The organism is Polaribacter glomeratus, from assembly GCF_002954665.1.
In the GTDB taxonomy this organism is placed as follows: domain Bacteria; phylum Bacteroidota; class Bacteroidia; order Flavobacteriales; family Flavobacteriaceae; genus Polaribacter; species Polaribacter glomeratus.
The window spans coordinates 1,433,303-1,490,973 of record NZ_MSCM01000002.1 but is presented as its reverse complement, the minus strand read 5'-3'; the positions used below and the strand labels follow the sequence as shown (position 1 = coordinate 1,490,973).

General features: G+C 30.7%; 54 protein-coding genes, 1 tRNA gene and 1 pseudogene (1 of these 56 cut by a window edge). 28 read left to right on the top strand and 28 right to left on the bottom strand.

What is annotated here, in order from left to right:
• From BTO16_RS16585 to BTO16_RS16580, 3 genes and pseudogenes are all read right to left on the bottom strand, one after another.
• Window positions 1-90 carry the 5' portion of a GYDIA family GHMP kinase gene (locus tag BTO16_RS16585; protein ID WP_105022756.1) on the bottom strand. It extends 849 nt beyond the left edge of the window, so only the first 90 of its 939 coding nucleotides appear in the window; its start codon is at window positions 88-90; its stop codon lies beyond the left edge, outside the window.
• On the bottom strand, window positions 90-530 hold the full coding sequence (locus BTO16_RS18065) for a DinB family protein (protein WP_407675523.1): 441 nt from the start codon (window positions 528-530) through the stop codon (window positions 90-92). The genes BTO16_RS16585 and BTO16_RS18065 overlap by 1 nt, the downstream gene beginning before the upstream one ends.
• Window positions 531-554: 24 nt before the next feature.
• A pseudogene (locus BTO16_RS16580) lies at window positions 555-1,823 on the bottom strand (hydroxymethylglutaryl-CoA reductase, degradative); the annotation flags it as partial.
• A gap of 279 nt (window positions 1,824-2,102) precedes the next feature.
• Here BTO16_RS16580 and BTO16_RS16575 point away from each other — a divergent pair.
• From BTO16_RS16575 to BTO16_RS16565, 3 genes are all read left to right on the top strand, one after another.
• Window positions 2,103-2,900 carry a prohibitin family protein gene (locus BTO16_RS16575; protein WP_105022754.1) on the top strand — a complete coding sequence of 266 codons (798 nt, stop codon included), beginning with the start codon at window positions 2,103-2,105 and terminating at the stop codon, window positions 2,898-2,900.
• A 398-nt stretch (window positions 2,901-3,298) separates the two neighbouring features.
• The gene (locus tag BTO16_RS16570; protein ID WP_105022753.1) at window positions 3,299-4,837 is read left to right on the top strand and encodes a peptide MFS transporter; all 1,539 of its coding nucleotides are present in this window, start codon (window positions 3,299-3,301) and stop codon (window positions 4,835-4,837) included.
• 114 nt (window positions 4,838-4,951) lie between these two features.
• On the top strand, window positions 4,952-5,497 hold the full coding sequence (locus BTO16_RS16565; RefSeq protein WP_105022752.1) for a thioredoxin family protein: 546 nt from the start codon (window positions 4,952-4,954) through the stop codon (window positions 5,495-5,497).
• 1 nt (window position 5,498) lies between these two features.
• On the opposite strand, the gene BTO16_RS16560 is transcribed toward BTO16_RS16565, so the two are convergent.
• The 5 genes from BTO16_RS16560 to surE form a co-directional block, all read right to left on the bottom strand.
• Complete coding sequence (locus BTO16_RS16560; protein ID WP_105022751.1) at window positions 5,499-7,520, bottom strand: ComEC/Rec2 family competence protein; 2,022 nt, start codon at window positions 7,518-7,520, stop codon at window positions 5,499-5,501.
• A 34-nt stretch (window positions 7,521-7,554) separates the two neighbouring features.
• Window positions 7,555-8,034, bottom strand: coding sequence for a C40 family peptidase (locus BTO16_RS16555; protein ID WP_105022750.1), 480 nt, complete (start codon window positions 8,032-8,034; stop codon window positions 7,555-7,557).
• A gap of 6 nt (window positions 8,035-8,040) precedes the next feature.
• A complete protein-coding gene (gene lpxB, locus BTO16_RS16550; protein WP_105022952.1) occupies window positions 8,041-9,153 on the bottom strand; it encodes a lipid-A-disaccharide synthase in 1,113 nt (370 codons plus the stop codon).
• 109 nt (window positions 9,154-9,262) lie between these two features.
• Window positions 9,263-9,550, bottom strand: coding sequence for a hypothetical protein (locus BTO16_RS16545; protein ID WP_105022749.1), 288 nt, complete (start codon window positions 9,548-9,550; stop codon window positions 9,263-9,265).
• Entirely contained in the window at window positions 9,538-10,308 is a 771-nt protein-coding gene (gene surE / locus BTO16_RS16540) for a 5'/3'-nucleotidase SurE (protein ID WP_105022748.1), read from the bottom strand. Before surE ends, BTO16_RS16545 begins: the two co-directional genes overlap by 13 nt.
• A gap of 230 nt (window positions 10,309-10,538) precedes the next feature.
• Here surE and BTO16_RS16535 point away from each other — a divergent pair, with 230 nt between their 5' ends.
• From BTO16_RS16535 to BTO16_RS16525, 3 genes are all read left to right on the top strand, one after another.
• Window positions 10,539-12,677: a carboxy terminal-processing peptidase gene (locus tag BTO16_RS16535; protein WP_105022747.1), complete on the top strand. Its 2,139-nt coding sequence runs from the start codon at window positions 10,539-10,541 to the stop codon at window positions 12,675-12,677.
• A 68-nt stretch (window positions 12,678-12,745) separates the two neighbouring features.
• Entirely contained in the window at window positions 12,746-13,189 is a 444-nt protein-coding gene (locus BTO16_RS16530) for an acyl-CoA thioesterase (RefSeq protein WP_105022746.1), read from the top strand.
• A 2-nt stretch (window positions 13,190-13,191) separates the two neighbouring features.
• Window positions 13,192-13,998, top strand: a complete 807-nt coding sequence (locus tag BTO16_RS16525; protein ID WP_105022745.1) for a DNA/RNA non-specific endonuclease — start codon at window positions 13,192-13,194, stop codon at window positions 13,996-13,998.
• On the opposite strand, the gene BTO16_RS16520 is transcribed toward BTO16_RS16525, so the two are convergent.
• Together BTO16_RS16520 and BTO16_RS16515 are read right to left on the bottom strand one after the other, a co-directional pair.
• Window positions 13,993-14,973: an NADPH:quinone oxidoreductase family protein gene (locus tag BTO16_RS16520; protein ID WP_105022744.1), complete on the bottom strand. Its 981-nt coding sequence runs from the start codon at window positions 14,971-14,973 to the stop codon at window positions 13,993-13,995. The genes BTO16_RS16525 and BTO16_RS16520 overlap by 6 nt on opposite strands.
• Window positions 14,974-15,042: 69 nt before the next feature.
• Window positions 15,043-15,124 (bottom strand) — tRNA-Leu (locus BTO16_RS16515).
• A gap of 93 nt (window positions 15,125-15,217) precedes the next feature.
• Between BTO16_RS16515 and BTO16_RS16510 the strand changes: the two genes are divergently transcribed.
• The 3 genes from BTO16_RS16510 to BTO16_RS16500 all read left to right on the top strand — a co-directional run bounded on the left by BTO16_RS16510 (window position 15,218) and on the right by BTO16_RS16500 (window position 20,157).
• Complete coding sequence (locus BTO16_RS16510; protein ID WP_105022743.1) at window positions 15,218-16,606, top strand: dipeptidase; 1,389 nt, start codon at window positions 15,218-15,220, stop codon at window positions 16,604-16,606.
• A 22-nt stretch (window positions 16,607-16,628) separates the two neighbouring features.
• Window positions 16,629-18,812 carry a S9 family peptidase gene (locus tag BTO16_RS16505; protein WP_105022742.1) on the top strand — a complete coding sequence of 728 codons (2,184 nt, stop codon included), beginning with the start codon at window positions 16,629-16,631 and terminating at the stop codon, window positions 18,810-18,812.
• Between the two features lie 169 nt (window positions 18,813-18,981).
• Window positions 18,982-20,157, top strand: a complete 1,176-nt coding sequence (locus BTO16_RS16500) for an OmpA family protein (RefSeq protein ID WP_105022741.1) — start codon at window positions 18,982-18,984, stop codon at window positions 20,155-20,157.
• Window positions 20,158-20,234: 77 nt separating this feature from the next.
• Here BTO16_RS16500 and BTO16_RS16495 read toward each other — a convergent pair whose 3' ends face one another.
• The 3 genes from BTO16_RS16495 to BTO16_RS16485 are packed head-to-tail and all read right to left on the bottom strand — an operon-like array spanning window position 20,235 to window position 22,120.
• Complete coding sequence (locus tag BTO16_RS16495) at window positions 20,235-20,894, bottom strand: DUF2490 domain-containing protein (RefSeq protein ID WP_105022740.1); 660 nt, start codon at window positions 20,892-20,894, stop codon at window positions 20,235-20,237.
• A 3-nt stretch (window positions 20,895-20,897) separates the two neighbouring features.
• Window positions 20,898-21,473 (bottom strand): hypothetical protein, encoded by a 576-nt coding sequence (locus tag BTO16_RS16490; RefSeq protein ID WP_105022739.1) that lies wholly within the window; start codon window positions 21,471-21,473, stop codon window positions 20,898-20,900.
• Window positions 21,474-21,496: 23 nt separating this feature from the next.
• On the bottom strand, window positions 21,497-22,120 hold the full coding sequence (locus BTO16_RS16485) for a peptidylprolyl isomerase (RefSeq protein WP_105022738.1): 624 nt from the start codon (window positions 22,118-22,120) through the stop codon (window positions 21,497-21,499).
• A 109-nt stretch (window positions 22,121-22,229) separates the two neighbouring features.
• On the opposite strand from BTO16_RS16485, the gene BTO16_RS16480 reads away from it, so the two are divergent.
• The 8 genes from BTO16_RS16480 (at window position 22,230) to BTO16_RS16445 (ending at window position 31,873) form a co-directional block, all read left to right on the top strand.
• The gene (locus BTO16_RS16480; protein ID WP_105022737.1) at window positions 22,230-22,601 is read left to right on the top strand and encodes a BlaI/MecI/CopY family transcriptional regulator; all 372 of its coding nucleotides are present in this window, start codon (window positions 22,230-22,232) and stop codon (window positions 22,599-22,601) included.
• Entirely contained in the window at window positions 22,598-24,367 is a 1,770-nt protein-coding gene (locus tag BTO16_RS16475) for a M56 family metallopeptidase (RefSeq protein ID WP_105022736.1), read from the top strand. Before BTO16_RS16480 ends, BTO16_RS16475 begins: the two co-directional genes overlap by 4 nt.
• Before the next feature lie 100 nt (window positions 24,368-24,467).
• Window positions 24,468-25,568, top strand: a complete 1,101-nt coding sequence (locus BTO16_RS16470; protein WP_105022735.1) for a DUF4407 domain-containing protein — start codon at window positions 24,468-24,470, stop codon at window positions 25,566-25,568.
• A 411-nt stretch (window positions 25,569-25,979) separates the two neighbouring features.
• On the top strand, window positions 25,980-27,674 hold the full coding sequence (lysS, locus tag BTO16_RS16465; protein WP_105022734.1) for a lysine--tRNA ligase: 1,695 nt from the start codon (window positions 25,980-25,982) through the stop codon (window positions 27,672-27,674).
• Window positions 27,675-27,803: 129 nt separating this feature from the next.
• Window positions 27,804-28,721, top strand: a complete 918-nt coding sequence (locus BTO16_RS16460; RefSeq protein WP_105022733.1) for a glutaminase — start codon at window positions 27,804-27,806, stop codon at window positions 28,719-28,721.
• Window positions 28,722-29,466: 745 nt separating this feature from the next.
• On the top strand, window positions 29,467-30,351 hold the full coding sequence (locus tag BTO16_RS16455) for a hypothetical protein (protein ID WP_105022951.1): 885 nt from the start codon (window positions 29,467-29,469) through the stop codon (window positions 30,349-30,351).
• 231 nt (window positions 30,352-30,582) lie between these two features.
• Window positions 30,583-31,110, top strand: coding sequence for an inosine/xanthosine triphosphatase (gene yjjX / locus BTO16_RS16450; protein ID WP_105022732.1), 528 nt, complete (start codon window positions 30,583-30,585; stop codon window positions 31,108-31,110).
• Window positions 31,111-31,174: 64 nt separating this feature from the next.
• Window positions 31,175-31,873, top strand: a complete 699-nt coding sequence (locus BTO16_RS16445; protein WP_105022731.1) for a hypothetical protein — start codon at window positions 31,175-31,177, stop codon at window positions 31,871-31,873.
• 14 nt (window positions 31,874-31,887) lie between these two features.
• Here the strand turns inward: BTO16_RS16445 and rsmG are convergent, their stop codons facing one another.
• A complete protein-coding gene (gene rsmG, locus BTO16_RS16440) occupies window positions 31,888-32,514 on the bottom strand; it encodes a 16S rRNA (guanine(527)-N(7))-methyltransferase RsmG (RefSeq protein ID WP_105022730.1) in 627 nt (208 codons plus the stop codon).
• 122 nt (window positions 32,515-32,636) lie between these two features.
• Between rsmG and BTO16_RS16435 the strand changes: the two genes are divergently transcribed.
• From BTO16_RS16435 to BTO16_RS16415, 5 genes are all read left to right on the top strand, one after another.
• On the top strand, window positions 32,637-33,728 hold the full coding sequence (locus BTO16_RS16435) for a fatty acid desaturase family protein (RefSeq protein WP_105022729.1): 1,092 nt from the start codon (window positions 32,637-32,639) through the stop codon (window positions 33,726-33,728).
• A gap of 26 nt (window positions 33,729-33,754) precedes the next feature.
• Complete coding sequence (locus BTO16_RS16430) at window positions 33,755-34,942, top strand: pyridoxal phosphate-dependent aminotransferase (protein ID WP_211298245.1); 1,188 nt, start codon at window positions 33,755-33,757, stop codon at window positions 34,940-34,942.
• A gap of 373 nt (window positions 34,943-35,315) precedes the next feature.
• On the top strand, window positions 35,316-35,879 hold the full coding sequence (locus tag BTO16_RS16425; RefSeq protein ID WP_105022728.1) for a TetR/AcrR family transcriptional regulator: 564 nt from the start codon (window positions 35,316-35,318) through the stop codon (window positions 35,877-35,879).
• 69 nt (window positions 35,880-35,948) lie between these two features.
• Window positions 35,949-36,497, top strand: a complete 549-nt coding sequence (locus BTO16_RS16420; RefSeq protein WP_105022949.1) for a carboxymuconolactone decarboxylase family protein — start codon at window positions 35,949-35,951, stop codon at window positions 36,495-36,497.
• 88 nt (window positions 36,498-36,585) lie between these two features.
• Window positions 36,586-37,230: a DsbA family oxidoreductase gene (locus BTO16_RS16415; protein ID WP_105022727.1), complete on the top strand. Its 645-nt coding sequence runs from the start codon at window positions 36,586-36,588 to the stop codon at window positions 37,228-37,230.
• A gap of 107 nt (window positions 37,231-37,337) precedes the next feature.
• On the opposite strand, the gene BTO16_RS16410 is transcribed toward BTO16_RS16415, so the two are convergent.
• The 14 genes from BTO16_RS16410 to mraZ all read right to left on the bottom strand — a co-directional run bounded on the left by BTO16_RS16410 (window position 37,338) and on the right by mraZ (window position 53,264).
• Window positions 37,338-37,553 carry a hypothetical protein gene (locus tag BTO16_RS16410; RefSeq protein ID WP_105022726.1) on the bottom strand — a complete coding sequence of 72 codons (216 nt, stop codon included), beginning with the start codon at window positions 37,551-37,553 and terminating at the stop codon, window positions 37,338-37,340.
• Between the two features lie 205 nt (window positions 37,554-37,758).
• Window positions 37,759-39,660: a cell division protein FtsZ gene (gene ftsZ / locus BTO16_RS16405; protein WP_105022725.1), complete on the bottom strand. Its 1,902-nt coding sequence runs from the start codon at window positions 39,658-39,660 to the stop codon at window positions 37,759-37,761.
• 69 nt (window positions 39,661-39,729) lie between these two features.
• Window positions 39,730-41,061, bottom strand: a complete 1,332-nt coding sequence (ftsA, locus tag BTO16_RS16400; RefSeq protein ID WP_105022724.1) for a cell division protein FtsA — start codon at window positions 41,059-41,061, stop codon at window positions 39,730-39,732.
• A gap of 7 nt (window positions 41,062-41,068) precedes the next feature.
• Window positions 41,069-41,794: a cell division protein FtsQ/DivIB gene (locus BTO16_RS16395; protein WP_105022723.1), complete on the bottom strand. Its 726-nt coding sequence runs from the start codon at window positions 41,792-41,794 to the stop codon at window positions 41,069-41,071.
• Window positions 41,784-43,136, bottom strand: coding sequence for a UDP-N-acetylmuramate--L-alanine ligase (murC, locus tag BTO16_RS16390; RefSeq protein WP_105022722.1), 1,353 nt, complete (start codon window positions 43,134-43,136; stop codon window positions 41,784-41,786). The genes BTO16_RS16395 and murC overlap by 11 nt, the downstream gene beginning before the upstream one ends.
• A complete protein-coding gene (murG, locus tag BTO16_RS16385; RefSeq protein WP_105022721.1) occupies window positions 43,133-44,224 on the bottom strand; it encodes an undecaprenyldiphospho-muramoylpentapeptide beta-N-acetylglucosaminyltransferase in 1,092 nt (363 codons plus the stop codon). The genes murC and murG overlap by 4 nt, the downstream gene beginning before the upstream one ends.
• Window positions 44,211-45,398, bottom strand: coding sequence for an FtsW/RodA/SpoVE family cell cycle protein (locus BTO16_RS16380; RefSeq protein WP_105022720.1), 1,188 nt, complete (start codon window positions 45,396-45,398; stop codon window positions 44,211-44,213). Before BTO16_RS16380 ends, murG begins: the two co-directional genes overlap by 14 nt.
• Window positions 45,399-45,471: 73 nt before the next feature.
• Window positions 45,472-46,806, bottom strand: coding sequence for a UDP-N-acetylmuramoyl-L-alanine--D-glutamate ligase (gene murD / locus BTO16_RS16375; protein ID WP_105022719.1), 1,335 nt, complete (start codon window positions 46,804-46,806; stop codon window positions 45,472-45,474).
• Window positions 46,807-48,033 carry a phospho-N-acetylmuramoyl-pentapeptide-transferase gene (mraY, locus tag BTO16_RS16370; protein WP_105022718.1) on the bottom strand — a complete coding sequence of 409 codons (1,227 nt, stop codon included), beginning with the start codon at window positions 48,031-48,033 and terminating at the stop codon, window positions 46,807-46,809. It lies immediately after the preceding gene.
• Window positions 48,034-48,039: 6 nt separating this feature from the next.
• A complete protein-coding gene (locus BTO16_RS16365) occupies window positions 48,040-49,503 on the bottom strand; it encodes a UDP-N-acetylmuramoyl-L-alanyl-D-glutamate--2,6-diaminopimelate ligase (RefSeq protein WP_105022717.1) in 1,464 nt (487 codons plus the stop codon).
• Window position 49,504: 1 nt separating this feature from the next.
• A complete protein-coding gene (locus BTO16_RS16360) occupies window positions 49,505-51,466 on the bottom strand; it encodes a penicillin-binding protein (protein WP_105022716.1) in 1,962 nt (653 codons plus the stop codon).
• Window positions 51,467-51,524: 58 nt separating this feature from the next.
• Window positions 51,525-51,851, bottom strand: coding sequence for an FtsL-like putative cell division protein (locus BTO16_RS16355; protein WP_105022715.1), 327 nt, complete (start codon window positions 51,849-51,851; stop codon window positions 51,525-51,527).
• A gap of 50 nt (window positions 51,852-51,901) precedes the next feature.
• Window positions 51,902-52,810, bottom strand: coding sequence for a 16S rRNA (cytosine(1402)-N(4))-methyltransferase RsmH (gene rsmH, locus BTO16_RS16350; protein ID WP_105022714.1), 909 nt, complete (start codon window positions 52,808-52,810; stop codon window positions 51,902-51,904).
• Window positions 52,797-53,264 carry a division/cell wall cluster transcriptional repressor MraZ gene (gene mraZ / locus BTO16_RS16345; protein ID WP_105022713.1) on the bottom strand — a complete coding sequence of 156 codons (468 nt, stop codon included), beginning with the start codon at window positions 53,262-53,264 and terminating at the stop codon, window positions 52,797-52,799. Before mraZ ends, rsmH begins: the two co-directional genes overlap by 14 nt.
• A gap of 205 nt (window positions 53,265-53,469) precedes the next feature.
• On the opposite strand from mraZ, the gene BTO16_RS16340 reads away from it, so the two are divergent.
• The 6 genes from BTO16_RS16340 to BTO16_RS16315 all read left to right on the top strand — a co-directional run.
• On the top strand, window positions 53,470-54,234 hold the full coding sequence (locus tag BTO16_RS16340) for an alpha/beta fold hydrolase (protein WP_105022712.1): 765 nt from the start codon (window positions 53,470-53,472) through the stop codon (window positions 54,232-54,234).
• Window positions 54,235-54,270: 36 nt separating this feature from the next.
• Window positions 54,271-54,882: a ribosome biogenesis GTP-binding protein YihA/YsxC gene (gene yihA / locus BTO16_RS16335; RefSeq protein WP_105022711.1), complete on the top strand. Its 612-nt coding sequence runs from the start codon at window positions 54,271-54,273 to the stop codon at window positions 54,880-54,882.
• A 6-nt stretch (window positions 54,883-54,888) separates the two neighbouring features.
• Window positions 54,889-55,572, top strand: coding sequence for an RluA family pseudouridine synthase (locus BTO16_RS16330; protein ID WP_105022710.1), 684 nt, complete (start codon window positions 54,889-54,891; stop codon window positions 55,570-55,572).
• Between the two features lie 37 nt (window positions 55,573-55,609).
• On the top strand, window positions 55,610-56,644 hold the full coding sequence (locus BTO16_RS16325; RefSeq protein ID WP_105022709.1) for an alkane 1-monooxygenase: 1,035 nt from the start codon (window positions 55,610-55,612) through the stop codon (window positions 56,642-56,644).
• Between the two features lie 7 nt (window positions 56,645-56,651).
• Window positions 56,652-57,389 carry a nitroreductase family protein gene (locus BTO16_RS16320; protein WP_105022708.1) on the top strand — a complete coding sequence of 246 codons (738 nt, stop codon included), beginning with the start codon at window positions 56,652-56,654 and terminating at the stop codon, window positions 57,387-57,389.
• A 26-nt stretch (window positions 57,390-57,415) separates the two neighbouring features.
• Window positions 57,416-57,671, top strand: a 256-nt coding sequence (locus tag BTO16_RS16315) for a hypothetical protein (protein WP_170064482.1), incomplete at its 3' end; no start/stop codon positions are given.

Genomic DNA, 57,671 nt, shown 5'->3' with positions numbered 1-57,671 from the left:
AAATTTTGTAGGGATAGCCAATGATTTAGCGCCATCTAGCACCAAATATTCTCCTGTTAATAATAATTTTCCGTTTGAGTAAAAGTTCATTATAACAAACCAAATTGTTTAAAATGATGCGTAAAATGTTTTACTTGAAATTTTTGCCAATCGCCAAAATCTAACTCTCCAAAAAATGGATGAACAACCGTTCTTTTGTCATCCTCTGTAAAAACTTTTACAAAAAGTGCTACTTGATCTGCCAAATCATCAATTGCTTCTTCAATAGAATTAAATTTTAATTCATTTGGCTCTTCTGCTAAAAAAGATGCTTTAAAACCAGTTTGCAATTCTGCATCCGTATTTAAAAATGGTTTTCTACGAGCCGTTTTTTCATCAGAAACAAAAGTATTTACAACCCAATTACCATTTGCAATTTGAGTTACTGCACTTACATGTTCTATCATTTGTTGTGCATTCATAGAACCAAAATTAGGTTCAGAAGCTATGTTTAATTTAGATAAATGAGTTCTTACTATATTTTCATCCAAGAAATTAACCCAATTAATTATAGGTTTTCTTAAAGAATTTAATTTTTCTACTACAGCAGAATGTGAAACTGTTCTTTTATCAAAATAAGCGGTAATTATCTCCTTTTCTGATTCGTTTGCTTCAAACTGATTTAGAATATTTTGCAAGTGCATTTTCATATGCCCGTGCTGTATTCCTTTGGTCGTTAAAGCTCTTAAAGCTGCAAAATTCTGCGCTAAACCTGCTGCTGCTGTAATTTGCATCAACGTTCTTGCCGATGGTTTTTGCAGCATTTCTAATGATAATTTTGCCATTGGATGCAATGCTGTTAAACCTCCTACGGTTCCTAAAGCAAGCGGAATTTCAATCCAAAATTTAAATATTCCGTTATCAATAGAACAATGAGATAAGCTTGTATATTGCCCAGATCTAGACGCAAAAGCATGTGCACCAGCTTCAATGGCTCTAAAATCGTTTCCTGTAGCAAGAACGACCGCATCAATTCCGTTCATAATTCCTTTATTATGAGTCACTGCCCTATAAGGTTCTATTTCTGCAATTTTTACTGCTTGATAAAATTTCTCTGCAAATTTCTGCGGATTTTCTCCTCCTAATTCATCGATTTTACAACTCACTTCTGCTCTTACCAAACATTCTGGAACAAAATTAGAGAGAATACTCATCACAATTTCTATGGTTTCATTTTCAAACTTTTTTGCAATCGCCTCTAAACAAGAATTGATAAAGTTTGCGCCCATTGAATCTTTCGTTTCAAAAGTGATGTGCAATTGATAATAGTTGGCCAATTTATCTGTTTTATCAACCAAATTGATGGCTAGAATTCCGCCTCCACGTTTTTCCATATTTTTAGTAATGGAAGCCGTAGCAGCATAAAGTTCTGTTTTATTTTGATTAAAATAAGTTTCTAAGTCTTTTTTATCGCCGGCAAACATAAAGTGTACTTGACCAATTTTTGTAGTACCAAGCACTTTTGTTTTAAAACCACCTCTTGTACTCCAAAACTTTGCTACTAAAGAAGCTGCAGCAACCACAGAACTTTCTTCTACAACCATAGGAATTACATATTCTCTATCATTGATAACAAAGTTAGGTGCAACACCATAAGGCATATAGAAATTAGAAATGGTATTTTCTATAAAATCATCATGAAGTTCTTGTAAATCGGTATCAATATTCCAGTATTGCTTTATAATATTTACAGTTTCTGTTTGATTGTGAAAGTAGTTTTTAGTTAACCAATCAATTTTTTCTTCTTTTGTAAATTTGGAAAACCCAGAAATAATCTTAGACATCTATGTTCTTTTTTCTTAGAAAGGCAAAGATATGTTAATCTTCAAAAAATTGGCTTTATTTATTTTATTGATTTTTAAAGTAAGGTTTTTAAAACAAAATTAAATTACTAAATTATACTGAAAAAATAATTAGTATTTGTTAAATTATTACTAATTTTTTATGAATAAATTGCATTTTTAATAAAAAAATTTAATGTTTATCATAATTAAGTTTAATATATATAGGCATTCTTTACATATTCAATAAATTACCTTTGAAGAAATCTAAATATAGAAACCATGAAAAATATAAGTTTAATAGCACTATTAGGAATGTTTATACTGTCAAGTTGCGCCGTAGTAAGACCAGGAGAAGTTGGAATTAAACAAACTTTAGGAAAATTTGCTAAAGAAGTAAAAACACAAGGAACCATCGTTTACAACCCTTTTATAAGTAGGGTAATAAAAGAATCTACAAAAACTAGCAATATAAAATTAGTTTTAAGTTTGCCTAGTAAAGAAGGATTAAGTGTGAATTCAGAAATATCTATCTTATATAGATTAGAAGCAAATAAAGTTGCCTCTGTTCTTGAGAATTTAGGTCAAGATTATGAATCTGTAATTACAAGTGTTTTTAGATCTGCAGCTTCGGATGTTTGTGCTCAATTTTTTGCAAAAGATATGCACTCTGGTATGAGAGCAAAGATTGAGAGTGAAATCTTAAACAAGATGATGGTAAATATTGAAAAACAAGCAAACGGAATTGAACTTATTGCTGTTTTATTAAAAAGAATTCAATTACCAAGTGGTTTAGCGAGCTCTATAGAAAGAAAACTGCAAGCTGAGCAAGATGCAATGCGTATGACCTTTGTTTTAGATCAAGAAACCTTAGAAGCACAAAGAAAAATAATAAATGCAAAAGGAGAAAGAGACGCACAACTTATTATTGCGGAAGGTTTAACAAGCGGAATTATAAGAATTAAAGCAATTGAAGCTTTTAGAGAATTAGCAAGATCTGCAAATGCAAAAGTTATAATTACAGATGGTAAAACACCATTAATTGTTGGCGACTCTAATGAAACAGAATCAAATAAATAAGAGACTAACAAAAAATAAGTTTCAATAAAGACGGTTAAATCTCGATAAATAATTAATTTATCGAGATTTTTTTTGCTCAATAAACCAACTTTAGCTTTTTGATATCAAAAAAACTAATGAACTATTTTACTAAGATTGTAATAGAATCCGTTTTTTAAAGCTCTTTTTTGTAAATTTTTCCGTAAACTTGGCAAAGTTTTATGAATTTAATATCTAAATGGCACATTTTTTTTAACAAAAAAAATTGCGCTTAAAATTTAATCTGTTTAAGATTCTATATTAAACTCCAATAAATCATAAAAAGAAAAAAATACGCATTTGAATTTGTTTGTAAAAAAGACTAATTTTATAGATGAATATTTAATAAAAACTAACAACCAAAAATAAAGGATACATATATGTCAAAATCGATTATTTCTACAGAAGAGCAACAGTTGTTCGGTCATCCAAAAGGATTATTTTACTTGTTCTTTGCAGAACTTTGGGAACGTTTTAGTTTCTACGGAATGAGAGCGTTATTAACGCTTTACATGGTAGAAGAAATTTTTAAATCTTTGTCTAATAGAGATTTTGCAACTGCTGCTGTATATGCTTCTTATGGTTCTTTAGTGTATGCATCTACCGTTATTGGTGGTCAAATTTCTGATAAAATCTTAGGAATGCGTAGTTCTATCTTTTTCGGTGGAATTTTAATGGCTATTGGGCATTTTGTTTTAGCTATTGAAAATGACATTGCATTTTTCTTAGCATTGGCTTTTATTATTGTTGGAAATGGGTTTTTTAAACCTAACATTTCAACTTTTGTAGGCTCTTTATATAAAGATGGTGATGTAAGAAAAGATTCTGGTTTTACTATTTTCTATATGGGAATTAATATTGGAGGCTGGATTGCCCCACTATTATGTGGATGGTTAGCTGTAAAATATGGCTATCATTATGGTTTTGGTTTGGCAGGAATAGGAATGTTAGCTGGTCTAATTTTCTTTTGGAGCGGAATTAAAAAAAATGTTTTTGGTGATAAAGGTTTACCGCCAAACAAGGAAGTGTATGAAAAGAAAATTGTTGGAATTCCGCAAAAAACCTTCATACCCATAGTTGCATCTCTTTGTGTACCAGTAATTGCTTTTATTCTAGCTTCGTACAAATCTATAACTACAGACGACACTTTTTTAATTGGAGAAAAAAATATTGTTGGGATTATATTTCTATTAATAGGAGTTGGAATTGCTATTTACTTAATTAAAATATTGGCAGGTGTAGATCTTGAACAACGTAAAAAATTGATTATGGCTATTTTAATTACCTTTTTTATGACATTATTCTGGGGTTTCCATGAATTATCAGGAAGTGTAATTACCTTATTTGCATCAAGAAATGTTGATTTAGGCGGAATTATGACAGCAGCCCAAACAAATTCACTAAATTCTATGTTTATCATAATTTTAGCAATTCCTATATCTTTGTTATGGGGATATTTATCTAAAAATAAGATGAATCCAAGAACTCCTTATAAATTTGGTTTAGGGTTACTTTTAGCGGGTGCAAGTTTCTATATTCTTTCTATTAGTGGCGCAAGTGCAGATGAGAACGGAATGGTTCCTTTTGCTTATTTATTTATTATGTACCTAGTTATATCTATTGGAGAGTTGTTTATGTCTCCGGTTGGTTTATCAAAAATAACAGATTTATCACCAAAAAATATTGTTGCTTTTATGATGGGTATTTGGTTTTTGTCCTCTGCTTATGCATTTCAAATAGTAGGCTTTATAGGTAAACAATTATCCGTAGAAAGTACAAACGCTAATGTTGGCGGCTTAGAAACATTAAGTATTTACACAGACGGTTTTCACTTAATTTCTTTATATGCTATTGGTGCAGGTGTAATTGTATTAGTATTATCGCCATTAATGAAAAAATTATTAGGTAATGTGCACTAAAAAATAACAACAAATAAAACCTCATAAATTATAGTTTATGAGGTTTTTTTGTTTTAAAATATTTAAAAAATCTTTTTATTGTAAATTTGGCACATCATTTGACAACTTATAATTATGAAAAAAATAATTTTACTTATAACCATTTTAGCTTTTAACTTAAAAGCAACATCGCAAGAAATAAATTGGATGCCTTTAAATAAAGCATTAGCGCTTCAAAAAGAAAATCCTAAAAAAATTATGATGGATATTTACACTAATTGGTGTGGCCCTTGTAAACTTTTAGACAAGGAAACTTTTCATAATAAAGATGTTGTAGCGTATGTTAACAAACATTATTATGCTGTAAAATTTAATGGCGAGGGTAATGAACCTGTCAATTATAAAGGAGATTCGTTTGGCAATCCTAGTTATGATGCAACTAAGGCAAACAAAAGAAATAGTTCTCACGAATTTGCTAATTACATGGGTATAAATGCATATCCTACAATTGCTTTTTTAAACGAAACAGGCGATTTTGTAATTCCTTTAAAAGGTTTCTATGGTCCTCAACAACTAGAGTTTTATCTAAAAATGTTGGTCGATGACAAGCATATTGAATTAACAAGTCAAGAAAAATTTAATGAATATCAAAAAGCTTTTAAGCCAGCGTTCAAAAGTTAATTTATTCTTTATCATAAATAAAAGCTCCATTTTTTCCTGTGTAATAAAATGGAGTTTTTTGCTTTTCACAAATAACTCGCCATTTTTTCACGTAACTTTTATAATTATTTCCATCAGCAATAATTTGTTTTGGGTGTATTGTTTTAATCAATCTTTCTAAATTTATTTTAGGAGAATATTGCAACACTACTATTGGTTTTTTCACACCTTTAAAAGGATAAACACCTAAACTGTCAATAATTAAAATTTGCTCTTTTTTATATTCAAAAACAGCAGGAATATGTTTGATAAACGTCTGATCTACATTTTCTGCTATTCTATAAGAAGTTATAAAATTGGATTTTTGAATTATAGAACTATCTATATCATGATGCACAATCAACTTCCCTAATGTTCTAATGCCAATTATAGAATTTCTACTTTTATGAAAAACAATAAACTCTTCTTTTATTTTCTTTTGATGGGTTTCAAAAACAAAAATGCTTTGTATAATTACAATTGAAATTAAAAAATAAATCAATTTTTTAGCAGATGTATCTATCAAAAAACGAGTTCCTAAAGCAATAAGCAAGTACAAAGAAATCATCCACAAAAAAGACATTGAAATCTCTTTCCATAAAAATTGTTCTTGCATAGAAATCCAACCTACAAAGTTATTCATTGATGAAATTACAAATCCGTAGAGTGTTGCTAAAATTTGAGGTAAAACACCAAGTAGAGAAAAAAAGATAATTATAATGCCGCCTATTAAAATAGCTCCTAAAAAAGGGATAATAATCAAATTTGACAACCAAAACAAACTTGGAAATTGATGGAAATAAAATAAACTGAGCGGTAAAATTCCTATTTGAGCAGCAAAAGAAACCGTTATTAATTGCCAAAATTTATCAACTAATTTAAATCTTGGTTTGTAAATTGTATACAATCTTGGTTGAACCCAAATAATACCAAATACAGCTAAATAGCTTAGCTGAAAGCCAACATCAAACAAAAACATAGGTTTAAAAACTAACAAGAAAAACATGGACGAAATCAATGAAAATTCAATGATATTTTTTCTTTGAAAAGACAAACCGATTGCTAAAAAAGTAAACATTGTTACGGCACGAACCACCGAAGCAGAGAGACCAGCAATAAAGGCAAACATCCAAAGAAATAGCACTACTAAAATTGTTTTGATAAATTTTCCTTTTTTTAGCCTTTCTAAAGGTTTAAAAATCCATGATAAAATCAATAGAATAATACCAACATGTAAGCCTGATACAGCTAAAATATGAACTGCACCTGCTCTTGAATAATCGGCAATTAATTCTTTAGAGATATCTTGTCTTTGCCCCAACAGCAATGCATTTATAACCGCTAATTCATCTGCTTTAAAATTGTGTGCTTTAAGTGATTCTTGTATTTGATCTCTAAACTTTGCTGATATCCCTACCAAAGAAAAACCTTGAAAACCGATTCTTTTTATTTGTTTATTTTCTAAAAATAACTGCTGATAAATTCCTTGTTTTTCTAAATACGTTTTGTAATTAAATTGATGCGGATTTAAGGGTGGATTTAATTCCTGAAAACTTGAATTTATAGAGAACAACTCGTCTACTTTTAAAGAAGGTATAGTGCTATCTTTTAGGATATTTAATAATACTTTTCCTCTAGTTCTTACATTTCCTACTTGTTTAATTTCAACTTCATATTTATCATGATAAAAGCCAGCTTTTAAAACTTTATTAATCGTTAAAACTAGAGAAGAGGTTTCTTTTAAATGACGTTGATAATAGTTGCTGTAATTTGAATCATTATTAAAATAAGTACTTGAAATACCTATAAAAAAGAAAAGAAAGAAGCATAAAATAGTAATTATTTTCTTGTTACTTACAACTAATAAAAAAAATAAGATAAGTGCATTAAATGTTATTAAATAAAGAAAACCAAATTGCCACAATTGATAAAAGAATTGAAAATAAATTCCGAGGATAAGAAATCCCACAAAGTGGAAAGGTAAATAGTTAAGTAACTTTTTCATAGCGAACTAAAGTTACAAAAATATTTTTAAAATGCTATAAAACTTTTGTAGCTTTTAAAAAAGCGTTTTTCCAGTATTTTTCTGATAAACTAGAAATAATAACACCTCTACCATTTGTAGAGTGTATAAAGTTAATTATTTTATCATCTGTAGAAACAACAAGGCCTACGTGGTTAATACTTTTACTTTTTCGCCCGGTAATAAAAAACAATAAATCTCCTTTTTTAGCCTGATTTAATGCAACTTCAATACCTTGATTTGCCATGTACCTTGATTGTCTTGGTAACAAAATATTTTCTTTAATAAAAGACGTGTAAACAAGGCCAGAGCAATCGAAACCATCTGTAGTTACACCACCTCTTCTGTATTTTACACCTTCAAATTGCAAGGCATTGTAAACAACTCTATCTGTTATAGAAATTTCCTTATTAGGAGCTATAATTAAAGAACTTACCGTTCCGCAAGAACTTAGTATAAACAAGAATATTAAACAGATAAAGCTTATTTTTTTCATTGTAATTTAATTTTTAACATTTTCGTATATCGTTTTTGCTACTTTTTTTGATGCTCCTTTACCTCCTAAAATTTTCTCTAACTCAAAATATTCTAAAAATAATTTTTCGCGCTTTTCAGGATCTAAAATTTTGCGCAATTCTACTACTAATTTTTCTTTTGTAAAATTATTTTGTATTAATTCTATCACAACTTCTTTGTCCATAATTAAATTTACCAAAGAAATAAATTTTAAAGTGATAATTCTTTTTGCAATTTGATACGAAATTGTACCACCTTTATAACAAACTACCTGTGGTACTTTAAATAAAGCTGTTTCTAAAGTAGCTGTTCCTGAGGCAACTAAAGCTGCAAATGAGATACTTAACAAATCGTATGTTTTGTTGTTGATAAAACTAACTTTTCTGTCGCCAATTATTTGCTGATAAAAAGAAAAATCTTGACTTGGTGCTCCTGCAATTACAAATTCATATTCTTTAAAATCATCAACCAAAGACAGCATTACAGAAAGCATTTTTGTGATTTCTTGCTTTCTACTTCCTGGTAATAGCGCAATTATTGGCTTTGTTCCTAAATTATGTTCTTCTCTAAATTTAAAAATACCAGTTTGATTTCTATCTGCAATGGCATCAATTAAAGGATGGCCAACAAAAGAAACCTCGAAATTGTATTTTTTATAAAATTCTTTTTCAAAAGGAAGAATTACGAACATTTTGTCTATATCTCTTTTAATGTCTTTTATTCTGCCCGCTCTGCTTGCCCAAACTTGTGGAGAAATATAATAATTGGTTTTAAAACCTTGCTGTTTTGCCCATTTTGCAATGCGTAAATTAAAACCCGAATTATCTATAAATATTAACACATCTGGTTTAAACTGCGCGATGTCTTTTTTACAAAACTTCATAAAACCTAGCACCTTTGAAAGGTTTTTTAAAACTTCGAAAAAACCCATAAAAGCTCTTTCTTTATAATGACTTACCAAAGTGCCGCCAACATTTTGCATTAAATCTCCACCCCAAAAACGAATAGCTGCTTGTACATCTTCTTTGTACAATTCTTTCATTAAATTAGAACCATGTAAATCTCCTGAAGCTTCTCCTGCAATTATATAATACTTCATAGACTTAACGTTTAATATTGCTTTTACATAGACCACACTTGAACATTGATTTATCTAAATTAATTTTTTGTAAAAAAACAATTTTCACTGTCATAAAAACAATTTTTTTTTAAATAATTTTTAAAATTAATGTGGCTAACGCAATTAAAATTGTAGCAAACAAAACACCTTTTGCTTTGTTGTCTTGGTTTTTTTTGATAAAAATAAAGAAAACAAATAAGTTAGGAATTGCTGCTAAAGATATTATTTTACCGATCAAACCACCTTCTTGAATCATTATTAACGTGTTATTAAAACTATATTTCGAAAAATATTCTATGTACAAAAAAACTCCTGCAGCTGTTGCAAAAAGAGAAATTAATACACCAATAAGAATATCTTTTTTTACAGTTCCCAAGAGTTTAATTTTTGAATCATATGATGCGCAGTTAAATCAAACTGAACAGGTACTATTGAAACATATCCGTTTTCTAAAGCATACACATCTGTGTCTTGCCCTTTATCTTTGTTGATAAATTCGCCAGAAAGCCAATAATATTCTTTTCCGAAAGGACTTTTTCGTTTATCAAAAATTTCTTTCCAAACTCCGTTTGCTTGTCTACAAATTTTAACACCTTTTATTTCATCCGCTTTTAAACTAGGGATATTTACGTTTAATACAATTCCTTCTGGTAAACCATTTGATAAGGTATTTAATGTAATACTTTTTATAAATTCTTCAGCTGGTTTAAAATCTGCATGCCATTTAAAATCTAATAACGAAAACCCAATTGCGGGTACGCCTTCTATACCAGCTTCAATTGCAGCACTCATAGTTCCTGAGTAAATTACATTTATAGAAGAATTAGCCCCGTGATTGATCCCAGAAACACATAAGTCTGGTTTTTTATTCAAAATTTCGCTAATTGCCATTTTAACACAATCGGCAGGCGTTCCAGAACACGTATATTCTAATTGCGGACCATCATCAATAGTTATTGGGTTGCATGTTAACACATTATCAACCGTAATTGCGTGCCCCATGCCGCTTTGTGGACTATCTGGAGCAACCACTACAACTTCTCCTATTTTATTCATTATTTTAATAAGTGCTCTTATACCTGGCGCGGTAATTCCGTCATCATTTGTTATTAAAATTAAAGGTCTTTCTTGCATACTTTATAAGTTTAAGGTTCAAAGTTAAATGCTATTTTAAAAATAAAACGAAACGATGAACACTCGATTTTTATTTCTTTAAAGCAAATATAATTTATTTTAAACAATATTCTTTTTAACATTTTGTAAAGAATAAAAAAGTCTATTTTTATGTAAAAATTATAAAGTCCAAGTTTTTGGCACTATTTTAGTAGTTTGAAATAAGAAATAATTAAAACGATCGTAGATTTATGAAAACGAAATTTAAGTTTAGCACAATACTTTTAGCAATTACCCTATTAATTAATAGTTTTGTAATAAATGCATCAGAAAAAAATAATTTTTCTAAACCAGATCCAGAAAAAGATAAAGTTTTAATTTATGTTTTAAAAAATATTTTAACACGTGGTCACTTTGTAGCCAAAGATTTAAATGATGATTTTTCTGAAGTGGTTTACAAGTCTTTTATTGATGGTTTAGACCCAAGTAAAAGATATTTTACACAAGAGGATTTAAAAGACTTTTCTAAATACAAATACCAAATTGACAATCAATTATTAAGAGATGATTTAAGTTTTTACAACTTAGTTTACAATCGTTTTTTATCCGAAATGAAGAAAGCAAAATCTTATTATGGTTCTTTGCTGAAGCAACCTTTTGATTTCTCTAAAGACGAAACTATAGATATCGATTATGAAAAAGTCCCGTTTGCAAAAAACGATAGCCAATTAATGGATTATTGGAGAAAGCAGTTGAAATTGCAAACTTTAGGTAGAATACAAGAGCAAACTCAGCTTCAAGAAGAAAAAGTTAAAAAAGATAAAAATTTTAAAGTAAAATCTTTTGCAACTTTAGAAAAAGAAGCCAGAGCAGAAGTTCTAAAAAACATGGATGAATTGTATGTAAGAATAGAAGAATTAGAAAGTGATGATTGGTTTTCTACTTTTTTAAACTCGGTTGTTGGTGCTTTTGATCCTCATACAACTTACATGTCTCCTAATATTAAAGAAAAATTTGATCAAGATATATCTGGTAAATTAGAAGGAATTGGAGCTCGTTTGCAGAAAAAAGGAATTTACACGCATGTTTTTGAATTGGTTGCTGGAGGCCCTGCATCAAAACAAGGAGATCTTGAGCCTGAAGATATTATCTTAAAAGTTGCACAAGGCGATGAAGAACCTTTAGATATTGTTGGTATGCGTTTAGATGATGCTATAAAATTTATTAAAGGTAAAAAAGGAACTGAAGTTAAATTAACGGTAAAGAAAAAATTAGACGGCTCTATTAAAGTTATTTCTATAATTAGAGATGTAGTTGAACTAGACGAAACGTATGTAAAATCTAGTATTGTAGAAAAAGATGGTAAAAAATATGCAATTATAGATTTGCCAAGTTTTTACATCGATTTTGAAGACAAAAACTCAAGAGATTCTGCAAAAGACATGGAAAAAGAAATTGAACGATTAAAAGCAGAAAATGTTGCAGGTTTAATTGTCGATTTAAGAAATAATGGCGGTGGTTCTTTAAAAACTGCTATTGAAATATCTGGTTTATTTATAGATCAAGGTCCTATTGTACAAGTAAAATATAGAGGAGAAAATCCGGTAGTAAAAAATGACATAGACCCAAAAACTCAATGGGAAGGTTCTGTAGTTGTTTTGGTAAATGAATTTTCTGCATCTGCTTCAGAAATTTTTGCAGCAGCAATGCAAGATTATAAAAGAGCTATTATTTTAGGAGGAAATCAAACGTATGGTAAAGGAACAGTACAAAATATTTTACCAATTAATCAATTTTATCCAAAGTACGAAACTGATTTAGGTTACCTAAAAATGACGATTCAAAAATTCTATAGAGTAAATGGTGGATCAACCCAAATAGAAGGTGTCTATTCGGATATTGCAATGCCAAGTAGATTTAGTTACATGAAGTTTGGTGAGCGTGATTTAGATGGTGCTTTGCCTTGGGATAAAGTGCCACAAGCAAAATATACAAAAACAAATTCGTATTCAAATTTTGCAGATGTAATTTATAATAGTAAACAAAGAATCTCTGCAAGTTCAAACTTTCAACTAATAAATGAATATGCAAAATGGTTAAAGAAAAACCAAGATGAAACTTCGTACTCTTTAAATTATAAAAAGTTCTTTCAAGAAAGCGAAACGAAAGAAATAGAAGCTAAAAAATTTAAATCTGTTTTCGATTACAAATCAGATTTAACTTTTACATCACCAAAATATGAGCAAACTTTATTAAAAGCAGATAATAGTTTAGCAGACAAAAGAATTGCTTGGCACAAAAATTTATCAAAAGACATGTATATTTCTGAAGCTTTAAATGTTATTAGCGAGTTAAAGTTGAGAGATAAATCTACCATGATAAAAAATTAAAGCTAAAATTTTAAATATTAAGAGCCTGATATGTTTCAAATACGTATCAGGTTTTTTACTTTTACCATATGAGTTTTAAAGTAACATTTGCCACAAAATGGTCTGATTTTGATCCAAACAGACACATGCGCCACACGGCATATAATGAATATGCAGCAGAAGTAAGAGTTCGTTATTTTAGCGAGCAAAATTTTTCTATGACTGAATTTATCAAACACAATATTGGTCCTATTTTGTTTACAGAAGAAACATCTTTTAGAAAAGAGATTCATATTGGCGAAAATATTTCTGTAAATATTAAACTCTCTGGATTATCAGAAAACAACGAACGCTGGAAACTAGTTCATGAAGTTTTTAATGAAGCAGGAAAATTATCCGCAGTAATAAAAGTATATGGCGCTTGGATCGATTTAACAAAAAGAAAATTAATTGTGCCACCAATTGAGGCTCAAAAATTATTTTTAAACGCTACAAAAACAGATGCTTTTGAGGTAATTCCGCTTAAAAAATAAGTATGAAGAAAAGAATAATTTCTGCAATTCTATTAATAATTGTGCTATCCTATTATTTATATCAAGATAAAAAAGAAAGCTTTTCTTCGGATAAAACGGATACATCTGAACACTTTATAAATGACGGATTTAATTATTTACCAACATCTACAACCGGTGTTATAATTAATCACGAAGGATATAATTTATCTTATTCAGAAAAACACGAACAGGCAGAATGGGTTGCATATTCTTTAGAAAAAAATGAAATTGTTTATACCAATAGAAAACGCCCTTATTTTATTGAAGATCCAAAAATAAAAACAAAATCTGCCGATTGGCGAAACTATAAGAAATCTGGATACGACAAAGGTCACTTATGTCCTGCGGCAGATAGAAGAGCATCCGAAGAAAGTTATAACGAAACTTTTTACACTTCAAATATTACGCCTCAAAATCATGGTTTTAATGCAGGAATCTGGAATGAACTTGAACAACAAACGCGTTATTGGGCAAAGAAATACAATCGTATCTATGTAATTTCTGGCGGAGTTTTAGTAGATAATTTAAGAACTATTGGCTCAGAAAAAGTAGCTGTTCCAAATCAGTTTTATAAAATATTGCTAGATTATACAGCTCCAGAAATTAAAACAATTGCATTTTTAATTCCGCACAAAAACAGCAACCAACCTTTACAGGAGTTTGTCGTTTCTATTGATGAAATTGAGCAATTAACAGGTATTGATTTTTTTCCTAATCTACCTGATGATTTAGAAAATAAACTAGAAAAATCAAGCAATTATAAAAATTGGAGTTTTAAATCCTTATAATTCCATATCAATTACAATTTTCCCTTTTGTTTTTCTTTGCATCATAGCTTCTAAAGCTTTTGGTGCATTTTGCAGTGAATATGTCTTATCAATATGAGGTTTTAAATCGCCTTTTGCGAACCAAGTTAATAATTCTTTAATATTTTCTAGACTTTCTTTTGGCTGATTTTGTGCAAATGCTCCCCAAAAAACACCTACAATACTTGCACCTTTTAACAACGTTAAATTAATTGGTATTTTAGGGATTTCGCCATTTGCAAAACCAATTACTAAATGTCTTCCTTTCCAAGCAATTGCTCTTAAAGCCAACTCAGAATAATGCCCTCCAACAGGATCGTAAATTACGTCTACACCTTTTCCATTGGTAATTTCTTTAACACGATCTTTTAAACTTTCTTTTGTATAATTGATTACTTCATCTGCTCCAAATTGTTTGCATAATGCTAATTTTTCATCTGTTGATGCTGCTGCAATTACTTTTGCGCCCATTAATTTTGCCAATTCTAAAGCAGTTAAACCAACGCCACCGGAAGCACCTAAAATTAAAACTGTTTCTCCTTTTTGTAAATTTGCTCTGTCTTTTAAAGCGTGATAAGATGTGCCATAAGCCAACAAAAATGCAGAAGCATTTACCATAGACATTCCTCTAGGTTTTGGGAAACAGTCTTTTGCTTTTACTATTGCTTTTTCTGCAAAACCCCCAAAAGGAATAAAACCTACAACCTCATCCCCTACTTTAAAGTGTTTTACATTTTCGCCTACTTCTTCTATAATACCTGCCACATCGCTTCCCGGTGAAAAAGGAAATTCTGGTCTAAATTGATATTTACCTTGAATAATTAAAGTATCAGGAAAATTAACACTACATGCTTTTACCGTCATTAAAAGCTGTCCTTCTTTTGGAGATGGTGCCGATATCTCTTGATATTCTAATGTATCAGGCGTTCCAAACTTGTTGCATACAATTGCTTTCATAAATTACGCTTTTTATCAAATATATAATTTTAAAAACTAAAAAAGCTTCTCTAGATGAGAAGCTTTTTGTACAGGCGGAGAGACTCGAACTCTCACACCTCGCGGCACTAGATCCTAAGTCTAGCGTGTCTACCAATTCCACCACGCCTGCGATTTGGAGTGCAAATATAAACAAACATCGGAAACTACAAAGCAGTTCATTATTATTTTTCTACTTTTGGGAAAGAAATAAAAAAACATATAAATGAATACGATTAAAACCTACATAAAAGACAACAAAGACCGATTTTTAAATGAATTAATCGAGTTGCTTAAAATCCCTTCTGTAAGTGCAGATTCTGCCTACAAGAAAGACGTTTTACGAACTGCGGATTTTGTTTTAGACAGCCTTAAAAAAGCAGGTTGCGACAAAGTTGAACTGTGCGAAACTCCGGGATATCCCATTATTTACGGTGAAAAAATTATCGACAAAAACTTGCCAACCGTTTTAGTTTACGGTCATTATGACGTGCAACCAGCAGATCCTATCAATTTATGGACTTCTCCTCCTTTTGAACCCGTTATTAAAAAAACGGAAATTCATCCGGAAGGAGCCATTTTTGCAAGAGGTGCTTGTGATGATAAAGGCCAAATGTTTATGCACGTTAAAGCATTGGAATACATGACATCCACAGGAAATTTACCTTGTAATGTAAAATTTATGATTGAAGGTGAAGAAGAAGTTGGCTCAGAAAGTTTGGCTTGGTTTGTTCCTAGAAACAGAGAAAAATTAGCAAATGATGTAATTTTAATTTCTGATACAGGCATGATTGCAAACGACATTCCTTCAATAACAACTGGTTTACGCGGCTTAAGTTATGTAGAAGTAGAAGTTACCGGACCAAATAGAGATTTACATTCTGGCTTATATGGCGGCGCAGTTGCAAATCCTATCAATATTTTAACTAAAATGATTGCTTCATTACATGATGAAAATAATCACATCACCATTCCCGGTTTTTATGATAATGTAGAAGATTTATCATCCGAAGAAAGAGCAGAAATGGCAAAAGCTCCTTTTTCTTTGGATAAATATAAAGATGCTTTAAAAATTGATGAAGTTTATGGCGAAAAAGGCTATTCTACCAACGAACGTAATTCAATTAGACCAACTTTAGATGTAAACGGCATTTGGGGTGGTTACATGGGTGAAGGCGCAAAAACAGTAATTGCAAGTTCGGCGTTTGCAAAAATTTCTATGCGATTAGTGCCTAATCAAGATTGGAGAGAAATCACTGAATTGTTTAAAAAACATTTTGAAAGTATCGCTCCGGCATCCGTAAAAGTACTTGTAAAACCGCACCATGGTGGGCAAGGTTATGTTACGCCAATTGATACTATTGAATATAAAGCGGCAAGTAAAGCCTATGAAACTTCTTTTGGAAAAACACCTATTCCGCAAAGAAGCGGTGGTAGTATTCCAATAGTTGCCTTATTCGAAAAAGAATTGAAAAGTAAAACTATATTAATGGGCTTTGGTTTAGATTCTGATGCAATTCACTCCCCAAATGAACATTTTGGCGTTTGGAATTATCTAAAAGGAATAGAAACAATTCCTTATTTTTATCAATATTTTACAGCCTTATCAAAGTAAAAATAAATTAAAGAATCCCTTTATGAAAACAACGTATATAAAACTTATTGCATTTTTATGCATTGGTACTTTTTTTGTTTCTTGTTCAAAGACGAAAGAACAAAAAGAATTTACAACTGCAGAATATGAAGCTGCTGCGGCGCAAATGAACAGCGGTTTGAACGACTTGGTCTACAATCAAGTTTCTGAAATTACTTTTACGGATGCTACTAATTTCACCTATTCTGCAAATACGAAAGTTGGCAAGAAATATTTCATGGTTGATGCAGTTTCAAAAACTAAAAAAGCGGTTTTAGATCCTGAAAAATTAGTAGAAAACACATCAAATAAGTCAGAAAAAGTATTAAAAAATGAAAGTGTTTCTCCAAACGGAAAATTAGCAGCATATATAGATACTTACAATCTTTGGGTTCGTGATTTAGAAACCGATAAAAAAACACAACTTACTTTTGACGGAGTCCAAGATTTTGGCTATGCAACGAATAACGCTGGTTGGACAAAAAGTGATGGCGCTGTGTTAAAATGGTCTCCAGATTCTGATAAAATTGCTACTTTTCAGCAAGATGCTCGCGGAGTTGGTATGATGTATTTAACTTCTACAAATGTTGGTCATCCAACATTAGAGGCCTGGAAACACCCACTTCCTGGTGATAAAATAATTTTCACCATCGAAAGAGTAATTATTCATGTAGGAAACAACCCTAAAACGGTTCGTTTAAAAATGGATAAGGATTTTCAAAGAGGATCTACTACAGACCATATTGCAGGTGAAAATAGTGTTTTGTTAGATGCTCAATGGAATAAAGAAGGTACAAAATTTGCATTTGTTTCTGGTTCAAGAGATCATAAAATAGCCCATTTACAAATTGCAGATGCAACTACTGGCGCTGTTGAATCAATTCATAAAGAAGAAGTTGCAACTTATTATGAATCTGGTGTAGATTCAGAAAACTGGAGCGTTTTATTTGATTCTAATGAATTTATTTGGTATTCAGAAAAAAGTAATTGGGGCCATCTTTATTTGTATGATTTAACGACAAAAGAGTTGAAAAATCAAATTACTACAGGAGATTGGCTTGTAAAAGAAACTGTAAATATTGATCAACAAAATAGACAAATCTATTTTAAAGCTGGCGGAAAGGAAAAAGGAAACCCATATCATAATTATTACTACAAAGTAAATTTTGACGGATCAAATCTTATCAACCTAACGCCAAGTAAAGGAACGCATACTGCTACTTTTTCTAGTGATTACTCAACAATTGTAGACACATATTCTACAATCACAAATCCTCCTATTTCAGTTGTAAGAAATGGAAGTGGCGAAAAAATAATGGATTTAGAAACTGCAGATATTACTGATTTAAAGGCAAAAAACTGGCAAGAACCCGTTGAGTTTTCTACAAAAGCTAGAGACAACAAAACAGCTGTTTACGGTTTATTATTTTTACCAAGTCATTATAATGAAAGCAAAAAATATCCTGTTTTAAACTACATTTATCCAGGACCACAATCTGGTAGTGTTGGTAATTACAACTTTAGTGCGGTAAGAAGAGATTTTCAGGCAGTTTCTGAGCTAGGTTTTATTGTTGTTGCCGTTGATGCAATGGGAACACCAATGCGTTCTAAGTCTTTTCATGACGCCTATTATGGCAATATGGGCGATAATGGTTTGCCAGATAATATTACTGCAATTAAACAATTAGCCGAAACATATAAGGGAATGGATCTTGAAAATGTTGGTATTTGGGGTCATTCTGGTGGAGGATTTGCTTCTACAAGAGCTTTGTTTGTGTATCCAGAATTTTATGATGTTGCGGTTTCGGGTTCAGGAAATCATGATAATAGAAATTATGAAGCAGATTGGGGAGAAAAATGGCAAGGTCTTTTAGTTGATGGAAATATAGAAGGAAAAGCAGATGGAACAACTAATTACGATAATCAAGCAAATCAATTAATTGCCAAAGATTTAAAAGGGAAACTGCTTATTACGCATGGTTCTGTAGATGACAATGTGCCGCCATCAAACACGATGCTAGTCGTGGAAGCTTTGATAAAAGCGAATAAAGATTTTGATATGATTATGTTTCCTAATAAAAGACACGGTTATGGAGATATGAGAAATTATATGACGCGTAAACGCTGGGATTACTTTGTAACTCATCTTTTAAATGCAAAACCTCCAAAAGAGTTTTTACTTAAATAATATTAAAAACCTCTTTAAGAGGTTTTTTTTTGATTAAAAAACTAATAAATAGTTAACGTTTTAAAAAAGCCTTTAAACTTAAAATATACACAGATGATATAATAATTTATCCATTTTAAAAAAAAAATCATAAATTTGCCTTGGGATAAATTAAAATAAATAATTAGTTATGAAAAAAATATTTTTAGGAGCGCTTATATGTTGCTTCACGATTTCAGTAAATGCACAAGAATATAACAAATGGTCTTTAGACATAGGCGCTGGAGTAACAGAAATTATAAATCCGCTTTCACCGGGTTATAAAACTGACGCGTTAAGCTTAGGGCAAGCTAGTCTTGGAGTAAGATATATGTTTAATGAGAAATTTGGTTTACGTCTAGATGTAGGTTACAATGAGTTTAAAGAAGGTAAAAATAGCTTACCTTTTAAATCTAACTATTACAGAACGTCTCTTGAAGGAGTCGTAAATGCTGGAAATGTTTTAAATTTTAGTAGCTGGACAAGTAGATTTAATCTTCTATTTCATGGAGGTCTTGGTATGTCTAATTTAAGAACAATAACGCCTATAGATAACGGAACTGGTGAGCCGATTCTTAACATGATTGTTGGTTTTACACCACAATTTAAATTATCTAATCGTATTTCATTATTTTTAGACGCATCTGCCATATTTCATGATTATCAAGATTTCACTTTTGATGGAGCTGCTAATACTAGAGCTAGAGAAATTAATGCAAGTATTTTTAATACATCAATTGGTGTAAATATTTCATTAGGAAAGCAGAAACAAAATGCAGATTTTCTTCAAAATGAAGATGTTACTATTATCAACGATTTAGAAGACATTAAAACTCGTTTAAATACTGCAGAGAATGTATTGGCTGGTTTAATGGTTAAAAATTCTGATACTGATAACACCAAATTAATGACAGAACTAGATACTCGATATGTTAGAAAAGGTGAAGAAAATAAATACGCAAACACTATTACTTCGTCTAATGTAGATTTTATTAGAGAATTATTAAATAGTGGATACATAAATGTATATTTTAATACCAACGAAACAACGATTCAGCAAGGTTCTTTAAATTCTGTAAACTACCTAAAACAATTTATGAATGATAACCCAAGTGTTAACGCACTTTTAATTGGTTATGCTGATGAAACGGGTAACGAAGACAAAAATTTACAACTTTCAGAAAACAGAGCAAAAAGTGTTTTTGAAGTTTTAGTTGCTGCTGGTATTGATCCAAATAGACTTTCTTTTTCTGGTGGTGGAGAAGATACAAGTGTTACAACAAAAGCAAGACAATTTGCAAGAAAAGTTACTTTTAAAATTAAATAATTTTTATTTATAATAATTTGAAAGCCATCAAAAAAATATTTTTTTGATGGCTTTTTTATGCATATTTCCTAAAGGTTTTAATCGATAGAAATATACCAAGTGGTTCTAAACCAAAGATTATTTTTAGTGGCGTTTTCTATAAACCGGCCCAATCTATAATCTAAACCAAATTCTATTTTATCTCTTTTAGAAGCCTTAAAACCAAGATTTGGTGTTACTCTAATTTCTAAATCATTGGTTTTAAAATCATACAAATATTCATTACCAAGTTTTATATAAAATTCTTTAACATCTACCCTTTCTCCATTTAGTGGCTTCTCTAAACTAACCCTGTAGCGGGTTCTAAAAGTAGTCTGTTTCTTTGGTTGATAAAATTGCTCAAAAGCGAATCTGTGCCCTATTTTTAAGGATGAAAACTGATACACAAAATTATAGTGCTGAAAGGTTCTATGAATTATTTCTTCATTTCTAAAACGTATAATGTATCCAAAATTAAAAGATTGATTCAAATTTGTTTTTAGTGATAAAATAGATGAAACATCAACTAAATTATGGGAAAACTGATAATTGTCGTCGTAAACTATTGCTCTAGATTCTATACTATTCACCCAATTAATTTTATCAGAAACTTTATTAGAAAGCACTATTTTGGGTAAAAAACCAGCATCAAAATTAGATTGACAAATTACTTTAGAAACACAAAAAATAATTAATAAAAAAGGAAAGATATTTTTCATGTTTTAAAACTCTAAATTCAAGGAACTCTCTTGTTTAAACTTTAATTCTTTTAGTACATCACCATTATCATCAACTAAAATTTCATACAAAGCATACGTGTTTTCTTTCTTTGCTTTTAAAATAATCTCAAAATTAATTTTTACACTGTTGCTCAATTTTTCTAGTCTAAATACTTCATTAAAAATAGCTGTTTCAGTACCTAAATATTGAATTTGTACTTTTTTAATTTTATATTTTACAAACCTTCTTGATAAATTTTGTTTAATTTTTTGCTGAATTTCTTTCGATAGATCAGTAAATTTGACCGTTTTCTCTACATCTAAAATTTCACCTTGTTCAGAAAACTCGATGCTATATCTATGCTTTTTATAACCCACCTTCGCTTCAAAAGTTTTGCCATCATTACTTTCTTCTGCATACCATTTTACCTTCTTTTTAAAATTCCACATTTTAATAACTTGCAAAGATTTAACAGGAACCTCGTTTGATTTAATTCTGTATTCTTTCTCGAATTTTTGTTGGGCAAAAAGTGAAAAATGGAATATAGAAAGTAATATCAGTATTTTAAATTTATTCATAATAGTTCATTTTTAGAGTATTGCTACTTTATAATATATGCCTTTATAATATAATCTACTTTTGGGAATTTCTCTCTTAAAAACTTGTTGCCAAATTTGGTAATAGAATCTTGTTTAAAACCTAATTTATCACCGTAACCATTATAAAACTTCAATACATTTTCTTGACCAGCAATTACTTTTGCTACCACAGGAAAACCAGTTACCCCAGAATAAGCCAAAGTATCTAACCTTTTATTATCTTTTAAATTGATGAAAATCTGATTTGATCTTGAATTAACTCCACCCCTAGCAAATGAAATTGTCATGGAATCATTTTTAGCTAACACAGGCTCATCGGCAATTCCTTTTTCCCAACTGTGGTTGATTAAAGAATCGTTATGAATTCCGAATTGAGCTACAAATTTTGGTACAACCCTAAAAATAGCTACATCCGTATAGTACTTATGCTGTATCATTTGGTATAATCTATCAACACCGTTTGGAGACCAAAGTCTTCTTGCAACGATATCAAAATTACCCTGTGTAGTTTCAAATCTTGCTTTAAATGTATTTGGCGACTGCTCTTTTAGCCATTTTTCTTTAAATTTACTTGTAGCACAAGCGCTAAGTAAAATGACACTTACAACTAGAATTATTTTTTTCATACTAATTTTTTTTCCTGCATCAAATATATGCAAAATCAAAATATATTTTTACTCTACATTTGTAGAATTAAAATATTTGTTCTATGTTTGTAGAGTAAAATAATAACCAATGCAATTATCAAAAAACGAAGAACAATTAATGCACTATTTATGGAAACGTAAAAAAGCATTTTTAAAAGATTTAATAGCTGATTTTCCAGAACCAAAACCAGCAACAACAACTGTTGCCACTTTACTAAAAAGAGTTAATGATAAAGGTTTTATTGCATACAAATTGTTTGGAAAATCTAGAGAATATTATCCATTAATAAAAAAGACAGATTATTTTTCTAACCATGTTAATGGTTTAATTAAAAACTTCTTTAATGATTCTGCGAGTCAGTTTGCTTCTTTTTTTACCAAAGAAACCAATCTTACAACAGCAGAATTAGAAGAACTTAAAAAAGTGATTGATACTCAAATTAAAAATCAACGAAAATGATACTCTATTTCCTAAAATCGGCAATCTGTTTAGCGTTACTATTGGCATTTTATCATTTTATTCTAGAAAAAGAAAAAATGCATACTTTTAATCGCTTTTATTTATTGGGTAGCATTTTATTTTCGTTTTTAGCGCCTTTGTATATTATATATAATGATGTTGCAGCTGTTATTGCAGAACCTATAACGGGTCAAGGTTTTTATAGCTTTGAGAATACCATCATAGAAGAATCAATAAATTACACAAAATTATTTGTAGGTTTCTACCTATTCGTTTCTTCAATTTTTTTAATGAGATTTGGACGAAATTTATTTATGATCATCAATAAAATAGGGAAAAATACAAAAGTTAAATATCAAAAAGCGCTATTGGTTTTAGTGGATGACAAAGTACTTCCGCATACATTTTGGAACTACATTTTTATCAACAAAAATGATTACGAAAACCAGAAGATAGAACAAGAATTGTTTACGCACGAGTTAACACATGTTACTCAAAAACACACGTTAGATGTTTTAATTCTTGAAGTTATTCAAATACTATTTTGGATAAACCCTTTCTTTATTTTACTTAAAAAAGCCGTGCAGTTAAATCATGAATTTATTGCAGACGAAACGGTAATACATCAACATAAAAACACCTTCCAATATCAGCATATACTAGTTAAAAAAGCTGCTTGGAAAAACGAATATTACTTGGCCAGTAATTTGAATTATTCACTCACTAAAAAACGATTACTAATGATGACAACAAAAAGTTCAAGCACAAAGATTTTGTTAAAAAAACTGGCGGTAATTCCGCTTTTAACCGGACTTATTTTCCTCTTCGCAGAAAGAGTTGAAGCAAAAGATAGTACACCAAAAAATTTAGAAACAATTAATGAGCAAGATTTAAAAAGAGATACGGAGGTTAAAGAAATAATAGAAGAAATAGGAAAAAAGTATGGTATTAGTTCTTATGATGCCTTAAATAAAACCTACGAATCAAAAAGAAATGAAAAACCTCATTTTATAAAAAGTTCTACAGAAAGACAAAATGAGTTAAAAAACTTATATTCAGAATTAAGAAGCATGTATGCTAAGCTTTCTAAAGAAAGTAAATTGAAAAGTAAAAGCCCTGTTCATCCTCACGACCCGTATTTAAAACTGATGAAAAACAATAAAGTGCATTATAAGCTTAGAAGCGAGTTTACCAAGGAAGATGAGTTATTAGTTCCGCCACCACCACCAGCTACGAATGCATCCAAAGAACAAATTTTAATAGCTAAAAAAGCTCACAGTGATTGGAAAAAAAGAAGCGGAAATGATTTACCGCCACCACCGCCAGTTCCAAACGCATCTAAAGAACAAATTTTAGTAGCTGAAAAAGCATTAAACGATTGGAAAAAAAGAAGTGGAAATGATAGACTGCCACCTCCACCGCCAGTAAATGCAATAGAACATATTAAAGACATGAATAAAAAAGGAGCAAAATTTTATTTTGAAGGAAAAGAAATAGATGCTGATACCGCTTCTGATTTATTTAAAAAGAATAAAAAATTATCAATTGAAACTAAAAACACAAACAATAGCCCCTATAAAGTTTGGATTAGTGAAAAAGGGATAGTTACCAAAAAAAAGGAAGAAAATATTAAATATTATCTAGATCATAAACTTATTAGCAAAAAAGAAATGGAATTAATACCAGCAAATAAAATTGAATCTGTTGATGTTAAAAAAGATAAAGATGGCGCTGGTTCTGTTTACATTACAACTAAAAAAGAATAATACGTTAAAAAAATAATAAAATTTAAAAACCTCAATAATTTGAGGTTTTTTTTTCGCAACATTTGTACCGATATAACGTTATATCATTAAATATATAATTGTGCTTAAAAAATTCTTTCTTACGTGTGCTGGAGTCGATAAAAATATTGTGGAAAACTGCGGTAATGGCGAACAAAACAAATTTGTAGGTATTGGAGCCACTGTTTTTTTCACAGCAGTTATGGCAACAATTGCAGGAAGTTATGCCCTTTTTACCGTTTTTGATAATGCATATGCTGCTATTTCATTTGGATTAGTTTGGGGATTATTAATTTTTAATCTAGACCGCTTTATAGTTTCTACTATCAAAAAGACAGGTTCTAGACTTAACGAATTGTTACAAGCCTCACCAAGAATTATATTGGCAGTAATTATTGCAGTTGTTATTTCTAAACCTTTAGAGTTAAAATTGTTTGAAAAAGAAATCAATCAAGTTTTATTGACCGAAAAAATTCAAATGACGATAGATACGAAAGCTCAAATTGCGCAACAATTTAGTCCTGAAATAGAAAAAATAGCATCCGAAATTAGTAGTTTAAAACAAGAAATTACTCTAAAAGAATTAGAAACAAATACTTTATATGAAAGCTATATTGCAGAAGCAGAAGGCAGAAAAGGAACAAAAAAATTAGGAAAAGGACCTGTTTACCAAGAAAAAAGACAAAAGCATGATGCTTCTTTAATTGCTCTAAAACAATTAAAAATAGATAATTTAGAAAAAATAAAAACAAAAGAAACAGCGATTGTGGTTATAACCGATAATCAAAAATTAGCCGAACAAAAATCTGAACCTATTATTGCTAATTACGATGGTTTAATGGCAAGAGTAAATGCGCTTGGTAAATTGCCTTGGCTTCCATCATTCTTTATATTCTTATTATTTTTAGCGATTGAAACATCACCAATAATTGCAAAATTGTTAGCGCCAAAAGGAGAATACGATTTTAAATTAGAAGATACAGAAACTGCCATAAAAACTTGGGTTCAACAACAAGTGCAACAGAGAAAACAAATGTTAAATGCAGATATTATTATAGATAACAAAGTTTATAAAGATATTTCTGAAGAGGAAGAACTGTACACCTACAAACAAAAAATAGCAAGAGATTTAATGAAATTGCAAGCAGATTCATTTTATAAGAAGCAACAAAAAATGTTGTAATTACTATTTTTTAAGAATTGAAATCAAAATATTACAGGTGATAAAAGTTTTAAACTTTTGATGCCAAGCATTCGAAAATTATACTAAAGATCTTGCTAAAGAGAGGCGATTAGTCAGTTAGTACTATTTAATTCATACTTGGGTGTTTTTCAAAATCGAGTTTCATTAAAATAAAAAAAGCGTCCCATTTCAGGGAAGCTTTCCATTGGTTAACAAAACCACGACACTTTTACTAAAGTGCCAAAACAACACAACTAATTACTGTTTTTACTAAAAAACAGTCTGCAAATATACGCTGTTTTTAATAATCCTCAAATAAATAGTTTCTTTTTTACAAATTTCTCAATTGCCTATTAATTGATTTGATTGTATCTTCGCACTCTTTAATAAACATCAGAAAAAAAACAGCAAATGCAATTATCAGAACAAGAAGTTGTACGTAGAGAAAAGCTAGTAAAATTACGTGCTTTGGGCATCAACCCTTATCCTGCAGATTTATTTCCAGTAGATTCAAATTCGACCGAAATAAAACAAAATTATACAGAAGGGAAAAAAGTGGTTATTGCCGGAAGGTTAATGGTAAAAAACTTGCAAGGAAAGGCTTCTTTTGGTCAATTACAAGATGGTGAAGGTAGAATACAAATTTACTTTAATCGTGATGAAATTTGTACTGGCGAAGACAAAACAAAATACAATACTGTTTTTAAAAACTTAATAGATTTAGGTGATTTTATTGGTGTTGAGGGTGAACTTTTTACTACTAAAGTAGGCGAAAAAACGGTACTTGTTAAAGATTTTAAATTACTGTGTAAGGCTTTAAAACCTTTGCCTTTTCCTAAAGAGAAAGACGGTAAAATATTTGACGCTTTTACAGATCCAGAAATGCGTTTTAGACAACGTTATGTGGATTTAGTGGTAAATCCGCATGTTAAAGAAGTGTTTATAAAACGTACAAAATTGTTTAATGCAATGCGTTCTTTTTTTAATGACGCAGGTTATTTTGAAGTAGAAACACCTGTTTTACAACCAATTCCGGGAGGCGCAGCTGCAAGACCTTTTATAACGCATCACAATTCTTTGGATATTCCTTTATATATGAGAATTGCCAATGAATTGTATCTTAAAAGGTTAATTGTTGGTGGTTTTGATGGCGTTTATGAGTTCTCTAAAAACTTTAGAAATGAAGGAATGGACAAAACTCATAATCCAGAATTTACCGCTATGGAAATCTATGTTTCTTACAAAGATTACAATTGGATGATGGATTTCTGTGAGCAACTTTTAGAACATTGTGCAATTGCTGTAAACGGAACATCCGAAGCTACTTTTGGCGAACATAAAATAGATTTTAAAGCGCCATACGCTAGAGTAACAATGGCCGATTCTATTAAACATTTTACTGGTTTTGATATTAGTGGTAAAACTGAAGATGAAATTAGAGCTGCTGCAAAATCGATGAATATTCCTGTGGACGAAACAATGGGGAAAGGAAAATTGATTGATGAAATTTTTGGTGAAAAATGTGAAGGAAATTACATCCAGCCAACTTTTATTACAGATTATCCTAAAGAAATGTCTCCTCTTTGTAAAGAACACAGAGAAAACCCTGAGTTAACAGAGCGTTTTGAATTGATGGTTTGTGGTAAGGAAATTGCCAATGCATATTCTGAATTAAATGACCCAATTGATCAACGTGAGCGTTTTGAACATCAACTAAAATTGGCTCAAAAAGGCGATGACGAAGCAACTGAATTTATAGACCACGATTTTTTACGTGCGCTAGAATACGGAATGCCGCCAACTTCTGGAATGGGAATTGGAATGGACCGATTAATTATGTTTTTAACAAACAATCAATCGATACAAGAAGTGCTTTTCTTTCCTCAAATGAGGCCAGAACAACGAATTGTTACTGTTGAATTGAATGACAGTGAAAAGGAGTTACTTGCTTTGATCAAAAAAGCAGAAAAAATTGAGTTAAATACATTAAAAGATCAATCTGGTTTATCAAACAAAAAATGGGACAAGTCTTTAAAACACTTAACTAAAAACAACTTTGCAAAAGTTTCTAAAACGGATAAAGGATTGTTTGTAGAAATTTTATAAAAATTCTTAATTCTGAACTCGTTTCGGAATCTTAATATAAAATAGTAAAAGAGGAATTGCAGAAATGTAGTTCCTTTTTTTAAGTATAGTATTTAGGTTTTTCCTTCCTAATTTAAAACAATAAAAACAGTGGATAACTATAAAAAAATAATTGAAGATATTTATCTTGAAATAAGAAATGTAGATGATATTGGTAAAGTTCCTAACTACATACCTGAATTATCGAATGTAAGTCCTGATAATTTTGGTATCAACATTACTAAAATTAACAAAGAGTCTTTTGGTGTTGGTGATTTTGATAAAAAATTTTCAATACAAAGTGTCTCTAAAATTTTTGCGTTAACCTTAGCATATAAATTAGAAGGCGCAAAAATTTGGGAACGAGTTGATGTTGAGCCTTCTGGTAATCCTTTTAATTCACTTTTGCAGTTAGAAGCGGATAAGGGAAAGCCAAGAAACCCGTTTATAAATGCAGGTGCAATTGTTGTTAGTGACATTTTAGTTAGTCATTTAAAAAATCCGAAGGAAGATTTTTTAAATTTTTGTAGAGAACTTTCTAACAATAAAAATCTAAATTATTCTGAAAAAATTGCGCAATCAGAAAAAATTTCTGGTTTTAGAAATATTGCCTTATGTAATTTTATAAAATCTTTTGGCAACATTAAAAATGATGTTGATCAAGTGTTAGATTTTTACTTTCATATTTGCTCTTTAGAAATGAGTTGTAAAGAACTTTCTGAAATAGCACTTTTCTTAGCCGACGATAATTTTGTGACCCACAAAGGGAATAAAGTGCTTACTATGAGCCAAGCAAAAAGAATGAATGCTATTTTACTTACTTGTGGCTTTTATGATGAATCTGGCGAATTTGCTTTTAGAGTGGGTTTGCCCGGTAAAAGTGGTGTTGGCGGCGGTATTGTTGCCATTCACCCAGATAAATATTGCATTGCAGTTTGGAGTCCAAAACTAAATGTAAAAGGAAATTCTTTTAAAGGAATGTTATTTTTAGAAAAGTTTACAACAAGAACAGCATCCTCTATTTTTTAATTTTCTTTAAAAACATGGAGGTTTTTTTCTTATTCCTATTGAAAAAACTAAGTATTCTTATCTACTTTTTTTGTAAAAATTTTAATTAAAAAAGTAGAAAGGAATACAGTATTTACTAAACAACAGATTATGAGTTACCAAAACTTAAACAACTTTTAAAGGTATGTTTAAAACTTAGGCTTTTTCATATCTGGATAATTTTCTTCTCTTTGCTTTCGATTGGAGTACTGTATATTATATATAGTCAACCCCATGTAAACGGCAAATATGATACCACCTACAATAAAAAATCCTATATTCATGTTGTTCTTCTTTGTCTAATTGCTATTGCAAACAATAATATTGTACCTGGCCAGTGAGCTGAATATTGAGCCTCCGCTGTCATACCTAATACCCCATAACCTACTGAATATAATAAACAAAGGAATGCTAAAATAATTGGATACCATTTTAAAATAAAGCTTTTCATATGATGAATCTTAAGTAATTAATTAAGTATCTAAGGTACAACATTGGCAGGCATTTCATAAAAAATAAAATCGTGATTTTGCGGCAATACACTATTTAAATCTAGTCCATATAAGACCAATCTTTCCGAACATGTTTTCTTTAAAAAATTACTTAAAATAAATTTATTTTTTTGATACAGTTTAGACTGTTTCTAAAAAGAAAATAGATGAAATTAGACGTGATTAAAGAACCAAAAAAGGCTCAAATTAAGCCTAAACATTTAAAACGCACAGAAATGATCAAAAACAAGAAAATAGTAGCGTTCCTTTTCAACAAATTTCTTTCTGAAACTACCCGTGAAAAAACAGAAAAAATTATTCTAAAAATAGCAATATTCAGTTTTTTTATTCATTTAGCGATAATCTATATTATGAAATTTAATTTTATAGATTATCCAGCAAATTCAGAATTACTAAAAAACCCTATATCAGCAATTTATACTCCATTCTCTTTTATTCTTATTTACGAAGTTTATCTTCTAATTTACTATTTACCAAAATCTTTTACAACCTATATAACCAAACAATACGAAATTATAACACTAATTATTATCCGTAAATTGTTTAAAGATTTAGCTGCTTTAGAACTCACAGAAAATTGGTTTGAGATTAAAGGCGATTTGCAATTTACCTATGATTTGGTCGCTTCATTATTACTTTTTTATTTAATATTCCTATTTCAAAAACATGGCAAACAAAAAGCAATAACAGAAGAAAATAGTAAACCGATAATCGAAAAATTTGTTGAAAACAAAAAATTAATAGCAGTTATTTTATTGCCTTTATTTTTTGTGATGGCTTTTTATACACTTGTCGATTGGTCTGCAGGAATTTCAATGTCTTCGAGCAAGTTACCAACCTTTGAAAGCATCAATAATCTGTTTTTTGATCAATTTTTTACAGTGCTTATTTTAGTAGATGTTGTACTTCTTCTAATTTCATTCTTTTATACAGATCAGTTTCATAAAATTATTAGAAACTCTGGATTTATAATTTCAACAATTTTAATAAGAATGTCTTTTGGAGTAAGCGGATTAATAAGTACTATTTTAATCGTTGTAGCTGTACTTTTCGGATTAGCAATACTTACAATTCACAATAAATATGAAAAAAATTTATAGCCTAAAATTAAATATAATAACTATTAGTAAATTGCAAAGTGCTAAAACCTTTAGTCTTTTAAAAGAAGTTAAATCTAATTTAGTTAGTTCATAAACTCAATAAAACATAAATTAGCTAAAGGATTATGATACAATTTTAGTGTCGTAATTTCTATATTAAAATAAATTTCTTAATAGGTAGTTTGGATACTAATTCAAAAAAATAACACGTTTACACATTATCAATATAATATGGGAAAAATTATTATCGCATCAAAAAATCCAGTTAAAATACAAGCCGTAAAAAATGGGTTTGAAAAAATGTTTCCAAACCAAAAATTCGAGTTTATTAGTGTTTCCGTTCCTTCGGATGTTGCAGACCAACCGCTTAGCAATACCGAAACCTTTCAAGGAGCAAAAAACAGAGCAGATAATGCATCAAACGAAATTAAAGATGCAGATTTTTATTTTGGTATAGAAGGCGGTATTGAAAATTTAGACGATGAAATGGAAGCGTTTGCTTGGGTTGTTGCAAAGGCTGATGGTAAATATGGTAAATCAAGAACAGCAACATTTTTTCTTCCAAAACAAGTGGTTCAGTTGATAAAAGAAGGCAAAGAACTAGGCGATGCAGATGATATTGTTTTTAATCGTAAAAACTCTAAGCAAGAAAGTGGCGCAGTGGGAATTTTAACTGGAGATATAATTGATAGAACTAAATACTACACAGAAGCCGTAATTTTAGCGTTAATTCCTTTTAAAAATGTAGATTTATATTAGAAAAAAATTGTTTCCTATTTTTAATATTTAAACCAACTTTAATAGCATAAAACTGAAACCCAGAATGATTGATGTAATTAAGACCGAGAATCAGATTCAATATGTTACCAATTTTCAAGAGCTTGTTTCCACGTCTTTTAAAGCAGAAATGAATGCAATTTGTTTTACTCGTGAACTAATAGGTGATTTTTCTGAGATTGTTAAAAAAGTAGCATTAAGCGGAAATATGACGGAACTTCATCCAGCAGAACTTCGCAAACTTCAATTAACAAAACAAGGTCAACTAGCTCGCGAAATCCTTTTAAATGACATGAAGTTATTGACAGCTCATGGAGCATCACCAACACTAAATGTTATTAAATACTATGAACGAGATGACTCATATCCGTTTTTTCCTACGGATGTGTATTCTTTTCACGTAGATCGTTCGCCTATAGCTACTGACACTTATTTATGCACCTATCATGGTAAGCCTAGTGAAATAGTACCAAATGCACAAGCAATTCAAAAAGTACTGATTCCAGAAATACGTGCTGAACTCAAAAAACTATATGATGGCGAAGATGCAGGATTTGAATCCTTTTTAAGTGAGTATTTTTTTGATTTGCATTACCAACCAAAACCCAATGCAAACCTTATCAACTTAGGTATCGGAAACTTATGGAAATTAGCAATTGATCATCCAAAGAGCAAAGTGCTTCCTTGTCTTCATCGTGCACCTCTTGAAAAAACAGGAGAAAACCGATTGATGATTATTTGTTAATTTTAAAAAATTATTTATTTAAATTTCATCCCTAAATGAACAACTTTTTTAGTTTCATAGAATTCCTCTTCAAAATAATCAGCTAGATTATAAATGGTAGCAGACGTGTAAAGCTTTAATTCTTCGGTTAAATCTCCTCCTTTTAAGTAAAGAATTCCGTTTTTTAACGAATGATTTTGTTTTTTAGAAATTTTACCTTTTGTCCAACGCACAAAAGTTTCCATTTCTGCAACGGCTCTGCTTACAATAAAATCATACGTATCTTTGTCTTCTTCTACTCTACCGTTTGTAGTTTTTACATTTAGTAAACCTAAACCTGCAACAACTTCATTTACTACTTTTATCTTTTTACCAATAGAATCTACCAAATGAAACTGCGTTTCTGGGAATAAAATTGCTAACGGAATTCCAGGGAAACCACCACCAGTACCAACATCCAATACTTTGGCGCCTGGTTTAAATTGAATCAATTTTGCAATTCCTAAAGAATGTAAAACATGACGCAAATACAATTCATCAATATCTTTTCTAGAAACTACGTTAATCTTTAAATTCCAATCTTCATACAAATCCTGAAGTTTAGAAAACTGTTCAATTTGAATGTCCGATAAATTTTTAAAATACTTGTGTATAATTTCCATCAATAAATATAGTTTAGGCTGCAAAAATAGCTATTTGTACTCAACAATTCTTAACAAAAATTGACGTTTATCATATTAAGCAACTTTAAATAGTTTATTTTTGTAGTATTATTTGATAATATATGAAAACAATAAAATTCTCAAAAGTAGACAAAGCAAAGTTTTTTAGAACTTTAAACAAAAGAGTCAACTTATATTTTAAAGAAAATAACATTAAAAGAACAGGTAACTGGAAATTATACACGAAAGCTATTATTATGTTTTCGCTATTTTTAGTTCCGTTTATTTTAATTTTAACAATTACAATGCCTCAATGGTTAATGGCTGTCTTAATGGTTGTTACAGGAATTGGAATGGCTGGTGTTGGTATGAATGTAATGCATGACAGTAATCATGATTCTTTTTCTAGTAAAAAATGGGTAAATAAATTAATGGGAAGTAGTATTTATATACTTGCTGGTAATGTGTATAACTGGAAAGTACAACACAATGTTTTACACCATACTTTTACAAATGTTATAGAACATGATGAAGATATTGATGCGGGTAGAGTTATCCGTTTTTCGCAACATTCAAAATGGTTAAAGATTCATAAAATTCAAAAATATTATTCTATATTTTTATACGGTTTATTAACCATTAACTGGGCAATAACTACGGATGTAAAACAAATGCATGGTTATTTAAAACGTAAATTATCTTATGGTGAGTTTCCAAACCCTGCAACTGAATGGACGAAATTAATAATTTCTAAAATTGTATATTATGTACTTTGGATTGTTTTACCTCTATTGGTTTTAGACGTTTCTTGGTGGAAAGTTTTAATAGGCTTTTTTGTAATGCATTATACAGCTGGTATGATTTTAAGTTTGGTTTTTCAATTGGCACATATTGTACCAAATACAGAAATGCCTGTTCCTGATCAAGAAGGAAATTTAGAACACACTTGGGCAGTCCATCAATTATATACAACCTCTAACTTTGCACCTAGTAACTGGTTGGTAAACTTCTATACAGGAGGTTTAAATCATCAAGTTGAGCATCATATTTTTCCACATATTTCTCATGTTCATTATGATAAATTAGCTAAAATTGTAAAAGAAACAGCTCAAGAGTTTAATTTACCCTACAATGAATATGACACTATGCGTAAAGCAATTGTAGAGCATTTTAGACATTTAGGTGTTTTAGGGCAAAAACCCGAATTAGCATAATATAAAACACAACAACCATCAGCAAAATGACACATCCATTATCGGACAGAATTAACAGCTTACCAGTTTCTGAAACTTTAGCAATGGCTGCTAAAACAAGAGAATTAAGAGCAGAAGGAAAAGATATTATTGGTTTAAGTTTGGGTGAACCAGACTTTAATACACCAGATTTTATTAAAGATGCTGCAATTGAAGCAATCAATCAAAACTATAATTCGTACTCACCAGTAGACGGATATGTAGAACTAAAAGAAGCTATATGCGTAAAGTTTAAGCGTGATAACGTTTTAGAGTACAAACCAAGTCAAGTAGTGGTTTCTACGGGTGCAAAACAATCTATTGCAAACGTAATGCAAGTATTGTTAAACCCCGGAGATGAAGTTTTATTACCTGCACCATATTGGGTAAGTTACTCTGCACTCGCAATTCTTTGTGAAGCTAAGTATATAGAAATTCCTTCTTCTATTGAAGATGATTTTAAAATTACACCTGCACAATTAGAAGCTGCCATTACACCAAAAACGAAAATGGTGTTTTTTAACTCACCAAATAATCCTAGTGGAACTATTTATAGTGAAGCAGAATACAGAGCGTTGGCCGTAGTTTTAGAAAAGTATCCGAAGATTTTTATTTTATCAGATGAAATCTACGAACATATCAATTACGAAACAAAGCCATTTAGTTTTGCTGCCATAGAAAGCATGTATGAAAGAACCATTACTGTTAACGGTTTGGCAAAAGCATTTGCAATGACAGGTTGGAGAATTGGCTATATCGGCGCAGCAGAGTGGATTGCAAAAGCATGTACAAAAATGCAAGGGCAGATTACATCTGGCGCAAATTGTATCGCTCAAAGAGCTGCTATTACCGCAGTTTTAGCACCTGTTTCTAAAATACAATATATGGTAGACGAGTTTAAAACTCGTAGAGATATCGTTGTTGGATTGTTAAGGGAAATTGAAGGCTTTAAAGTAAATGTACCAGAAGGTGCTTTTTATGTTTTTCCAGATATTTCTTATTTCTTCGGAAAAACAGTTAACGGTGTAAAAATTGAAAACGCAAACGATTTTGCTTTCTACTTATTAGAAAAAGCTGGCGTTGCTACTGTAACTGGTGATGCTTTTGGAGCACCAAGTTGTATTCGCATGTCTTATGCAGCATCAGAATCGCAAATTAGAGAAGCTATTAAAAGAATTAAAGAAGCTTTAGATTAAACTTTAGAGTTGGCTCGAGCACAGTCGAGAACAATATTCAAAATCCATCTTTTTAGGTGGATTTTTTTTGTTTGGGCATGTTGCGCTAAAAAGCGTAACCGCGCTATTCACTATATCTTTTTTGCAAAGAAGTCCTAAACTTATTTCAACTTTTAATAGCTTTTAGTTATAAAATTAAGAATAGAATATTTAATAAAAGCAAAAAAGGATGCCGCTTCTATCGCTCATGCAACCTAATTTAAAACTATTTTTTAAGTCTATCACTTATAGCTGTTTTCATACAATTATAGTTACAAACTATAGAACCATTTAAAATAAATGAGAAATAGTCTTTTTATTTCTAACCGTTTGTTTAGTTTTGTATTTAGAAATAATGGCAAGAAAAAAGGAGTATATAGAACAAGAAGTAATTACCAAAGCAATGAATTTGTTTTGGAAGTATGGATACGAATCTACTTCAATGAAAATGCTTGAACATGAAATGGGCATCAATAAATTCTCCATTTATTCTAGTTTCGGCAATAAACACGGCCTTTATCTTGAAAGCTTAAAACTTTACAAATCGCAATTAAATAGTGTCTTCGAAAAATTAAAAGAAGCCCCTAATGGTGTTGAAGATATTAAACAATTTTTCTACGACTCAGTAGCTTCTTATTACAAAGACGGCAATAAAAAAGGATGTTTAGTAACCAACACTTATAATGAATTTTCAAATAGTGAAGATGAACTATTAAAAGAACAAATGGCTTCTTTTATGAATCGCTTAAAAGATTTATTCATTGAAAAATTAAAAATGGATACTACTAAAAATGAAGAAACCATACTTAAACAGGCTAATTTCTTACTATTAGCAAAACATGGTTTGGCAGCGGCATCCAGAGTAAACAGCAAAAAGGAAATTGAAGATTATATAGAAATAACCTTTAAAAATTTGTAACATTTTTTTTACACAATAACTAACCAATTGTTTAGTTATTTAACAATAATCAATTTTAAAACAAAAACTATGACAACATTAAAAATTCACAACATAGAAACGGCACCCAAAGGGAGCAAAGATTTTTTAACGAAATCGCAAAAAGACTACGGAATGATACCTGGTTTGCATGGCGTATTAGCAGAATCTCCTGGTTTATTTGAAGCTTACAAAACAATACATGAGCTATTTGTTAATTCAGCATTTAACAATGAAGAATTAACAGTCGTTTGGCAAACTATAAACGTAGAACACGCCTGTCATTACTGCGTACCTGCACACACAGCGATTGCTAAAATGATGAAGGTCGATGATTCGATTACAGCAGCACTGCGTAACGAAACGCCTCTTGAAAATCCAAAATTAGAAGCATTACGTGCAATGACATTAATAATTGTTCGTAATCGAGGCCATGTAACTCAAAACGAGCTAAACAATTTTTATGCAACAGGTTATAAAGAGCGACAAGTATTAGATATTATTTTAGGATTATCACAAAAAATTATAAGTAATTACACAAACCATATTGCAAATACACCTGTTGATGTAGCGTTTCAGACATTTGCTTGGTCTAAATAAATTGTAATTTCCTATTCGTAATAACAACAGAATAATTCTAAATTATATACCTTTCGTTTTATTAAGAAGGTTAATTAAAAGCTTACAAATGAAAGAAAAAATAAAAATCGATATCGTTTCAGATGTAGTTTGCCCTTGGTGTACCATAGGATACAAACGTTTAGAAAAGGCTATTATTGAACTTGGTATTCAAGATCAAGTAGCTATTGAGTGGCAACCATTTGAATTAAATCCTAATATGCCGACCGAAGGTCAAAACGTAACGGAACACCTTACAGAAAAGTATGGATCTACTTTAGAGCAACAAAAAGAGTCAAAACAAAATATGACCAACGTTGGGAAAGAACTTGATTTTACCTTCGATTATTTTGATGAAATGAGAATGGTAAATACTTTTGAAGCGCATATTTTACTAGAATATGCTAAAAAATTTGGAAAACAAACCGAATTAAAAATGTGTTTAACAACTGCCTTTTTTAGCGAAAGAAAAGATGTCTCTAAAAGAGATGTTTTAAAAGAAGCTTTACAAACTGTTGGCTTAAATGCCGAAGAAGGGTTAGCACAGTTAGACAATGATGAGGCTCGAAAAGAAATACGCAGTAAACAAAGTTATTGGAAAAACTTAGGTGTAAATTCTGTTCCTACAATTGTGTTTAATAAAAAAAGTGCTGTAACTGGTGCTCAACCTATAAATACTTTCAAACAGGTATTATCAGAATTAATTGCTGAATAAAAGTAAATTTAAATTTTGGTCTGTGTTTAAAGATACCTAGTATATTCATTTTAAAATCCATCTTTTTAAGATGGATTTTTTTATCTAGTAACTCTTTGTTTATTTTTTTAAAAAGTAATTAAAATAATAGCTAAAGCAAATAATGAAACTTGTAGAATAACTCCTGTCTGACTTTCTATTTTTCCTTCATGGTTTAAAATCATCGATTTAATTTTAGATATTGATTTCGATTTCTCTATTCTCATATTCTTTTTAATTTCTTGCTTGTAAGCCGATGTTAAAATTCCTCTTTCTTCTATTGACACTGTTTTTAGATATTTCATAATGTTTCGTTTAATTGATTACATACCTTAGACGAGGTATAAAAACGTTTGTTACACAACAGAAATCATAAAAACCAACAGAAAATATGGTTTTCATAGGATTCATAGTTTACGACAATCAGAAAAAATAATTAAATAAAAGTAGAAAAACAAAAAAATCACATCTTATAGGATGTGATTTTTTTGATAGCTTTTAAATTTAAAACTAATCTACATTATCATGTAAAAATGAATTATTCGATTTAAAATTGATACCATCATCTTCTTTTTTTAATGCTGTTTCAGAGGTGCTAATAGAAGTATTTCTATCTAAACTAACACCCATTCTCTTATAAGCAGGTTGACGCTCAATTTCATCAATGTTTTTATTTAATTGATCGGTAAACTTATAATTGAAGCCTTTCATCTTTCTTCGGCGTTCTTCTGCTCTTTTTTGCAATTCAGAAATTGTTAAATCTAGAGGAGAAACTTCTTCACTCATCGTTTCAATCTCATTAATTGCTTCTTGAGGCTTTCTAGTTTTAAGTTCAAATTGAATTTCTGGTTCTTCAATTTTTTTCTTCTCTACAAAACCAGAACTTTTACCTATTGTTGGCTGTGCATCAAAATCTTCTAAAACGTATCTTTTTTCTACTTCTTTTCTTTCAAACTTAATTTCTTGCGCTCCAAAAACCTGAATTTCATTTATATTTAATTCTTTTTCTATATTTAAATTAAATCTAATTTCTTCTTCGGATTTTACTACTCTATGAGGAGCTAAAGGCAAGTCAAACAATAGATCAGATTGATTTTCTTTTGGTGCTTCTTCAATTTTTTCTTCAACTTTTAAAATATCGGTAATTATAAAATCATCTTCTTCTAAGACCGTTTTATAAGAAACCTCTTCAAAACTTACTGGCATACTTGCTATAATTTGGTTTGTAGCAACTAAATCCATTTTTGGTTTTGTATCCTCGGTAACTTCTCCTAAATCGTGTACAACTTTTTGAGGTATGGTATTAAAAGTTGGCGTATCTAAAGTTGGTGATTTTGATATGGTTTTTTCATCAAAATTATAAGTCGCTTTTTGTTCGTCTTCTAAAATATGAACCACTTTTTTAACCTCTGTATTTGTAATTGTACTCTGTTGGTCTGGCGCAAAACCTGTCGCTACAATTGTTACAGCTATAGCATCTCCTAGTGATTCATCTTCGCCAATTCCCATAATAATATTAGCGTCGTAACCTGCTTCATCTTGAATGTAATCGTTGATTTCTCCTATCTCATCAAGTGTAACTTCAGTTTTACCAGAGACAATTAACAACAACACATTCTTAGCTCCTGTAATTTTATTATCATTTAATAAAGGCGAATCTAATGCTTTTACAATCGCATTTTTTGCTCTACTAGAACCTTCTTCTTTTGCAGAGCCCATAATTGCAGTTCCGCTATTAGAAAGTACGGTTTTAGCATCATGCAAGTCAATATTTTGTTTGTAGTGATGTGTAATTACTTCTGCAATACCTTTAGATGCAGTAGATAAAACCTCATCCGCTTTAGAGAAGCCCGCTTTAAAACCAAGGTTTCCATAAACTTCACGTAATTTATTGTTATTAATTACAATTAAAGAATCGACATTTTGGCGCAGTTGGTCAATTCCTAGTTGAGCTTGTTTTGTACGTCTTTTTCCTTCAAAAGCAAAAGGCATGGTTACAATCCCAACCGTTAAGATGTCCATATCTTTTGCAATTTTTGCAATAATTGGTGCAGCTCCTGTTCCGGTTCCACCACCCATTCCAGCTGTTATAAACACCATTTTTGTTTGTGTGTTTAACATTTTCTGAATTTCTTGCATACTTTCTTTAGCTGCCTGTGCTCCTATTTCTGGGTTTGCACCTGCTCCCAAGCCGGAAGTTAAGTTTGCTCCTAATTGAATTTTATTAGGAATTGGACTATTTTCTAGAGCTTGTGCATCTGTATTACAGATTACAAAATCTACGCCTGTTATGCTTTGGGTAAACATATGATTTACTGCATTGCTTCCGCCACCACCAACACCAATTACTTTTATGGTGTTAGATTGCGTTTTGGGCATGTCAAATAAAATGTTATCGAATTCTGCGCTCATAATAACGTTTATCTTTTTAGGTTGTTATTGTTGTTTTTTCTTTACTTTTTGATCTATATACTGAATAACTTACTCAGCATTGTCTAAAAAATCTTTTAATCCTTCGGTAAACTTCTCGAAAAAAGATTTCTTTTTTGGCTTTAATTTTTTCTCAATTATTGGCTCTGGCTCAACTTCAGATATTGTTTCGGGTTCATTTTTAACCTCTTCAACAACTTGTTTTATGTCTTGTACTTTAATCTTTTTATCTAAACCAACCATTAGCAAACCAACAGCCGTTGCGTAAGCTGGACTAGATAATGCTTCATCAGAATCGCCTGCTAAATGTTCATTAGGAAACCCAATTCTTGCATCCATACCAGTAATATATTCTACTAATTGGCGTAAATGTTTTAATTGAGCACCTCCACCTGTTAACACAATACCTGCAATTAGTTTTCCTTTTGCAGTTTCGTGTCCATAATTTTTAATCTCTAAATAGACATGCTCAATAATTTCTTGAACCCGCGCATGTATAATTTTTGATAAATTCTTTAAAGTAATCTCTTTTGGCTCTCTACCTCTTAAACCCGGAATTGAAACTATTTCTGTTTCTTTATTTTCTCCTGGCCATGCAGAACCAAACTTTATTTTCAATAATTCGGCTTGCTTTTCAATAATAGAGCAACCTTCTTTTATATCATCAGTAATTACATTTCCCCCAAAAGGAATTACCGCTGTGTGTCTTATAATACCGTCTTTAAAAATAGCTAAATCTGTTGTTCCGCCACCTATATCAATTAAAGCTACTCCTGCTTCTTTTTCTTCTTGACTTAATACTGCCGATGCAGATGCCAAAGGTTCTAAGGTAATATCACTTAAACCTAAACCCGCACTTTTTACGCAACGCCCAATATTTCTGATGGATGAAACCTGCCCAACAACCACATGAAAGTTAGCTTCTAATCGTCCACCATACATACCAATTGGTTCTTTAATATCTGCTTGAGAATCTACTTTATATTCTTGTGGTAATACATGTATAATTTCTTCACCAGGCAACATCACTAATTTATGAACTTGGTTTACTAGATTATCTATATCTGCTTCATTAATAACATCTTCTGCAGTATTTCTAGTAATATAATCACTATGATGTAAGCTTCTAATATGCTGACCAGCAATACCAACAATAACATCTTCTATTTTTAACCCAGAAACACTTTCTGCTTCTTCTACCGCCTGTTGTATTGATTGTATTGTTTGTGTAATATTACTTACAACCCCACGCTTTACACCTAAGCTTTTTGCTTTACCAATACCTACAACCTCTATTTTGCCATACTCGTTTTTACGACCAATCATAGCAACAATCTTCGTGGTACCGATATCTAAACCAACAGCTATTTTGTTGTTTTCCATTTTTGATTTATTTAGTGCACACAACTTGGTTGTGATATTTTAAATTTATTGCTTTATAATTTTGAATGGTTTTATCATCAAATGCTTTATTATAAAACGCTTTTAACTTTTTAAACTTTATATCAACTTCGGTTAAATTTCCGAAATCAATTTTATAATCTCCACTTCTTACGGCGAATTGGTATTCATTAACGTCAGATTTATCAATTCCAACGATCTCTTTTTGCAAAAAATTGTCTTTTAAAATAAAAGAAACTAAGGGCAATATCTCTTTGATTTGTGCATCATTTTGTATTCCTGAAATCAACAAAACTCTTGCAGAATAATTAGCCGACAAAGGCACTTTTACTCCTTGTTTATCAATATAATAAGAATCATTTTTTTCGATAATTCTTGCTACTGGTGTACGCTGTTTAATGATTGTTTTTAATTGACCATCTACCGTTAAAAAAACAGCTGCACTTTCTACATAAGGGTTTTTTAAAACCCTATTTTCTAAACCGTATAAATTTACCTTAGATTTTGCTTTGTTTTTAATAGTTTCTTCATTTTGTATTAACAATTTGTTAACCATTGAATGTGTCAAAAAATTATTATCTCCTTGACTAAATTCTATCACTGGTTCGCCAATTTTTTTTTGTAGATTTCTTGCGGATGAAAAACTATACAAAAACCCTAAACCAATTACTATCACTACAAATAACAAGTATTTTAAAAACTTTTTAAACTCCATTTTGTTCCGGTTTTAAAAGTTGATTTGTTACCTCATTTATAAGCACTCCAATATCACCAGCGCCTAACATTGCCACTACTTTTGCTGATGAATTTTTAATATCTTTTATTAAATTATTTTTTTGTGTCAATTTTTTATGTCTGTTATCAATCTTACTCAATAACCAATCAGAATCCACTCCTTCAATTGGTAATTCTCTTGCAGGATAAATATCTAACAACAAGACTTCATCAAATTTTGAAAGTGCAGCAGCAAAATCATCAATAAAATCTCTAGTTCTAGAAAATAAATGTGGCTGAAAAACAACCAACACTTTTTCATTAGGATACATTTCTCTAATTGAATTTTCTACCGCATTTATTTCTGTTGGATGATGTGCATAATCGTCTATCAATACAAAATCGCCTGTTTTTATTTTATATGAAAACCTACGTTTTACTCCTTTAAAAGTTGACAAACGTTGTTTTATGTTTTCTAACGAAACGCCATAAGTCTCAGCCATTGCTAAAGCTGCCAAAGCGTTCATTACATTGTGTTTTCCTGGCAAATGGAATTCAATATTTTCTATAATTCCTGAGGGTGTTTGCACGTCAAAAATATATTTTCCGCTTTCGATTTTCACATTAAACGCTTTATAATCTGCATCTTCGTTTACAGCATAGGTTAATCCTTTTAAAGGCAATCCTTTTGCAATAATTAAAGTATCAGAAACTTTTTTAGAAAAATCTAAAAAAGTTTTTTCTAGTTCTTTTGCATCACCATAAATATCTAAATGATCTGCATCCATAGAAGTTATGCATGCAATATTAGGACTCAATTGCATAAACGATCTATCAAACTCATCTGCTTCTACTACAGAAATTTTATCATCACCTAAAATTAAATTGGAATTATAATTTTCTGCAATTCCGCCTAAAAAAGAAGTCGCTTTTTCTTGCTGCATAATATGACCCAAAATAGAAGAAGTTGTCGTTTTTCCGTGAGTCCCTGCAACGGCTAAACAAAAAGTACTTGCTGTTATTTTTCCTAAAATTTCTGCTCTTTTTAAAACAGTAAAGTTATTATCTAAAAAGTAATTAAGCTCTGTATGATTTTTAGGAATTGCCGGTGTATACACAACCAAAGTTTCATCTGCATTTAAAAAGGAGTCTGAAATAAGTTTCACATTATCTTCAAAATGAATTTCAACACCCAACGCCTCTAAATCATCAGTTACCTGAGAAGGAGTTTTATCATAACCAGCCACAAGTTTACCATTGGTTGCAAAATAACGAGCTATTGCGCTCATTCCGATGCCTCCAATGCCTACGAAATAAATGTTATGTATATTTTTTAAATTCACCTTTTTAATAATTTTTCAATTTCATTAACAATCGCTGTTGTTGCGCCTGGTAATGCTAATTCTTTTATGTTTTCTGATAAACCTTCTTGCTTACCTCTGTCTTTTAAAAGGGTTTCAAATACAATAGGAAAAGTCTCTAACTCACTTTCATGTAATAGTATAGCACCATGTTTGTCTGCAATCGATTTTGCATTTTTTGTTTGATGATCTTCTGCCACATTTGGAGACGGAATAAAAACAACCGGCTTACCAACAATACATAATTCTGATACAGAGCTTGCACCTGCTCTAGAAATAATAACATCTGCAGCTGCATATGCTAAATCCATTCTATTTACAAATTCATAAACTTGCACGTTTTCTAATTCGGTATACTTTTTATATTCATCAAAATAAAGTTTACCACATTGCCAAATAATTTGAACTTTTTGCTTTTTAAAAAAGTCTAAATTAGCTTCTATTAATTGATTTATTTTTCTTGCACCTAAGCTTCCGCCCAAAACCAAAATTGTTTTTTTTGTTTTCTCTAAATTAAAAAACTCACTTCCTTCTTTTTCTTTAGAATGAATCGTTAACAAATCTTGACGAACAGGATTGCCTGTTTTTATTATTTTATCTGATGGAAAAAAACGTTCTAAATGATCGTATGCAACACAAATTTTGTTTGCTTTTTTACTCAGCATTTTATTTGTAATACCTGGAAAAGAATTCTGCTCTTGTATTAAAGTAGGAATTCGTTTTCTGTTTGCCATTATTAATGTTGGACCACTTGCAAAACCCCCTGTACCAATTGCTACATCTGGCTTAAATTGTTTAATTATTTTATTTGCATTCCATAAACTACTAATGAGTTTAAAAGGAAAAGACAAATTATCAATTGTTAATTTTCTTTGAATCCCAGAAATCCATAAGCCTTTTATATCATATCCCGCATGCGGAACTTTCTCCATTTCCATTCTATCTTTTGCTCCTACAAATAAAATGTTTGCATCTGGATACCGAACTTTAATTTCATTAGCAATTGCTATTGCAGGATAAATATGGCCGCCTGTTCCGCCTCCAGAAATAAGTATATTATATGGTTTCATGTAATATATTTAAAGGATTATCATCTAAAATATCTTCTTCTGTTTCTTCTTTTGATGCGCTTACACTTAAAATCATTCCTAGCGCAAAACAGGTCATCCAAATAGAAGTACCTCCACTACTAATTAGTGGTAAAGTTTGCCCAGTTACTGGAAATAAATTGGTTGCCACTGCCATGTTTATAGTTGCTTGAAATATAATTGGGCAACCAACTCCTACGACTAGTAAAGTTCCAAAAATGGTGGTTGTTTTTCTAATGACCACAAACATTCTAAAAAATAATAAAAAATAAATAGAAACAATTAAAAAACCTCCAGCCAAGCCATATTCTTCTATAATAATCGCAAAAATAAAATCTGATGTAGATTGCGGTAAAAAGTTTTTTTGAACACTTTTACCTGGACCAACACCAATTGGACCTCCTGTTGCAATTGCAATTTTAGCTTTTTCTACTTGATACGCTTCCTTTTCATCCGGATTAGAGAAATTTTCAATTCTATTTTTCCATGTTTGTACTCTATTTGGCATTGCATCTGGAAAAGCCTTTGCGACTAACACAAAAAAGGTTAACGCAACAAGGCCAGCACCAATAATAAATGCAATGTATTTAATTGGATAACCACCTATAAATGTTACCACTAATATCATCACAAATATAATAGCAGTTGTAGAAAAGTTTGCTGGTAAAATTAGTATCAAAACTGCGGCAACTGGTAACCATAGTTGAAATAGACTTTCTTTAAATTTAATTTCTTTTTCTTTATTTCTAGATAAATATCTTGCCACATAAACCATTAATACCAAACCTGCCAATGTTGATGTTTGAAAACCAATACCAACAAAAGGAATGTTAATCCATCTACTTGCATTTGCTCCGCCAATAGTTGTTCCTTGTGTTAGCGTAAAAATCAACAAAATAATTACTATGGGCATCATAATTACAGATCCTCCAGAAAAATATCTATACGGGATTTTATGAACGCCATAAATAATACCAAAACCCATAATTAATAAAACCATATGTTTTACTAAATAGCCTAATGTAGAACCAGAACCAACAAGATACACCAAGTTTGTGCTTGCGCTATACACAGGCATAAATGACAATATTGCCAAGACCGCAAAAATTGCCCAAATGGTTTTATCTCCTTTTATATGTTTAAAAATGGTTTTCATTTTTGCTTTCTGGATACTTAAATTTTTGAATTATTTACTAAATTAATTTTTTATTTAACTTTAATTAAACCACCTAAAGATTTCTAACTGCTTCTTTAAATTGACGACCTCTATCTTCGTAATTATCAAACAAATCGAAACTTGCACATGCAGGAGACAATAAAACAACATCACCTCTTTCTGCTAATTTATGAGAGACTTTTACAGCTTCTTCTGCCCCAGCAGTTTCAACAATAATATCAACTACGTTACCAAAAGTATTTTTAATCTTATCATTATCAAGACCTAAACATACTATTGCTTTTACTTTCTCTCTAACTAAAGCCAATAAATCGTTGTAATCATTTCCTTTATCTACACCACCAACAATCCAAACCGTAGGCTTATCCATACATTCTAAAGCATAAAAAGTTGCATTTACGTTTGTAGCTTTAGAATCATTAATATATTCTACATCTCTAATTTTCGCAACATTTTCTAAACGATGTTCTGCTCCTTCAAAATCTTCCAAACTTTCCATGATGGTTTGTTTACGAACTTTTAATAATTGAGCAGCCATTGTTGCGGCCATTGCATTTTTTGTATTGTGTTTTCCTTTGATTGATAATGCTGATATTGGCATGTGAATGATATCTTTAGTAATATTGATAATTATGTTATTGTCTTTGATATACGCTCCGTATTCTAACTGTTTTTCCAGCGAAAACGGAACTAATTTTGCGCGTGTTTTATTAACTTTTAACCAATTATTTATGGCTTCATCATCTGCGTCGTAAATTAAATAATCTGATGTTGTTTGATTTTTTGTAATTCTAAATTTTGATGCTATGTATTTATTAAAATCATACTCGTATCTGTCTAAATGATCTGGCGTTATATTGGTTAAAATTGCAATGTGGCTATTAAAATTTTCAATACCGTCTAACTGAAAACTGCTTAGTTCTAATACATAATTTTTATACTGATTTTCTGCTACTTGTTGTGCAAAACTGTCTCCAATATTACCTGCAACTCCAACATTTAAACCTGCTTTTTTTAAAATGTGATGTACTAATAGTGTTGTTGTTGTTTTACCATTTGAACCTGTAATACCAATAATTTTTGCATCTGTAAATTGTGCTGCAAATTCAATTTCTGAAATAACCGGAATTCCTTTTTCTCTCAATTTTTTCACCAACTCCACTTTATCTGGAATTCCAGGACTTTTCATCACAACATCAGCATTTAATATTTTGCTTTCTGTATGTTGATTTTCCTCAAAATCGATTTCATTATTTAAAAGAACTTCTTTATATTTTTTTGAAACACTACCTTTATCAGAAACAAAAATTTTATAGCCTTTTTGTTTTCCTAAAATTGCAGTTCCTACACCACTTTCTCCTCCACCAAGAATTACAAGTCTTTTCATTTACCTTAATTTTAGCGTTACAATGGTGAACACTGCTAATAAAATTCCAATAATCCAAAAACGGACTACAATTTTACTTTCATGGTAACTCTTTTTTTGAAAATGATGATGTAAAGGCGCCATTTTAAAGATTCGTCTACCTTCGCCATATTTCTTTTTGGTGTATTTAAACCAAGAAACTTGCATGATTACTGATAAATTTTCTATTACAAATATTCCTGCTAAAATTGGTAACAATAATTCTTTACGTATAGAAATTGCAATCACAGCTATAATTCCGCCAATTGTTAAACTTCCTGTATCGCCCATAAAAACTTGAGCTGGATACGTATTGTACCACAAAAAACCAATTAATGCTCCTGCAAATGCCAGAATAAAAACTGTCATTTCACCAGAATTAGGAATGTACATTACATCTAAATAATCAGCAAAAATAATATTACCAGAAACCCATGCAAAAACAGCCAATGTAATAACAATAATTGCCGACGAACCTGCCGCTAAACCGTCAATACCATCTGTTAAATTTGCTCCGTTAGACACTCCTGTTACAATAAAAACAGTAACAAAAATGAAAAATATCCATCCATATTTCTCAAAACCTTCTCCTAAAAAATTAAAAGCTTTAGCGTAATCTAATTCGTTGTCTTTAAAAAAAGGTACCGTAGTTTTTGTTGATTTATGAGCTTCGCCGTACACTGTTTTTCTACCATCCGCTTGCGTTATTTGCTCATTTAAAGGCAATTGCTCTTTAATAGTTACTCCGTCATTAAAGTACAACATAGAACCTACAATGATTCCTAAACCCACTTGACCTAATACTTTAAACTTACCACTTAAACCGTCTTTATCTTTTTTAAATACTTTAATATAGTCATCTAAAAAACCAATAAACCCCATCCAAACAGTAGTAATTAAAAGGATTACAATATAAATATTGTCTAGTTTTGCTAATAAAATTACCGGAATTAGAGTTGCTAAAATGATGATAATTCCACCCATTGTTGGAGTACCTGTTTTCTGCTTTTGACCATCTAACCCTAAATCTCTTACAGTTTCACCAACTTGCTGATTTTGTAAAAAAATAATAATTCTTCTACCATAAATTGCGGATATCAACAAAGACAAAATAAAAGCTGCTGCGGCTCTAAATGTGATATATTGAAACACTCCTGCTCCAGGTATATGAAATTGACTATCTAAATATTCGAATATATAATACAGCATTCTTACTTATTTTTTTAGTTGATTAAAACAGTTTGTTACTTCTTCTAAATCATCAAAATGAGTACGAACTCCGTTTATTTCTTGATAATTTTCGTGTCCTTTTCCGGCAATCAATATAATATCTCCTGTTTTAGCCATTTTACAAGCGGTTTTTATTGCCTGTTTTCTATCTAAAACCGTTAATGTTTTTCTATAATTTTCTGCAGAAACACCAACTTCCATTTCATCTAAAATGGTTTGTGCATTTTCTGTTCTTGGATTGTCCGAAGTAAAAATTGCTTGATTGCTTAATTGAGCAGCAATGTGCGCCATTTTTGGTCTTTTCGTTTTATCTCTATCGCCACCGCAACCCACAACGGTAATTACTTTTTCGTTACCTGTTCTAATATCATTTATGGTTTCTAACACATTTTTTAAAGCATCTGGCGTATGCGCATAATCAATGATTGCTGTAATTCCGTCATCAGAGATTATATATTGAAAACGACCACTTACACTTTCTAACTGACTTACAATTGTTAAAATTTCTAGTTTTTCTAGACCTAACAATTCTGCTGTAGCAATAATTGCTGTTAAATTGTAAATATTAAAAACGCCAATTAATTTTGTCCAAACCTCGGTTCCATCCACAGAAATTAAAGTTCCTGATAGTTGCTTTTCTAAAATCTTAGTTTTAAAATCTGCTACGGTTTTTAAAGCATAGGTTTTCTTTCTTGCTTTTGTGTTTTGCAACATAAAGTCGCCGTTTTTATCATCGATATTTGTTAGAGCAAATGCTGTTTTTGGTAAAAAATCAAAAAATGCTTTTTTTACATTTCTGTATTCTGCAAATGTGTCGTGATAATCTAAATGATCGTGCGATAGGTTTGTAAAAATTCCACCAGCAAATGTTAATCCTTCTGTTCTTTTCTGATGAATTCCATGAGAACTCACTTCCATAAAACAATATTCAACGCCCGCCTCTAACATCATGTCTAAATACATATTGATAGTTACAGAATCTGGCGTTGTGTGTGTTGCTTTAAATTCGGTTTCATCAACCAAAATTTTAACTGTAGAAAGTAATCCAACTTTATAACCCGCTTTATGAAACAACTGGTATAAAAGTGATGCAATTGTAGTTTTACCGTTTGTACCTGTAACGCCAACAACCGCAAATTTTGTGGAAGGATTTTCGTAAAAATTAGAAGCCATAATTGCCAGAGCTACATTAGCATCTTCAACCTTAACATAGGTAATTCCTTGTTTTTTATCCAAAGGAAAATCTTCACAAATAATTGCAATTGCACCTAAGGAAATTGCTTTCTCAATATATAGATGACCATTAACTGAAACTCCTTTTTGAGCAACAAAAACATCGTTCTTTTCAATTTTTCTAGAATCGAAAACAAGCTGATGTACATCAACATCTGTGTTACCAAATACTTGATGAATTGAAACCTTATATAATATGTCTTTTAAGTTCTTCAACTTACGAAAGTTTTAAAATAATGGTTGTTCCTTTTACTAATTTTTCTCCTTTTTTTATAGACTGATAATTGACTTTACCAACTCCAGAGAATTTTACTTTTAATCCTATATTTTCTAATAAAGAAATTGCATCCATACCAGACATACCTTCTACATCTGGTACGTTTGTATACTCTTTAACGATAGCTTTGTTGTATGCTTTGTATTGGGTATCTATAGAAGCAAACTCAACTTTATCTTCTACCGTTTGGTTATCTATAGGTGTTGTTGTGTATATTTTTTGAGCAATTTCTTTAAAGATTGGTGCAGCCACAGAGTTTCCATAATACCCAGTATCTTTATTAGGGTTATGCACTACCACAATGCACGAATATTTTGGCTCATCTGCAGGAAAAAAACCAACAAAAGAAGCTACGTAATTTTTGGTTGAATAATAACCGCCTTCCCATTCGCCTTTGTCATTTTTAATTCTTGGCATGTATTTTTTTGCAGTTCCTGTTTTACCTGCCATCGAAAAATTAGGAGAATAAATGTTTGCCGCAGTACCTCTTACAACTACATTTTCCATTACTTTTCTAAGCTTCCTCAACGTTTCATCCGAAGCAATTTTAGGGTTTATAACTTCTGTTTCAAAAATTTTCTCTGTTTTATCATGTCTTCTTAATTCTTTTACAAAACGAGGTTTTACCATGATGCCGTTGTTAGCAACCGCATTATAAAACGTTAATATTTGCATCGGTGTAACAGAAATTCCATAACCCCAAGACATCCATTCTAATGAAATTTTGCTCCAATTTTTATCTTTAGGATTTGGCACATAAGGTACTCCTTCTCCTTTTATTTGAAAACCGATTGGTTTTGTGAATCCGTATTTTTCAATTTTATCATAAAATTTTTGAGGATCATCATCATAATGCTCTTTAATTATTTTTACAATACCAACATTAGACGAAACTTCAAAAACTCTTGCTGCAGAAATTTTACCATAACCGCCTCTGTGAGAATCTTCAACTTTTCTATTGTTAACATAAAAAATTCCTTTTTCTGTATCGATAACTGTAGATGTATCTATTACTTTATCATCTAAAGCAGCCATTAAACTCGCTAGCTTAAAGGTAGAACCAGGTTCATGACTTTCCCAAACCGCATAATTTCTTTTTTCAAAATACTTACCGTTTGATGATTTTCCTAAATTAGAAATTGCTCTAATTTCGCCAGTTGCAGTTTCCATAACTACCGCACAACCATGATCCGCCTCATAATATTCTAACTGACTTAGTAAAGCATGGTGCGTAATATCCTGAATATTTACATCTATAGTTGTAATAATATCATGACCATCAATTGGCTCTTTTTCATTTACATCAGAGATTGGTTTCCATTGATTTTTTGCAAACTTCTGTTTCCAACGTAAACCGTTTTCTCCTTGCATAAAATCTGCAAAAGCACCCTCAATACCAGCTTCTCCTCTAAAATCGTCATAACCAATGGTGCGTTCTGCAATTTTACCAATAGGATGCGCACGCACTGTTTTATGTTCTGCAATAAAACCACCACCATAAACCCCTAAATTAAAAATAGGAAATTCTCTAACCTTTAAATAATCGCTATAACCAACATTTCTAGCAATTAATAAATACCTGTTTTTTCTTTTCTTTGCAGTTCTTAATTTATTTTGATAATGAGAAACAGGCTTTCCAAACATTTTAGAAAGCTCTTTAGATAGCCCAACTAAATTTTTTTCAAACACATTTCCGTCTACCGCAACAACATCCATTCTTATGGTAAATTTAGACATTGATGTAGCTAGTAAATTACCATCCGCAGCGTATACATTTCCTTTATTAGCACGAATTGTATCTTGCCTAATCGTTAATTCTGTAGAAAGTTTTTTGTATTTTTCTCCTTGAACGTACTGTATATTGATTACCCTAAAAATTACGGCAAACAAAAAAAGCGTCATAAAAGCAGCTACTATGTAGAATTTGGTAAGTATGCTTTTTTTGTGAGTTGCCAATTTATTAGTCTTTATACGTTACTTTTATTTTTTTTGGAGGTGTTTCTGAAGGCTTTAATCCTCTTGCCTTTGCTTTTTCTCGTATGCTAGATTCCATTTTCATTCGCATTAAAATGGTACCTGTATCTACATATTCTGCTCTTAATTCTCTTGCTCTTTTATTTAATTCTGATATTTTAATAACCTTTTTATCAGCACTGTGTCCGCTAGAAATAATGATTAATAAAAGCGTTACAACAAAAATTAGTATTCGCCAGTTTTGAAAAGCAGAATCATCGGTTAGGAAACTTCCCCTTAAAAAATCATAAATACCTTTTTTTACTTTAGACATATAATAGCTTTAGGCTTTGAGCTTTAGACTTTAGGCTTAACTCCTAACGCTTATTGCTTGTTGCTTTTTAATGTTGCAATTCTTAATTTTGCACTTCTAGATCGGTTGTTTATTTTTATTTCTTCGGATGAAGGAACAATCAACTTTCCTACTTTCTTTAAAGGCTCGTCTGTATTCCCAAAAACATCTTTCTCAAGTTCGCCACTAAACAAACCAGAACTTATAAATCTTTTTACCAGTCTATCTTCTAAAGAGTGATAAGAAATTACACTTAACCTACCTTCATCTTTTAATAAATTAGGCATCTGAGTTAAAAATTCTTTTAAAGCTTCTAACTCTTCATTTACCTCAATTCGAACGGCTTGAAAAATTTGTGCTAAAATTTTATGCTCTTTTGCGTTTGGTAAATATTTTTTTAAGACACTTTTTAGCTGAAAACTTGTCTCGATTTTTTCTTTTGCCCTCTCTTCCACTATCGTCTTTGCAATATTTCTTGAGTTTCTTAACTCTCCATATTGAAACAATATTTCCGCTAATTTTTCTTCTGAATACGTGTTGATCACTTCTTTTGCTGATGTTTTAGACTTCTGATTCATTCTCATATCTAAATCACCATCAAAACGCGTAGAAAAACCCCTTTCTGCTTCATCAAATTGATGAGAAGAAACGCCTAAATCTGCCAAAACACCATCTACTTTTCGAACTCCGTTAAATCTTAAAAATCTAGAAATGTATCTAAAGTTCTCTGGAATTAAAACAAAACGCTCATCCTCAATAATATTTACTAAAGCATCTGGATCTTGATCAAATGCAAACAATTTTCCTTTACTTCCTAATCTTTTCAATATTTCTCTTGAATGACCTCCGCCACCAAAAGTAACATCCACATAAACGCCACCTTCTTTAATAGCCAAGGCATCTACACTTTGTTGCAATAAAACTGGATTATGATACTTCATCTTCTTCTGTATTTCCCATTACTTCTTCAGCCAAATCTGCAAAATCGACCGTTGCATCATCAATTGCCTTTTCATATTTACCCTTATCCCAAATCTCAATAATATTTACTGATGAAGACAGGACAACTTGCTTTTCAATTCCGGCAAAATCCATTAGATTTTTAGGAATTAAAATTCTACCAGTAGCATCAATATCAACAAGTTGAACACCTGCTGTAAACCTTCTGATAAAATCATTATTCTTTTTCTTAAACTTATTTAGTTTATTAATCTTCTCCATCATCAAGTTCCATTCTTGCATTGGATACAACTCTAAACAAGGCTGAAAAACAGCTCTCTTTACCACAAAACCATCTTGTAACACAGAAGACAATTGCTTTTTGAAAGTTGATGAAATCATCACCCTTCCTTTAGCATCTGCCCTACATTCATATGTACCAATTAGGTTTATCACAAAAAACTGTTTTATAGATATCAAAAATATATAAAAATTACCACTTTTTACCACATTTTACCACATTGTTAATAAGTATTAGCGATTCCGCTTATTTATACAGCTTCTAAAATTGTTAAAAACTAAGACCTGCTTATTTAGAAATGGATTTCTATGTTATAAAAAAGAACTACATTTGCGATTAGTGAAAATCAAAAAAAAAACAATGATTGATACGTTAAAAACTGAAGGTAAGTTTACATATGCAGAAGCTGGAGAGGGTCCTGCAATCATTGTTTTACATGGATTAATGGGTACTTTAAGTAATTTTGGAGGCACATTTGATCACTTTTCTAAAAATGGTTACACAGTTTTAATACCTGAATTACCCTTGTATTCTCTACCTCTTTTAGATACAAATGTTAAAAACTTAGCAAAGTTTTTAAAAGAATTTTTAGAGCATAAAAAATTAGACAAAGTAATTTTGCTAGGTAACTCTTTAGGAGGTCACATAGGTTTATATTTTACAAAACACTACCAAGAAAAAGTAACTGCATTAGTACTTACAGGAAGTTCTGGTTTGTATGAAAAAGCAATGGGCGACAGTTTTCCTAAAAGAGGAAACTATGAATACATAGAACAAAAAACCAAAGCTGTTTTTTATGATCCTGCAATAGGAACCAAAGAAATGGTAGACGATGTGTATAAAATTGTAAACGACAGAAGTTCTGTTATTAGAACTTTAGCCATTGCAAAAAGCGCTATTAGACACAATATGGCAGCCGATTTACCTAAAATGGATCAACCAACTTGTATTATTTGGGGAAGACAAGATACAGTTACACCACCTGAAGTTGCCGAAGATTTTCAAAAATTATTACCAAATTCAGATTTATTTTGGATTGATAAGTGTGGGCACGCAGCAATGATGGAACAACCAGAAGAATTTAATGCAATTCTTCATAAATGGTTTTTATCTAGAAATATATAATCATTCTCTGAAAACATTTTAAATAAACTTGCTATTATGAAAATAAGATCTGCAGACTTTGTGATGAGCAATAGCAACGTTATCAATGCTCCTAAAGAAAGATTACCAGAATACGCCTTTATAGGGCGATCAAATGTTGGTAAATCTTCTTTAATTAATATGTTAATGGAGCGTAAGGATTTAGCCAAAATCTCTGGAAAACCCGGTAAAACCCAACTTATTAATCATTTTAAAATAAATGAAGAATGGTTTTTGGTAGATTTACCTGGTTATGGTTACGCTCAAATTTCAAAAAAGAAAAGAACTATTTTTCAGTTTTTTATAGAAAACTATTTTAAAGAAAGAGAACAATTAGTTTGCACCTTTGTTTTGATTGATAGCAGACACGATCCTCAAAAAATTGATATTGAATTCATGCAGTTTTTAGGAGAAAATCAAATTCCTTTTTGTCTTGTTTTTACAAAAGCAGATAAACTTGGTAGTTCTAAATTAAACAAACAAATTACTGCTTACAAAAAAATATTACTAGATTCTTGGGAAACGTTACCAATGACTTTTTTAACCTCATCTTCTACTGGTTTAGGACGTAAAGAGTTTTTAGATTTTATTGGTAGCGTAAATGAAGATGTTGCAAAAGATTTTAAATAATCGACAATGCATTCTAACAAAGACAACTTACAAATTTTATTTGAAGACAATCATATCATTATTGTTAACAAACGTTCTGGCGATATTACCCAAGGCGATAAAACTGGCGATAAACCTTTAAGTGATGTTGTTAAAGAATATATCAAAGAGAAATACAACAAAGCTGGCAACGTATTTTTAGGTGTTGTTCATCGTTTAGATAGACCAACTTCTGGGGTTATTATTTTTGCGAGAACGTCCAAATCTTTAGAGCGATTAAACAAAATGTTGCGCGATAAAAACATTAGTAAAACGTATTGGGCAATTGTAAAAGACCATCCGAAGAAAGAAAAAGATACGTTAATTAATTACCTAAAGAAGAATCCAAAAAACAATAAATCTTCTGTGTATCCTAAAGAAATTACAGATTCTAAAAAAGCCATTTTACATTACCAGCTTCTTAAAAAATTAGACAATTATTCTTTGTTAGAAATTGATTTAGAAACGGGCAGACATCATCAAATTAGAGCGCAATTAGCATCTATAGGTTTCCCAATAAAAGGCGATTTAAAATACGGTTTTAATAGAAGTAATAAAGATGGAAGTATTCATTTACATGCCAGAAAAATCGTGTTTATACACCCAGTTACTAAAGACGAAGTTTCTGTAATTGCACCTACACCAGATGAAGTAATTTGGAACGCTTGCTAGATATTCTTATATTTAGAGAATAATTACTTTTTAAATAATGAAAGCACTAAAATACTTTTCGGTATTAATCATCCCTTTTTTAGTGTATATTTCTTTTACCAGCAAAGGTTCGCTCACTTTTCTACCTGCCTTTTTTATATTCGGATTTGTGCCTTTGTTAGAGTTTTTTATCAAACCAAATAAAGAAAACTTTAGTAAGGATCAAGAGAAAGCCGCAAAAGAAAACAAATTTTACACCTACCTTTTATATATTACTTTACCCATTCAGTTAATTTTTCTGATGTTCTTTTTTAATGCAATACAGGAAATTAATTTAACGAATTCAGAAATTTTTGGACGTATTTTCTCAATGGGAATTATGTGCGGAATTTTAGGCATTAATGTAGGTCACGAACTCGGACATAGAAAAAGTAGATTAGATCAATTTATTGGTGAGTTTTTATTGCTTACTTCTTTAGACACGCACTTTTTACCGTATCATAATGGCGGTCATCATTTTAATGTGGCAACACCCAACGATGCTGCAACTGCTAGAAAAAACGAACTTTTATATACTTTTTGGATTCGCTCTCATTTCTCCAGTTACCTGCAAGCTTGGAAACTAGAAAACAAAAGAATGAATGAAAATAGTAGAAGTTGGTTTCACTTTCAAAACAGAATGCTTGTTTACACCTTTTGCAATTTGCTGTTTTTAAGTCTGATTTTCTTTTTCTTCGGAAAAACAGTGCTCATTTATTTTATAATTGCAGCTATTATTGGCATTACTTTATTAGAAACCGTAAATTATATAGAACATTATGGTTTGCTTAGAAAAAAGAACGATCAAGAACGTTATGAGCGTGTAAAACGCAATCATTCTTGGAACTCAGACCATCAAGTTGGGCAAGTTTTACTATTCAATTTATCGCGTCATTCAGATCATCATTATAACGGATCTAAACACTATCAACTTTTAAAAACAGACCCAGAAAGTCCGCAAATGCCAACCGGTTACCCAGGAATGATGTTACTTTCATTTTTTCCTCCTTTATGGTTTTTGGTGATGAATAAGAGTCTAAAAAAAATATCATAATCCATTTATGTTGCCAAAAAAAACAGTTTCAGAAGCAATACATTATAGACGTTCCGTGAGAGTTTATGATGCAGAAAAACCAATAGATAAAAGCATTGTAAAAAAATGCATTGAGCTAGCTACCTTAGCGCCAAACAGCAGTAACATGCAGTTGTGGGAATTTTATCATATTACTTCAAAAGATATTATTGCTCAAATAGCACCTTTTTGCTTTAATCAAAATGCAGCAAGAACAGCGCAGCAACTAGTTATTTTTGTTTCGAGAAAAGATTTATGGAAAAAAAGAGCCAAAGCGAATTTAAGTTTTTTAGACACTACTTTTGGCGCAAATAACCCTAAAGAGAAACAAAGCAGTAGAGAAAAAGTAGCAAGAAATTATTACGGAAAAATCATTCCTTTTGCATATGCAGATTTCTTTGGAGTATTGGGGTTATTTAAATATTTATTGATTCTTGTTATCGGACTTTTTAAACCCATTTATAGACAAGTTAGACACAGCGATATGCGAATTGTTGCTCATAAAACTTGTGGTCTGGCTGCTGAGAACTTTATGCTTTCTATGGCTGCAGAAGGCTATGATACTTGCCCAATGGAAGGTTCTGATACCTGGCGTGTAAAAAACTTATTAGGTTTGCCTTTTGGATGCGAAATAAATATGATAGTTTCTTGCGGAATTAGAAAACCAGAAGGAGTTTACGGCGAGCGTTTTAGAATTCCGTTTGAAGAAGTTTATAAAGAGGTTTAAAATTAAAGATATTTACAAAAAAAATTATGAGAAAAATTAAAAAAGTATCAATGCTATTTGTTCTATTATTTCAATTAACTATAAATGCCCAAGAAAATTTTGAAGGTATTTTAAAGTTTAAAATTGAATTTCAGGACAAAACTGGCGAGATGACCGATGAGCAATCTAAACAGTTTGTTGGAAATAAGCAAACGTATTACATAAAAGGAAAAAAATATAAATCAGAATTAAATGGGATGCTAAAAATGACTACATACCATGAAGGAAAAGACACATACGTGG

Coding starts and splice junctions, on each gene's coding strand:
- BTO16_RS16455 (WP_105022951.1), top strand. CDS start 29,467: ATGATCAAAAACAAGAAAATAGTAGCGTTCCTTTTCAACAAATTTCTT.
- BTO16_RS16445 (WP_105022731.1), top strand. CDS start 31,175: ATGATTGATGTAATTAAGACCGAGAATCAGATTCAATATGTTACCAAT.
- yihA (WP_105022711.1), top strand. CDS start 54,271: ATGAAAATAAGATCTGCAGACTTTGTGATGAGCAATAGCAACGTTATC.
- BTO16_RS16575 (WP_105022754.1), top strand. CDS start 2,103: ATGAAAAATATAAGTTTAATAGCACTATTAGGAATGTTTATACTGTCA.
- rsmH (WP_105022714.1), bottom strand. CDS start 52,810: ATGAAGTATCATAATCCAGTTTTATTGCAACAAAGTGTAGATGCCTTG.
- BTO16_RS16410 (WP_105022726.1), bottom strand. CDS start 37,553: ATGAAATATCTAAAAACAGTGTCAATAGAAGAAAGAGGAATTTTAACA.
- mraY (WP_105022718.1), bottom strand. CDS start 48,033: ATGCTGTATTATATATTCGAATATTTAGATAGTCAATTTCATATACCT.
- BTO16_RS16505 (WP_105022742.1), top strand. CDS start 16,629: ATGAAAACAACGTATATAAAACTTATTGCATTTTTATGCATTGGTACT.
- BTO16_RS16525 (WP_105022745.1), top strand. CDS start 13,192: ATGAAGAAAAGAATAATTTCTGCAATTCTATTAATAATTGTGCTATCC.
- rsmG (WP_105022730.1), bottom strand. CDS start 32,514: ATGGAAATTATACACAAGTATTTTAAAAATTTATCGGACATTCAAATT.
- BTO16_RS16420 (WP_105022949.1), top strand. CDS start 35,949: ATGACAACATTAAAAATTCACAACATAGAAACGGCACCCAAAGGGAGC.
- BTO16_RS16565 (WP_105022752.1), top strand. CDS start 4,952: ATGAAAAAAATAATTTTACTTATAACCATTTTAGCTTTTAACTTAAAA.
- BTO16_RS16320 (WP_105022708.1), top strand. CDS start 56,652: ATGTTGCCAAAAAAAACAGTTTCAGAAGCAATACATTATAGACGTTCC.
- BTO16_RS16425 (WP_105022728.1), top strand. CDS start 35,316: ATGGCAAGAAAAAAGGAGTATATAGAACAAGAAGTAATTACCAAAGCA.
- BTO16_RS16530 (WP_105022746.1), top strand. CDS start 12,746: ATGAGTTTTAAAGTAACATTTGCCACAAAATGGTCTGATTTTGATCCA.
- BTO16_RS16480 (WP_105022737.1), top strand. CDS start 22,230: ATGCAATTATCAAAAAACGAAGAACAATTAATGCACTATTTATGGAAA.
- BTO16_RS16520 (WP_105022744.1), bottom strand. CDS start 14,973: ATGAAAGCAATTGTATGCAACAAGTTTGGAACGCCTGATACATTAGAA.
- BTO16_RS16485 (WP_105022738.1), bottom strand. CDS start 22,120: ATGAAAAAAATAATTCTAGTTGTAAGTGTCATTTTACTTAGCGCTTGT.
- BTO16_RS16560 (WP_105022751.1), bottom strand. CDS start 7,520: ATGAAAAAGTTACTTAACTATTTACCTTTCCACTTTGTGGGATTTCTT.
- murG (WP_105022721.1), bottom strand. CDS start 44,224: ATGAAACCATATAATATACTTATTTCTGGAGGCGGAACAGGCGGCCAT.
- BTO16_RS16355 (WP_105022715.1), bottom strand. CDS start 51,851: ATGTCTAAAGTAAAAAAAGGTATTTATGATTTTTTAAGGGGAAGTTTC.
- ftsA (WP_105022724.1), bottom strand. CDS start 41,061: ATGGAAAACAACAAAATAGCTGTTGGTTTAGATATCGGTACCACGAAG.
- lpxB (WP_105022952.1), bottom strand. CDS start 9,153: ATGAAGTATTATATAATTGCAGGAGAAGCTTCAGGAGATTTACATGGT.
- BTO16_RS16395 (WP_105022723.1), bottom strand. CDS start 41,794: ATGGAGTTTAAAAAGTTTTTAAAATACTTGTTATTTGTAGTGATAGTA.
- ftsZ (WP_105022725.1), bottom strand. CDS start 39,660: ATGAGCGCAGAATTCGATAACATTTTATTTGACATGCCCAAAACGCAA.
- BTO16_RS16500 (WP_105022741.1), top strand. CDS start 18,982: ATGAAAAAAATATTTTTAGGAGCGCTTATATGTTGCTTCACGATTTCA.
- BTO16_RS16415 (WP_105022727.1), top strand. CDS start 36,586: ATGAAAGAAAAAATAAAAATCGATATCGTTTCAGATGTAGTTTGCCCT.
- BTO16_RS16510 (WP_105022743.1), top strand. CDS start 15,218: ATGAATACGATTAAAACCTACATAAAAGACAACAAAGACCGATTTTTA.
- BTO16_RS16380 (WP_105022720.1), bottom strand. CDS start 45,398: ATGAAAACCATTTTTAAACATATAAAAGGAGATAAAACCATTTGGGCA.
- BTO16_RS16535 (WP_105022747.1), top strand. CDS start 10,539: ATGAAAACGAAATTTAAGTTTAGCACAATACTTTTAGCAATTACCCTA.
- BTO16_RS16360 (WP_105022716.1), bottom strand. CDS start 51,466: ATGACGCTTTTTTTGTTTGCCGTAATTTTTAGGGTAATCAATATACAG.
- yjjX (WP_105022732.1), top strand. CDS start 30,583: ATGGGAAAAATTATTATCGCATCAAAAAATCCAGTTAAAATACAAGCC.
- BTO16_RS16555 (WP_105022750.1), bottom strand. CDS start 8,034: ATGAAAAAAATAAGCTTTATCTGTTTAATATTCTTGTTTATACTAAGT.
- BTO16_RS16430 (WP_211298245.1), top strand. CDS start 33,755: ATGACACATCCATTATCGGACAGAATTAACAGCTTACCAGTTTCTGAA.
- BTO16_RS16495 (WP_105022740.1), bottom strand. CDS start 20,894: ATGAAAAATATCTTTCCTTTTTTATTAATTATTTTTTGTGTTTCTAAA.
- BTO16_RS16340 (WP_105022712.1), top strand. CDS start 53,470: ATGATTGATACGTTAAAAACTGAAGGTAAGTTTACATATGCAGAAGCT.
- BTO16_RS16570 (WP_105022753.1), top strand. CDS start 3,299: ATGTCAAAATCGATTATTTCTACAGAAGAGCAACAGTTGTTCGGTCAT.
- BTO16_RS16325 (WP_105022709.1), top strand. CDS start 55,610: ATGAAAGCACTAAAATACTTTTCGGTATTAATCATCCCTTTTTTAGTG.
- BTO16_RS16330 (WP_105022710.1), top strand. CDS start 54,889: ATGCATTCTAACAAAGACAACTTACAAATTTTATTTGAAGACAATCAT.
- BTO16_RS16435 (WP_105022729.1), top strand. CDS start 32,637: ATGAAAACAATAAAATTCTCAAAAGTAGACAAAGCAAAGTTTTTTAGA.
- lysS (WP_105022734.1), top strand. CDS start 25,980: ATGCAATTATCAGAACAAGAAGTTGTACGTAGAGAAAAGCTAGTAAAA.
- BTO16_RS16475 (WP_105022736.1), top strand. CDS start 22,598: ATGATACTCTATTTCCTAAAATCGGCAATCTGTTTAGCGTTACTATTG.
- surE (WP_105022748.1), bottom strand. CDS start 10,308: ATGCAAGAAAGACCTTTAATTTTAATAACAAATGATGACGGAATTACC.
- BTO16_RS16490 (WP_105022739.1), bottom strand. CDS start 21,473: ATGAATAAATTTAAAATACTGATATTACTTTCTATATTCCATTTTTCA.
- murD (WP_105022719.1), bottom strand. CDS start 46,806: ATGAAAAGACTTGTAATTCTTGGTGGAGGAGAAAGTGGTGTAGGAACT.